Consider the following 57,392-nt stretch of genomic DNA (forward strand, 5'->3'; position numbering starts at 1 on the left):
CCGACGTCACCGACCTCAAGATCTCCGTCGCCCGCCTCGAAGGACCCCCACGACATCTGCTCACCACGAGAAGAGGCTGAGACCGTGACCACCGAGACCCTCACGATCATCCTCAGCGCCATCGGCATCGTGCTCACCCTCGGCACCAGCCTCTTCGCCGCCGGCGCCTGGATGATCCGCCGCATCGATGATCGCTTCGACACGGTGGAACAGAAGCTGACCGGCCGCATCGACGCCGTCGACGAGAAGCTCAGCGCGCGCATCGACGCGGTCGCCACCGACGTCACCGACCTCAAGATCTCCGTCGCCCGCCTCGAAGGACCACCGCGACACCTGCTCGCGGCGCGCGGCTGATCAGCGCGTGCCGACAGGCCTGCCTAGCGCAGCACGAGGGCGGCGGCACCGATGAGCGGGCCCTCGTCACCCAACCCGGAGCGCACGACCCGTGTACGGCGCGAGTACTCGTGCGCCGCGCTGCCGGTCAGAGCCTGCCGCACGAGGTCGATGTAGTCAGAGGACACCCGAGAGAAGCCGCCGCCGATGGCGACGACATCGAGGTCGACGAGTGTGGCGGCATCGGCGAGCGCCTCCCCCACCTCGCGTGCGGAACGTTCGATCGCCGCCCGCGCGATGGGGTCTCCGGCGGCGGCGTCCCGCGCGAGGTCCTCGCCGGTCGCACCTGCCCAGCCCTGCTTCTGCGCCCAGGCTGCGCTCGCCGGCCCCGAGGCGATCTCCTCGAGCGTCAGACCGCCCTCGCGGCGCACCTGACCGAGGTGGCCGGCATTGCCGGTCGCGCCGGGAATATATGCGCCGTTCGCAACGAATCCCCCACCGACCCCCGTCGAGACGACGATCGACAGCGAGGCACCAGCTCCCTGCGTGGCCCCGAGCCACGACTCGGCGAGCGCGAGCGCACCGCCGTCGTGACCGAGCACGGTGCGCACGTCGCTCCCCATGACCGTGGATGCCGCCGCACGGACCGACTCCTCGAGCCTGAAACCACGCGCCAGAGGCATGTTCACGGGCATGATCGCGCCGGCGGTGCGGTCGATCGGGCCAGCGCTGCCGACTCCCGCTCCGACGAGCTCACCGTCCGAGGGCAGAGCCGCGAGAGCATGTTCGACGATCGCGACCACCGAGGCGTCGAGCGACGCGAGTGTCGCTTCGCGACCGGTCGCCTGCCGGCTCCGGCTGCCCTCGACGAGCACGCCGTCCTCCGCGACGAGCGCAGCCTCCATCTTGGTGCCGCCGATGTCGACGGCCAGGGCGTAGCGGGTCACTGCGGGTCGAGTCCGAGGTCGTCGAGGTCGAAGGCCGCGCGCCACTCGAGGCCCTCGGCTTCGATCGCCGCCTGCGCACCGGTCTTGCGGTCGACGATCACGGCGACGGCGACGATCTCGGCGCCTTCCTTGCGCAGGGCTTCGACGGCCTTGAGCGCCGACTGCCCGGTGGTCGAAGTGTCTTCGAGCACGACGACGCGCTTGCCCTTGACATCGGCGCCTTCGATCTGGCGGCCGCGGCCGTGGTCCTTTGGCTCCTTGCGCACGACGAACGCGTCGAGCGGAGTGCCGGCGGCGACCGAGGCGTGCAGCACCGAGTTGGCGATCGGGTCGGCGCCGAGTGTGAGCCCGCCGACGGCCACGACATCGAGGTCGCCGATCAGGTCGAGCATGATGCGGCCGATCGCGGGAGCGGCACGGTGGTCCAGCGTGAGCTTGCGCATGTCGACGTAGTACGTCGCCTTCTTGCCGCTGGAGAGGGTGAAGTCGCCATGGAACACCGCCTCGTCCTTGATGAGGTCGAGGAGTGTCTGGCGGTCTGCGTCGAGTGCGGTCACGGCATCCAGTGTAGAAGCCTGGGACGCACTGCGCGGAGGCATGAGGCTTGACCGGATGCATGAACTCCCGGCCTTGCGGCTCATGCATCCGTCCGGCGGTCATGCAGGTGACCGCCATACAGGTCGCGGGCGACGGACCCAGCGCGGGCTCGTGTGTCGGATCTCGCAACTAGGCTGGAGGCATGCGCTTGGCCACCTGGAACGTCAACTCCATCCGCACCCGTGTCACCCGCACCGTCGAATTCGCCGTCCGCGAAGACATCGACGTGCTGGCGATGCAGGAGATCAAGTGCAAGCCCGAGCAGTTCCCCTACGGGCCGTTCGAAGAGGCCGGATACCACGTCGAGGTGCACGGGCTGAATCAGTGGAACGGTGTCGCGATCGCGAGCCGCCTGCCGATCACCGATGTGCGCACGTCGTTCGATGGGATGCCCGGCTTCGCCAAGGGGCATGAGGGGCCCGATGCTCCGCTCGAGGCCCGCGCGCTCGGCGTGATGGTCGACGGGGTTCGGGTGTGGAGCCTGTACGTGCCCAACGGCCGCTCCCTCGAAGACCCGCACTATCTCTACAAGCTGCATTGGTTGGAGCAGCTGAAGAAGTCGACGGCCGCCGAGCTGTCGGCGAACCCCGATCTGCCGCTGGCACTGGTCGGCGACTTCAACATCATCCCGTTCGACGTCGACAACGGCGATCCCGACATCGTGATCGGCCGGTCCACCCACGTCTCTCCGCAGGAGCGCGACGCGTTCTTCGCGTTCCAGGATGCCGGGGTGACCGACGTCGTGCGCCCGCTGATCCCCGAAGGCTTCACTTATTGGGACTATCAGCGCCTGAAGTTCCCGCGCAACGAGGGCGTGCGCATCGACTTCGTGCTCGGCTCGCGCACGCTGGCCGAGGCCGTGCAGGGCGCGTCCATCCACCGCGACGAGCGCAAGGGCGAGCAGCCCAGCGATCACGTCCCTGTGGTCGTCGATCTCGACAGCCGACGGCTCGGAACCGGCGGCGCCGATGACGACGACGACATGCCGATGATCTTCTCCTGAATGCCGATCCCGTGAGTGTGCGTCTGATCGCCACCGATCTCGACGGCACGCTTCTCGATTCGACGTCGTCCGTCACCCCGCGCACCCGCTCGGCTCTCGACGCCGCCCGCGCCCGTGGGATCCACGTCGTCCCGGTCACAGCCCGCCAGCCGATCGGTCTGCGTGCGATCGCGGCCGACGCCGGGTTCGACGGGTGGGCGCTGTGCAGCAACGGCGCCTACGCGGTGCGCCTCGACGACGGGCGGATGCTGTTCGCCGAAGAGCTTCCCGCTGACACGATCCGCACGCTGGCCGAGGCTCTGCGCGCGAGCATCCCCGGCCTGCTGTTCGCAAGCGTGCGCGACGCCGGCGAGACGTTCGTGGCACAAGACGGCTACGCCGCGATCGCCGCTCTCGCCGACCACAAACGCGACCCTGCGACCATGGGCGGCGTGCCGCTGGATCAGGTACTGTCAGCGCCGAGTCTGAAATTCGTGATCCGGCACCCCGAGCTCGCGCCCGACGCGCTGTTCGACGCGGTGCGCGCACTCGGACTCACCGGCTTCGAGGCGACACTCTCCGGCGCCCCCTTCGTCGAGGTCATGGCGGAGGGTGTCACCAAGGCGACGGGCCTCGCCCGGCTCTGCGACCACCTCGGCATCGACCGCGCCGACGTGGTGGCCTTCGGCGATGCGCTCAACGACGTCGAGATGCTCCGCTGGGCAGGTCACGGGGTCGCGATGGCCGACGCCGAACCTCTGGTGAAGGACGCAGCCGACGAGACGACCACCTCGAACGACGACGACGGTGTGGCACGAGTGATCGAGCGGCTGCTCGACTGACGCGATGTTGCCCGACTGGTCATCGCCTCGGGTCCGTGCCTGAGCCTGGCCGCCGAGATCCATGGCGACGGATCACTTCTCGATCTCGAGGCTCAGTGTGTTTCTCTCGGGCGCACCCAGACCGTTCTCGTGAACTCCCAATCGAGATCTCGCTCTCGAGGCGAACGACCGCACACATACTCGACCGCGTAGGCATCTCCCCACGGGTTTCCGTCATACGGGCACCGATGCTCTTCTCGGTCGTTCGGCATGGCCCAGTATTCACGGGAGAAGACATAGAGGGACGGCGGCTCGTACGGGTCCAGAACCGGAACCCTGTCCAGCGACGGCAGCTCCGTTTCCAGCGTGACGCTGTCTCCCCAGGGAAGAGCGAGACGTGCTTCCATTCCCGACGGCAGCCTCCGGTCGCACGACGACAACACCTCAAGGCTCGCTTGGATATCGAACCCACCATCGGGGGTCTCGCCGAGGATCTCGTCCAGGTGGTCGACCACGAACAGACGTGTCGCCGGGTCGATCCTCGCCACGCTTTGTGCTACCCATTCAGACACACGTTGCTCGTTCACAAGGAATGCCCCGTCCCGCGAATCATCGCGCCTCCACGCTGTCCGAGTGCCGGTGGTGCCGCTCTCGGATCACCGGTGATCGAGACGGTTCCCGGCTGAGTCTCAGCTCTCGACGCGGCGACGCCGCACGAGCAGCCCACCCATCATGGCCAGGACGACGCCGATCACCACGATCGCGATCGGAGCCTCGAGACCGGTGGTGGCCAGCCCTGCGCCCGGTGCCGCCGCGGCTCCTCCGGCCTGACCACCCGTCCCCGCTGCCGCGGTGACGGTCAGCGCCGTGCGGGAGATCACCGTCGTGCCTGACAGCGCCACCAAGGTGTGCGCACCGGCCGGTACGTTCGCAGGAATACGCAACGTGCCCTGAAGTGCACCGTCCGCGTCGGCAGTCAGCGTCCCGAGCGCGATCGGGTCGGAGTGCAGCTCGAATGCGATCGTCGCTCCCGGCGTGAACCCCGTGCCCGAGATGGTGATGTCATTCCCGGCGCGGATCGATCCTGCGCCGAGCGCGAGGGCGGGCCCCGGCTGCGGCTCAGGATTCGCGACCGCGACGAGGGTGAAGTCGATCCCCGACACGGGAGCGCCCTCGGTCACGACGACGGGAGTCGCCTGCGCCGCCGTGGCGACGCCGTCGTAGAACTGAGGCTGCGCGGTCGTTGTGCTGTCGTTGTAGAAGTTGGCCGAGGCCTTCAGGATGAACGACCCTTCAGGAAGGGCGAGCGAATACGCGCCGGTCTGAAGATCAGCGAAGGTCGTGCCGACGATCTCGTTTCCGGACCAGGCCTCGACGATGACCTCTCTCCCCTCACTGCTGTCGAGAGAGACCGTGCCGGTCACGAGGGCAGCCGCGTCGAGTTCCGCGTCGATTCCGACGACGTTCGCACCGGACGTCACCGTGACAGGGTTCGCGGTCCCCGCCGTGTAGGCGTCGGCCCAGTACTCGGCTCGCAGACCGGGCTCATACGGCGCGAAGTGCACGCGATAGGTGCCAGGCGCGACGGCCACCTGATAGGTGCCGTCGTTCGCGACGCCGAGGAAGTATGCGTGACTGCTGTCCTCCACATCGGTGACGGTGATAGCGGTGAGTGCACGAGAGCCGTCTGCGCTCTTGGTCACCGAACCGCTGATGTACCCGACCGAGTCAAGAGCCGCGTTCACCCCGGCGGTCGTCTGCAGTTCACCGACGGCGACGACCTTCGCAGCGTTGAAGCTGTACGCGTTCTCCCAGTACTCCGTGACGAGTCCGGGAGCGGGCGCGCCGAACTGCACGCGATACGAACCGGCAGGAAGTCCGCCGACAACGTACGCGCCGGCAGGGTTGGTGCGCGCGAAGGCGACGATCTCTCCGTTCGCATCGAGCGCGTTCACCGTGACGTTTGCGAGAGGCGCGCCGTCATCGGCGCGCGTGACGACGCCGGCGATCGCGCCCCCGGCCACGAGGGAGGCATCGATGCCGGAGACAGCTTCTCCCTCGGCGAGGACGACAGGGGTCGCCTGGGAGTAGTCGAAGGCGTTCTGCCAATACTCGCGCTTCAGATCGGTTCCCTCCGGCTGGAACCTCACGATGTACGAGCCGGCGGGGAGGGCGTTGAGAGTGTAAGTGCCGGACGCATCGGTGAAGCCCGATGCCCAGGCCGTGCCGGGGCCGGTCACCGAGACGGCGATGCCCGAAACCGGTGTCCCGTCGTCCTCGCGGGTGACCGTTCCGGTGATAGACGCCGAGGGCGCGGGGGCGAGCGCGGCGTCGATGCCCGTCGCCGCAGACCCGTTCGTCACCGTGACGCGCTGCGCGCCGAGTGAGTCGCTGGCGTTGTTCCAGTACTCCGTGGCGAAGCTGCGGTCCGGCGCAGAGAAGCGGACCAGGTAGGTGCCGTCGGCCAGGCCGGTGAGCGTATATCCGCCAGTCGCATCGGTGACGGCGTCGGACCGGCCGAGCGCGCCATCTCGCTGTGCGGAGACCTGGATGCCCGCCAGCGCCGCTCCTCCGACGTCGGCCGTCACCGTCCCGGACATCGAACCCGTTGGCGCGGGATCTTCCGCCGCCACGACGGCTGTCGCACCTCCCAGGGCGATCGCGATCGCCGCCATTCCGCCCAGCACAGCCCGCAGCATCCCGCGTCGTCGCGTCATTCTTCTCACCTTGCGAGGGAGTCCGTTCGCTCGGTGATCCCACCGTCGCGTACAGTCTCGATTCATCCGCCGATCGCCGGCAGCTTTCCTCTCGAACCTAGAGGATCAGCACATAGGAAGGGAATAGTCGATACACGGGAGTTACCCCCTCGTGATCACTCGAACGTCCCGACCTCCGGCACCCGATCGGTGCGCCCGTACCGGAGCAGGGTCACACCCGCCTCGTCGGTGATCGGCGGATCCAGCAACCGCAGCACGCTCGGCATCGCGTCGTCGTCGAACACCTTCTTGCCCGCGCCGAGCAGCAGCGGATACACCCAGAGATTCAGCTCGTCGAAGAGACCCTCGGCGAGCAGCGTGTGCACGAAATCGATGCTGCCGATCACGTGCACCTCGCGGTGGGCCGCCCGCATCGAGGCCACCTCGGCAGCCAGATCGGCACCGACGCGCGTGCTGCCCTGCCAGTCGAGTGCGAGTTCGGCATTCCGCGTCGCCACGTACTTCGGCACCCGGTTGAAGAGCGTGCCGATGGCGCCCGACTCCCCCTCGGTGTGCTCCGGCCAGTACGAGGCGAAGATGTCGTAGGTGCGGCGCCCGAGCAGCAGCGCGTCGAGCCCGCGCATGCCCTTCTCGATCTCGGGACCGACCCCGGAGGAGGGATACCCGGCCTGCCAGCCGCTGAAGCGGAAGCCGCCGGAGGTGTCCTCGTCGGTGCCGCCGGGGCCCTGGGCGACGCCGTCGAGAGAGGTGAAGAGATCGATCAGGATGCGGCCGGATGCCTGTTGTTCATCGGGATATTGGCTGTTCATGTCGTGCTCCCTATTGTCAGTCGTGCGATGCGGAAGGTGTCGGCGAACGAGTCCAGCAGCGATTCGTCGCCCCGGACGACCGCGACGATGTCCTGCGCGAGGGCCTCCGCCGGGGTGACATCGCCGCCGATGAGGCGACGGATGCCGGGCCCGGCGACGATCACCGCGTCCGGAGCGCCGTCGGGAAGACGTCCGCCGACCGGCGGCGCCGGCGGCGCGATCTGCGCGACGCGGAGCTCGCCGTCGTGCACGGATGCACGGAGGGCGACGTCGCCGACATGCAGCTCGTACTCGGCATCCACGGCGGATTCCTCCTGGAATGCCGTGCGCAAGGCCATCGTGAGCGAGTCGGGCGTGACGACGTCACCCTCTGCGGGATCCCCCATCGCCTGGAAACCCCAGCGTCCGAGCGCGAGCATGATCGGCTCGAACGAGCGGCCGTAAGGGGTGAGCTCGTACACCAGGCCGCAGTTCAGCAGCGGCACCCGTCGCACGACCCCACCCTCCTGCAACTCCTTCAACCGGGTGGACAGGATGTTGGTGGGGATGCGCGGCAGGCCCTGCTTGAGGTCGGTGTACCGACGCGGCCCGACGAGCAGATCGCGGACGATGAGCAGCGCCCAGCGCTCGCCGATCAGCTCGACGGCCGTCGTCACGCCGCAGTACTGGCCGTAGCTGCGCGCCGCCATGTCAGACCGACGCGGCGGTGTCGCCCACGTGGTCCGGGCCGTTCTCGACGGCCTCGGGCGTCATGTACAGGAAGCCGAGCGAGTTGCCGTCCGGGTCGTCGAGGTCGCGCGAGTACATGAAGCCGTAGTCCTGCACGGGCTTGGGCTCGGTGCCGCCGGCGGCCAGACCCTTCTCGAGAATCGCGTCGACCTCGTCACGCGAGTCCTGACTGAAGGCCACGGAGACCTGCACGACCTCATTCGGGTCGGCGATCGGCTTGTCGGTGAACGTGGCGAAGAACTCGCGCTTGAGCACCATGAAGTAGATGTCCTCACTCCACACGATGCATGCGGCGTTCTCATCGGTGAACTGGGGGCTGATCTCGCAGCCGAGTGCGGTGTAGAACGCCTTGGCACGGTCGAGGTCGCTGGTGGGCAGGTTGACGAACACCTTGGTCATGATGACTCCTCCGGAGATGCGAGCCCATCGGTCGGTGAGCCCTTTCGGACTAGCTTGCAAAAAACAACCACGCTTGTCAATAGCAAGTAACGCGACGATCCCCCACGCGGGGGATGCGCCCCGAACGAGCCCCGCCCTACGGTGGAGGGATGCCCGCAGCCCCGTTCCTCCGCACGCCGACTGAGCGCGAGCGGCGCAGCGACATCCTGCTCGCCGCCGTCATGTTCGTCGGGGCCGTGTTGAGCGCTGCACTCTCCTCGATCGCCGAGATGTACGGCGATGAGCAGGCGCCGCTGTGGACGGCCCTCGTGTACGCGGCGGTCGTCACTGCTCCCCTGGCCGTCCGCCGCCGCTGGCCCGGCACGGTCGCCGTCATCGTGGTCGCCGCCTACTTCACCGCGGTGACGATCCGGATCCCTGAGATCTATGTCGGCAACATCGCGATGTTCATCGCCATCTACACGGCAGGCGCCTGGATGAACAACCGCCGGCGCGCGATCATCGTGCGCGTCGGGATCATCGTGAGCATGTTCGTGTGGCTGCTGATCACGATGTACCGCGATGCGATCAACGAAGCCGACAAGGCGGATGTGATCGCCGGGGCCATGTCGCCGTACGTCGCCTTCATGCTCATCCAGCTGCTGCTGAACGTGCTCTACTTCGGTGGGGCGTACTACTTCGGCGAGCGCTCCTGGGCTGCGGCCAGCCAACTGGCGGTTCTCGAGCAGCGCACGGCCGAGCTGGAGCGCGAGCGGGAGGTCACCGCTGCTCAGGCCGTCGCCCTCGACCGGGTGCGCATCGCGCGCGAGCTGCACGACGTCGTCGCCCACCACGTGTCGGTCATGGGCGTGCAGGCGGGAGCCGCCCGCCTGGTGCTGGAACGGGATCCCGCGGAGTCCGCGCGCATCCTCACCGGGATCGAGGGATCGGCACGCGACGCCATCCACGAGCTGCGCCAGCTGCTGGAGACTCTGCGGGCCCCCGGCGGGGAGACCACCGATGCCGCCTCCACCCTCGTCCTCGACGACATCGCCGAACTCGTCGACGCCTCGACCGAGGCGGGACTGCCGACCGCGTACACGGTCATCGGCGACCCCGCGCCCGTCCCTTCGCTCGTCGCCGTGAACCTGTACCGCATAGCGCAGGAGTCCCTCACGAACGCCCGCCGTCACGCCGGCCCCGACGCGACAGCCGACGTGCGCGTGCGCTACGACGACGACGGCGTCGAGATCGAGATCGTGAACACGGGGCGCCCGGTCGCCCAGCTTCGGCCCGGGCTCGGCCAGCTCGGGATGCGGGAACGCGCCGCGGCCTCCGGAGGCACGCTCGAGGTGATCCCCCGGCCGTTCGGCGGCCTGCGCGTGCGCGCCCGCGTGCCCTTTCCCGTCGCGAGCGAATCGAGCAGGAACCGATGAACGATCCGATCCGTGTCCTGCTCGTCGACGACCATGCCCTGCTGCGCGCCGGCTTCCGCACGATCCTCGACACCCAGCCCGACATCACCGTGGTCGGCGAGGCATCATCGGGTGCTGAGGCCGTCGCCAAGGCATCTGCCCTCCATCCCGACGTCATCATGATGGACGTGCAGATGCCCGACATGGACGGTATCGAGGCGACCGGACGTATCGTCGCCGACCCGGAGGTCGACGCGGCCATCGCGATCGTGACGACCTTCGATCGCGACGACTACCTGTACCGTGCTCTGGATGCCGGGGCCGGTGGATTCCTGCTCAAGAACGCCGGCGCGGAGGATCTGATCTCGGCCGTCCGGGCGCTCGCCGCCGGTGACGGCATGCTCGCCCCTGAGGTGACCCGCCGCGTGCTGGCACGTTTCGCCGCGACGCCTGCTCCGGCGGCGGCCGCGACCACGAACAGCGGCGTGTCGAACGTCACGCTCGCCGAGCCCCTCACCGAGCGCGAGGCCGAAGTGCTGACGCTGCTCGCCGATGCCCGGAGCAACGCCGAGATCGCGCAGGCCCTGTTCATCGGCGAGGCGACTGTGAAGACACACGTCTCGCGCATCCTCCAGAAGCTGGGCGCCCGCGATCGCGTGCAGGCGGTCGTGCTCGCGCACCGCATGGGTCTCGCCTAGGGTCTCGCCTAGCGCGGCACCCCCTGATCCGCGGCGCCCCTCCGTCTCCGCGATACCCTCGGAGCCATGCCCGAAGCCGCACCCCTGTCCCGCCCGATCCTGGCGGGGGTGGTGACGGCACTCGTCGGATTCACCAGCTCGTTCGCGGTGGTGCTGACCGGGCTCGACGCGGTCGGGGCGAACGCGGCGCAGGCGGCGAGCGGGCTTCTCGCGGCCAGCCTCACGATGGGTCTGGCCTGCGTGGTGCTCGCATGGCGGTATCGCATGCCGATCACGGTCGCCTGGTCGACTCCGGGAGCCGCCCTGCTCGTCGCCACGGGCACCGTCGAGGGTGGATGGCCGGCAGCGGTCGGCGCGTTCCTGGTGACCGCCGCACTCATCCTGCTCACCGCGCTGTGGCCGGCCCTCGGCGCGCTGATCGCCCGCATCCCTCCGTCGATCGCGCAGGCGATGCTCGCCGGCGTGCTGCTGCCCCTGTGCCTGGCCCCGATCACCGGGATCGTCGCGAACCCCTGGGGCGTGGCGCCGGTCGTGCTCACGTGGCTGCTGTTCGCACGCCTCGCACCGCGCTGGGCGGTGCCACTGGCGTTCGTCGCCGCCGCCGTCGTGGTCGCGGTCTCGCTCGTCGGCGTCTCTGCGATCGGCGAAGGCACACCCTTCGACCCCGCCCTGCTCCTGCCGCGCCTCGAATTCACCGCGCCGACGTTCACGGTCGGCGCGCTCGTCGGCCTCGCACTGCCGCTCTTCATCGTGACGATGGCGTCGCAGAACGTGCCGGGCGTCGCGATCATGCGCAGCTTCGGGTACGAGGTGCCGTGGCGTCCCGCCATGCTGGTCACCGGGGTCGGCACGGCACTGGGAGCGACGGCGGGCGGGCACGCCATCAACCTCGCCGCCATCAGCGCCGCACTCGCCGCCTCGCCGGACGCCGACCCCGACCCGAAGAGGCGGTGGGTCGCCGGGGTCTCGACCGGGGCGTCATACCTCGTCCTCGCGGTCTTCTCGGCCGCCTTCGCCGCTCTGGTGGTGCTCGCGCCGACGGCCGTGATCCCGGCCGTCGCCGGTCTGGCGCTGTTCGCCGCGTTCGGCTCATCGGTGCAGCAGGCGATCGACGAACCGGGCGAACGGATCCCCGCCGTGGTGACCTTCCTGGTGGCCGCATCCGGGATCGCCGTGCTCGGGGTCAGCGCCGCGTTCTGGGCCCTCCTCGCCGGACTCCTCGTCCGCACGGTGCTCCACACCCCCCGCCCCTGATACTCCTCCCCACCCCTCACCGCGAGTGCACCGCTTCTCGTCGAGTGCACGACTTGTCCGCGTCTCCATCCCGTGCATTCGGCGAGATCCCGTGCACTCGGCGAGATCCCGTGCACCCTCCCCCGCACGGGTGATCCCGCAGAGTCCGCCGTGCGGGGGATGCCGCAGTCGGGCGCGCTCCGTAACGTGAAGGCATGACCACAGGAATGCTCGAACTCTCCGGCATCACCAAGAGCTACGGCTCTCGGCGCGTGCTCGATGACGTGTCCTTCTCGGTCGCCCCGGGGCGGCTGACGGGCTTCGTCGGCGGCAACGGCGCCGGCAAGACCACCACCATGCGGATCGTGCTGGGGCTGCTGTCGTCGGACGGCGGCCGTGTCGACCTGGACGGCGCTCCGCTGACGACCGCCGACCGCCGCCGCTTCGGCTACATGCCCGAGGAGCGCGGCCTGTACCCGAAGATGAAGGTGCTCGAGCAGATCGTCTACCTCGCCCGCCTGCACGGCTTCGGCAAGCAGGAGGCCACGGAGCGCGCGACCGCCCTGCTCACGGAGCTCGGGCTCGGCGAGCGGCTGAACGACACCATCGAGTCGCTCTCGCTCGGCAACCAGCAGCGCGCGCAGATCGCCGCGTCGCTCGTGCACGACCCCGAGGTGCTGATCCTCGACGAGCCGTTCTCGGGCCTCGACCCGCTCGCGGTCGACGTGGTCGCGGGAGTCCTGCAGGCCAGTGCCGCCAAGGGCGCATCCATCTTGTTCTCCTCCCACCAGCTCGACGTTGTCGAGCGCCTGTGCGACGACCTCGTGATCCTCGCGGGCGGCACGATCCGCGCGGCCGGTTCCCGAGACACGCTGCGCGCCGAGCACGCCCGTGACCGGTACGAGCTCGTCTCGGCCGGCGACGCCGGATGGCTGCGCACCGAGCCCGGTGTCACGGTCGTCGACTTCGAGGGCGGGTACGCGCTGTTCGACGCGGACGGCCCCGAAACGGCGCAGCGCGTGCTGCAGTCGGCCGTGCAGCGTGGCGACGTCGCCAGCTTCGCCCCCAAGCATCCGTCCCTCGCCCAGATCTTCAAGGAGGTCATCCAGTGAGCGCCCCCACCCCCGTCCGCGCCTCGAACGGCATCTGGCTCGTCGCCGAGCGCGAGATCGGATCGAAGCTGCGCAGCAAGGCGTTCCTGATCTCGACCGGCATCCTGCTGGTGCTCGCGCTCGCCGGTATCATCCTCGGTGGTTTCGCGAGCAAGAACACCGATGCGATGCCGGTCGCAGCGACCGCGGAGACCGCCTCCGCGGTCTCCGCCATCCCGAACGTCGAGGTCACCACGGTCGCCGACCAGGCTGCAGCCGAACAGCTCGTGCGCGACGACAAGGTCGACGCTGCGGTGCTCCCGGGTGATGGCCCCTCGGGCTACACGATCGTCGCGCTCCAGGAGGCGCCGGGCTCGCTCGTCTCGGCCCTGTCGATCACTCCCGAGGAAGTGATCCTGGAACCGGCGACCACCAACCCGCTGCTGCGGTACTTCATCGCGATCGCCTTCGGTCTGGTGTTCATGATGGCAGCGGCGACGTTCGGCGGCACGATCGCGCAGAGCGTCGTCGAGGAGAAGCAGACCCGCGTGGTCGAGGTGCTGCTGTCGGCCATCCCGGCGCGCACACTGCTCGCGGGCAAGGTGATCGGCAACACGGTGCTGGCGATGGGGCAGATCCTCGCCCTGGCGGCCGTGGCCACGATCGGGTTGATCGTCACAGGTCAGCGCGAGGTGCTCACGACCCTCGGGGCGCCGATCATCTGGTTCGCGGTGTTCTTCCTGTTCGGCTTCATCCTGCTGGCGGCGATGTTCGCGGCTGCGGCCTCGATGGTCTCCCGCCAGGAGGACATCGGTTCGACGACCACCCCGATCACGATGCTGATCATGGCCCCGTACATCCTGGTCATCGTCTTCAACGACAACCCGCTGGTGCTGACGATCATGTCGTACGTGCCGTTCTCGGCGCCTGTCGGCATGCCGATGCGCCTGTTCGTCGGCGAGGCCCAGTGGTGGGAGCCGCTGCTGAGCCTGGTGATCCTGCTCCTCAGCTGCGTCGCGGCCATCGTCATCGGCGCCAAGATCTACGAGAACTCGCTGCTGCGCATGGGCTCCCGGGTCAAGCTCGCCGAGGCGCTGCGCGGCTGAGGCTGCGTACCCAGCAACCCGCCCGCCCGCGCAAGGGTGCGAAAACGGAGACGATCATGCTCGTCGTCCGCGTGTCGGCACATGACACGCGGACGGCCGCATCGATCGTCTCCGTTTTCGCTTCCGGGAGCGAGCCCGGGTCAGATCACGCCGTCGGCGAGGGTGGTCGGGTTGCCGAAGCGGTGGTTCGTGATCGATACGGCCTGCTCGTGCAGGAACGGCAGCATCTCCACTCGGCCGGCACCGGTCACGGCGTGCGACCAGACCGCCACATCGGGGCTTCCGTCGAGCGCCTCATGCAGGGCCGCGGCGTCGCCGCCGACCAGCCGTACGCGGTGCCACGAGTTCGCCGCCTTGGCGTAGCGCTTGGTCCACGCCGCGTCCGACTCGTGCTTCACGGTCACACCGTGCGCACGCAACGCCTTCTCGATGCGTGCGGGCAGGGCCGGTGCCGACACCGTGAACGGGCTGCCGCTGCGCAGGGCGGCCGCGAGCACGCGGACACCGTCGACCAGCGGCGCGCTCTCGCTGATGCGCACGTCGACCGCGACCGGACGGTAGCGGAAGAGGTTGCGCTCGACCCCGAGCCCGGACTTGTCGCTCACCGCGCCGAACTCGTCGACCCAGGCGCGCTCGTCGGATGCGGCGGCGCGGTGCAGCCACTCGGCCTCGGCCGTGTCGACCTCGGAGGCCGTCGCGTCCAGCAGTGCGCCGACCGCGGGCACGACGGCCGCGCTCGGGGCGGCGGCCGGAAGCTCGGCCGGGGTCCACTCGCCGAGACCGAAGAGGTAGTTCGGGCCTCCGGCCTTGGCGCCCGCTCCGACGGCCGAGCGCTTCCAGCCACCGAACGGCTGACGCTGCACGATCGCACCGGTGATGCCGCGGTTCACGTACAGGTTGCCCGCCTCGACACGGTCGAGCCAGGTGGCGACCTCGTCGGAGTCGAGCGAGTGGATGCCGGCGGTCAGGCCGTAGTCGACAGCGTTCTGCAGGCGCAGCGCCTCGTCCAGGTCCTTCGCGTGCATGATGCCGAGCACCGGCCCGAAGAACTCGGTGAGGTGGAAGTACGAGCCCTCGCGCACGCCGGTCTTCACACCGGGCGTCCACTGCTTTCCCTCGTCGTCGAGCTTGCGCGGCTCGACCAGCCAGCGCTCGCCCTTCTCGAGCTTCGTGAGCGCGGTGAGCAGCTTGCCGCTCGCCGGCTCGATGATCGGGCCCATCTGGGTGGCGGGGTCATCGGGCAGGCCGACGCGCATCGAGGTCACGGCATCCACCAGCTGACGCTCGAACCGCTTCGAGTCGGCGACGGATCCGACGAGGATCGCCAGCGACGCTGCGGAGCACTTCTGCCCCGCGTGGCCGAACGCGCTGCGAGCCACGTCGGCGGCCGCCAGGTCGAGGTCTGCCGAGGGCGTCACGATGATCGCGTTCTTGCCGCTGGTCTCGGCGAGCAGCGGCAGGTCGGCGCGGAACGAGCGGAACAGCTGCGCGGTCTCGTACGCCCCCGTGAGGATCACGCGATCCACCGCAGGACCGGCCACGAGGCGCGTACCGAGGTCGCGCGAAGCGAGGTCGACGAGCGCGAGCAGGTCGCGCGGCACACCGGCGGCCCACAGCGCCTCGACCATCACCGCGCCGCAGCGCTGCGTGAGCTTCGCGGGTTTGATGATGACGGCCGAACCCGAGGCCAGACCCGCGAGCACCCCACCCGCGGGGATGGCGACGGGGAAGTTCCACGGCGGCGTCACCACGGTGACCTTCGACGGCACGAAGTCGGCGCCAGAGACGGTCTCGAGGTCCTTCGCGCGCTCGGCGTAGTAGTGCGCGAAGTCGATGGCCTCGCTGATCTCGGGGTCGGCCTCGGCGATGGTCTTGCCCGCCTCGTGGGCCATGATCTCGATGAGCTGACCACGGCGCGCGGCGAGCTCGTCTCCCGCGCGATGCAGCACGGCGGCGCGATCGGCGGCAGGGAGCGCTGCCCACTTCTCGGCGGCGGCGGTCGCTGCGGAGAAGATGCCGTCGAGCTCGGCATCCGTCTCGACCTTGGCGATCGCGATGGTGTCGAGGCCGAGCGTCGAGCCCACCGAGCGGCTCAGGATCTCGCGGCCCCATGCGCGGTTCGCGGCGATGGCCGGATCGGTGTCGGCCTGGTTCTCGAAGCCGGTGGTGGTTCCGGAGGGCGCCTCGGCGTCGGAATCCAGAACCGTACGGTCCTGCACGCGGTGGGGACCGGGGACGAATCCCGCCTCATCGGTCGCGAGCGCGGCCAGCGAGCGCTCGAAGCGCTCCCGCTCGCGGGTGAGCAGCGTCGGGTTCGAGGCCAGCTCGAACACGGCCGACATGAAGTTCTCGGGGCTGGCGTTCTCTTCGAGGCGGCGCACCAGGTACGCGATCGCGACGTCGAACTCGGCCGGGTTCACGACCGGCGTGTACAGCAGCAGGCGGCCGACGTCCTTGCGGACGGCCTCGGCCTGCCCGGTCGCCATGCCCAGCAGCATCTCGTACTCGACGAGCGGATCGGCGCCGGACGGGTCGGCGACCCCACGCGCCTGGGCGAGCAGCCAGGTGTAGGCGATGTCGAACAGGTTGTGGCCGGCGATGCCGATGCGCACGGCGTCCAGTCGCTCCGGGGTCATGGCCCAGTCGAGCACCCGCTTGTAGTTGGTGTCGGAGTCCTGCTTGGTGCCGTAGGTGGCGAGCGGCCAGCCGTGGATCGCCGCGTCGACCTCTTCCATCGCCAGGTTCGCGCCCTTGACGACGCGCACCTTGATCGGCGCTCCGCCCTTGGCACGGCGGGCGGCGGCCCACTCCTGCAGGTGCTGCATGGCACCGAGGGCGTCGGGCAGGTAAGCCTGCAGCACGATGCCGGCTTCGAGGTTCTCGAGCCCCGGCTGGTCGAGGATGCTCGTGAAGGCCGCGATCGTCAGGTCGAGGTCGCGGTACTCCTCCATGTCGAGGTTGATGAACTTGGCCTTGCCCTTCGCCTCGGCCTTCGCGGCGAGCTCGTAGAGCGGGGTCAGCTTCTCGACGACATCGGCCACGGCCTCGTCGAACGACCACATCGACAGCTGGCTCACGACGCTGGAGACCTTGATCGACACGTAGTCGACGTCGTCGCGGGCGAGGAAGTCGCGGGTGCCCTGCAAGCGGTGTCCCGCTTCGCGCTCGCCGAGCACGGCCTCGCCGAGCAGGTTGAGGTTGAGCCGGTTGCCACTCTTGCGCAGCTTCGCGATCGCGGGGCCGAGCTTGGAGGGCGTGGCGTCGAGCACGAGGTGCCCGACCATGGCGCGCAGCACGCGACGCGAGATCGGCACGACCACGCCGGGGAGCTTCGGCGCCCAGAAGCCGCCCGTCTTGATCGCGGCGCGCAGGTAGCCGGGCAGCAGCGACGGGGTGATGTCGCTCAGCTCGGCGAGCTTGCGGCCGGCGACGCGCAGGTCTTCCGGACGCATCACGCCGTCGACGAAGCCGACCGTGAACGCGAGTCCGTTCGGGTCCTTGAGCACCTCGGACAGGCGCTGGGCGGCGGGCTCGACGGGGTGGGTCTCGCTCTCGACGAGCCAGCGCTTCACCAGGGCGGCGACGTCTTCGGTGCGGGGAGTGGTGGTGTCGGCGGCGACAGGCATCGGTGGGACCTTCCAAGAGAGCGCACACCGGGTTTTCGTGTGCGGGCTGGTTCATTGTCCTGCCGCTCGGTAGGCTCCGTCTATCAACCGATTTGCGTGGATTCTGTTCATTCAAGCTGAACAATATCCGCAGAGCAAGGGACCACTGTGCTGGACGTCAACAGACTGCGGATGCTCGTGGAGCTCTCGCGCCGCGGAACGCTGTCGGCAGTGGCCGACGCCCTCTCGTACAGCAAGGCCTCGGTGTCGCAGCAGCTGAGCGCCCTGGAGCGGGATGTGGGTGTGCCGCTGCTGCGACGCGTGGGGCGTGGAGTGCAGTTCACGCCCCAGGGGAACGTGCTCGTCGCGGAGGCCATCGGCATCCTCGATCAGCTCGAGCACGCCGAGGTCGCCGTGGCCGAATCGCTCACCGAGGTGACCGGGACCGTGGGCATCGCGGTGTTCCAGTCGACGGCGCACTCCCTGCTCCCGCGGGCTCTCGAGGCTCTCAAGGACCGACATCCGGCCCTGCGCGTCGAGGTCACCGAGTGCGATCCGGAGACCGGGCTGGTCGGGGTGTCCAGCCGCGACTTCGACCTGATCCTCGCCGAGCAGTACCCGGGGCACACCCGACCGATCCACGCCGACCTCGACCGGGTGATGCTCGCGCACGATGCGATCGCGCTCGCCCGACGGCCCGGAGCACCACGGCATGCGGATGCGCTCGCCGAGCTCTGGTCGACGCGCGAGGAGCCCTGGGTGCTCGAACCCGCCGGCACCGCCTCCCGCGCCTGGGCCGAGCAGCTCTGCCGCACCGCGGGGTTCGAGCCCGACGTGCGCTTCGAGATCGCCGACCTCACCGCGCACGTGCGGCTGATCCATGCCGGGCTCGCGGTCGGATTGCTGCCGGAGCTCGTCTGGGCGGGCGACACCCCGACCGTCGATCTGGCACCCCTCCCCCACGAACCGCGGCGCGAGATCTTCTCCTCGGCACGGCGGGTGTCGGCCGATGCCCCCTCGATCCGCGCGGTGCGCAGTGCGCTGGCCGACGCGGCGTCGCACAATCTCCCGGTCTGAATGCACGACCTCCCTGTCCGACCGGACGCCGTCCGGCGCCGACACGGAGGAATCCCCGGGAATATGCATGCACATGCATCTGTTGGCACCCGTGTACCCGGACGAAGGAGTCCGATCCCCTCCTTCCGAAAGGCACTTCTGTGAGCACTCCCGTCATCGACCGCACCGCACCGACCGAGCACCCCGTCCTCGACGTCCTCGCCGGCCGCTGGAGCCCCCGCGCCTTCGACGCGCAGAGCTCGATCGACGAGGCCAAGCTCGCCACCGCTCTCGAGGCCGCCCGCTGGACGCCGTCCGCCAACAACACGCAGCCCTGGCGCTTCATCGTCGCCCGTCGCGGCACCGCGCTGCACGCGCAGGTCGTCGACGCCCTGATGGGCTTCAACCAGGCCTGGGCGGGCAACGCGGCCGTGCTCGTCGTCGCGATCGCCGAGACGGCCACGGCCGACGGCACCCCGATCACGCATGCCCTCTACGACCTCGGCCAGGCGGTCGCGCACTTCTCGGTGCAGGCCCACCACGACGGCCTGGTCGTGCACCAGATGAGCGGCTTCGATCCCGAGGTCGTCCGCGAGTTCGCCGACCTCGAGGAGCGCTTCGTGCCCTTCACGGTCTTCGCCGTCGGCGAGTTCGGCGACATCGAGGCTCTGCCCGAGGTGCTGCAGGAGCGCGAGGTCGCTCCGCGCGTACGTCGCCCGATCGCCGAGACGGTCATCCTCAGCGCCTGACCTCCGCGCTCTCGACACCTCTGCACCGACGGGGCCTCCGGATTGTCCGGGGGCCCCGTTAGCGTGTGCGGATGGACCTCCTCCGCATCACCGGCGCGCGGACGAACAATCTCCGCGACGTCTCCGTCGACGTTCCCAAGAAGCTGCTGACCGTCTTCACCGGCGTCTCGGGTTCGGGCAAGTCGTCCCTCGTGCTCGACACGATCGCCGCCGAGGCGCAGCGACTCGTCAACGACTCCTATTCGACCTTCATCCGTGCCCGGCTGCCGCAGATGCCCGCACCCGACGTCCAGGCCATGGACGGGCTGACCTTCACGGTCCTGATCGACCAGCGCCGGTTCACGGGCAACGCGCGCTCGACCGTGGCGACCGCGACCGACCTGGCATCGCTGGTGCGCCTGGTGTTCTCACGCGTCGGCGAGCCCTCCGCCGGCTACTCCCCCGCCTACTCGTTCAACGACCCGTCCGGCATGTGCCCGACCTGCGAAGGCCTCGGCACGGTGTACGACATCGACATCGACGCGCTTATCGACCCCGAGAAGAACATCGACGAGGGACCGGTCCGGTTCAGCCTGTTCCGCCCCGGGGTGTACCGGTGGAAGCGCTTCGCGTACTGCGGACTGTTCGACCGCCAGAAGCCGCTCAAGGACTACACGGCCGAGGAGATGGACCAGTTCCTCTACGCCGACAAGCTCAAGCTCGACGACCCCGATCCACGGTTCCCGCAGAGCGCCCGGTTCGACGGGGTGATCACGCGCATGCGCGATGTGTTCCTGAAGCAGCGCCCGGTGAAGATGTCGGCCTCGGTGCGCGAGGAGCTCGACCGGCTCGTGACACATCACACATGCCCGGACTGCCACGGTGCGCGGGTGAACGCGGCAGCGCGGGAGAGCCTGATCGACGGACGCTCGATCGTGGACTGGATGCGCATGCCCGTGTCCGACCTGCATGCCCTGCTCGACGAGTTCGACGATCCCCGCGTCGCCCCGGCCGTCGACGGTGTCCGCCACGTGCTCGATGCCCTGCTCTCGGTCGGCCTCGGCTATCTCACACTCGACCGCGAATCGGCCACGCTGTCCGGCGGCGAGGCTCAGCGCGTCAAGATCGTGCGCCACCTCGGCAGCGCCCTCACCGACGTCACCTACGTGTTCGACGAGCCCAGCACCGGATTGCACCCCGCCGACATCCAGCGGCTGGTCGCCCTGCTGCAGCGGCTGCGCGACGCCGGCAACACCATCCTCGTCGTCGAGCATCATCCGCAGGTGATCGCGGTCGCCGATCACGTCGTCGACCTCGGGCCGGGGGCGGGCTCCGCCGGCGGCATCGTGCAGTTCGAGGGCACCCCCGCAGCGCTCAGCGCCGCCGACACCCTCACGGGGCGTGTGCTCGCCGAGCCGCTGACGATCCGTGCGACGACGCGGACTCCCTCGGGCCGCGTCACCGTGCGGAATGCGCGCGCGCACAACCTCCGCGGGTTCGACGTCGACATCCCGCTCGGCGTGCTCACCGCCGTCACGGGGGTCGCGGGGTCGGGCAAGAGCTCCTTTGCGACCGCCGAGCTGCCGCGCCAGCACCCGGAGTTCACGGTCGTCGGGCAGGACCCGCTGCGGGGCGGAGCGCGGTCGACGACGCTGAGCATGCTGCGTATCGCCGATACCGTGCGCGAGGTGTTCGCGCACGCTTCAGGGCTCGATGCCTCCTGGTTCAGCTTCAACTCCCGTGGGGCGTGCCCCACCTGCCGCGGCCGTGGACACATCACGACCGAGCTCGCATTCCTCGACGACGTCTCCCTCCCGTGCGATGCCTGCGGAGGGCTGCGTTTCAATGAGACCGCGCTCGGCGTGCAGGTCGACGGCTCCTCGATCGCCGACGTGCTGGCGTCGACGCCGTCCGAGGTCAGCGCGCTCTTCTCCGACCACCCGGACGTGGTCGACGCGCTGGACTGGGTGCAGCGCACCGGCCTGAGCTACATCCCGGTCGGACGCTCGCTCGACACCCTCTCCGGCGGCGAGAAGCAACGGCTGCTGCTGGCCCGGCACCTCAGCGAGCCGCAACGCGATCGCGCCGACCGCATCATCCTCGACGAGCCGACCTCAGGACTGCATCCGACCGACGTCGACACCGTCAACGCCCTCTTCGACGATCTGCTCGACGAGGGGGCGACGCTGGTCGTGGTCGAGCACAATCTGCGCGTGGTCGCCCGCGCCGACCACGTCGTCGACATCGGTCCGGGTGCCGGTTCCGATGGCGGTCAGCTGATCTTCACCGGCACTCCGGCAGAGATCTCGGGCGAGGACGACTCCCTCACCGGTCGGGCGCTCGCGGCAGCGTCTCGCCCGCACCCCTGAAGCAGGGCGCATCAGACGGGCAGAGGGGCCCGTGGATCATCCACGAGCCCCTCTGCTGTGCGTCTCAGCTCAGCCCTTGAGCAGCTCAGTCCTCGAGCAGCTCAGTCCTCGAGCAGTTCGGCCTCGATCACGTCGTCTTCCTCCGGCTCGGGGTCGGGCGTCGTCGAGGTGAGCACGAGGCCCGCCCCGTCGGCGGCCACGTCGACCCGCACGGTGTCGCCGTCGTGCACGTTGCCCGAGAGCAGCGCGGTGGCGAGCTTGTTCTGCACCTCGCTCTGGATGAGGCGGCGCAGCGGTCGCGCACCGAACATGGGGTCGTACCCGCGCTCGGCGAGCCAGGCCCGCGCATCGGGGGTGACGGCGAGTGTGAGGCGACGGTCGCGCAGCCGGTCGTGCAGCTGGTCGACCGAGAGCTCCACGATCTGGGCGAGGTCGTCCTCGCTCAGGGCCGAGAACATCACGATGTCGTCGAGTCGGTTCAGGAATTCCGGACGGAATGCCTGCCGCACGAGGGCCATGACCTGATCGCGCTTCTCATCGGGTGCGAGCACCGGGTCGATGAGGATCGGCGATCCCAGGTTCGACGTGAGGATCAGGATCACATTCGAGAAGTCGACCGTGCGCCCCTGACCGTCGGTCAGGCGACCGTCGTCGAGCACCTGCAGCAGCACGTCGAACACCTCGGGGTGGGCCTTCTCGACCTCGTCGAGCAGGATCACGCTGTACGGGCGGCGTCGCACAGCCTCGGTCAGCTGACCACCCTGCTCGTATCCGATGTATCCGGGAGGGGCACCGACGAGTCGCGAGACCGAGTGCTTCTCGCCGTACTCCGACATGTCGATGCGCACCATGGCGTGCTCGTCGTCGAAGAGGAACTCGGCCAGCGCCTTGGCCAGCTCGGTCTTTCCGACACCGGTGGGGCCGAGGAACAGGAACGATCCGGTCGGCCGACCGGGGTCGCTGATACCCGCACGCGAACGGCGCACGGCATCCGATACGGCCTTCACGGCGTCCTTCTGACCGATCAGGCGCTTGCCGAGCTCCTGCTCCAGGTGCAGCAGCTTCTCGCTCTCGCCCTGCAGCAGACGCCCGACAGGGATACCCGTCCACGCGGCGATCACGGCGGCGATGTCCTCGTCGGTGACCTGTTCGTTGACCATGCGGGGTTCCGCCGGCGTCGCGGCCTCGGCCTGCTCGGCCTCGGCGATGTCGCGCTCCAGACGCTTGATGGTCTCGTACTCCAGCTTCGAGGCCTTCGTGTAGTCGGCGTTGCGCATGGCGAGGTCACGCTGGGTGATCGCGTCGTCGAGCTGCTTCTTCAGCTCACCGACCCGGTTCAGCCCCTGCCGCTCGCGCGCCCACCGGGCCTCGAGCTCGGCGAGCTGCTTCTCCATGCCGACGAGTTGCTCGCGCAGGGCACTCAGACGCTCCTTGGAGGCGGCGTCCTTCTCCCGCTTGAGCGCGAGCTCTTCGAGCTTCATGCGGTCGACCTGGCGCTTGAGCTGATCGATCTCGACCGGAGACGAGTCGATCTCCATCTTCAGCCGCGACATCGACTCGTCGATCAGGTCGATCGCCTTGTCGGGAAGCTGGCGCGCGGGAAGATAGCGGCTCGAGAGTGCGGCGGCGGCGACGAGGGCGCTGTCGGAGATCGTGACCCCGTGGTGGGCCTCGTAGCGGCCCTTGAGTCCGCGGAGGATCGCGATCGTGTCCTCGACCGAGGGCTCGCCGACGTAGACCTGCTGGAAGCGGCGCTCGAGTGCGGCGTCCTTCTCGATGAACTCGCGATACTCGTTGAGAGTGGTCGCGCCGATCAGGCGCAGTTCACCGCGGGCCAGCATGGGCTTGAGCATGTTGGAGGCCGCGACCGACCCCTCGCCACCGCCGGCACCCATCAGCACGTGCAGCTCGTCGATGAACGTGATGACCTGTCCGTCGGACTCGGTGATCTCCTTGAGCACCTGCTTCAGCCGCTCCTCGAACTGCCCGCGGTACATGGCGCCGGCCACGAGGGCGGAGATGTCGAGGGTGACCAGCTCCTTGTCCTTGAGGGACTCGGCGACATCGCCCGCGACGATGCGCTGGGCGAGTCCTTCGACGACGGCGGTCTTGCCGACGCCCGGCTCACCGATCAGCACGGGGTTGTTCTTCGTGCGGCGGGTGAGCACCTGACTGACGCGACGGATCTCGCTGTCTCGTCCGATCACGGGGTCGAGCTTGCCCTCGCGGGCGCGGTCGGTCAGGTTGATGCCGAACTGCTCGAGGGCGGACTGCTGCTCTTGGTTCTGGTTGCCGGTCTGCGGGGTGGTCATGCGCTCCTCCTTGGAGATGCTCCTTCTGGTCGTCTCCCGCCTGCCGGATCGGGAGGCGGGATCAAAGTTGAGTTGTGTTGACTCAAGTTTAGCACTCGCCGAGATTCTCCTCCAGTCCGTTCCCCCGCCCGCCGTCGCCGATCCTGCGCTCAGCGCTCGCGTCGGACGGCATCCCAGATCGCCGTCGCGACGGCGCGCTTGGACCCCGATGCCACCCCGGCGTCGACACCACCCGGCCCGAGGATGTGCACCGCGTTCTCGGCGGACTCGAACCCGCGCTCCCAGCCGACCTCGTTCACCACCAGCAGGTCGACGCCCTTGCGCTGCTGCTTGCCGCGCGCGCGGGCGAGCAGTTCGGCTTCGTCCTCCGGGGTCTCCGCGGCGAAACCGACGACGAGCTGCCCCGGTCGGCGTGACGAGGCGAGAGCCGCGACGATGTCCTCGTTCTCGACCAGCTCGATGGCCGGTATCCCGCCGCCCTCCTTGGTGAGCTTGCGTTCCGACACCTCGACCGGGCGGTAGTCCGCGACCGCCGCGGCCATGACGACCACGTCGGCGTCGGCGGATTCCCGCTTCATCGCCGCGGAGAGCTCCGCCGCCGCGCCGACCGGCACGATGCGGATCGACGGATGCCGCACCTCGGCGAGCACATCGCCCGAGATGTTGGCCGAGACCAGGGTGACCTCGGCGCCGCGCGCGGCGGCTTCGGCCGCGAGAGCCGCGCCCTGCCTGCCGCTGGAGCGGTTGCCCAGGAAGCGCACGGGGTCGATCGGCTCCCGCGTGCCGCCGGCCGACACCACGACCCGCACCCCGGCGAGGTCACCGGGGGCCAGCAGCGCCTGCGCCGCGGCGAAGATGTCCTCCGGCTCCGACATGCGGCCGGGTCCACTGTCACCGCCGGCGAGCTCTCCGTCGGCCGGGCCGACGATGTGGACGCCGCGCTCACGCAGCGTGGCGATGTTCGCCTGTGTCGCGCGATTCCGCCACATCTCCGCGTGCATCGCCGGAGCGAGCAGCACCGGGGCCTCGGTGGCGAGCAGCGTGGTGCCCAGCAGGTCGTCGGCGAGGCCCGCGGTGATCTTCGCGAGGGAGTTCGCGGTCGCGGGTGCCACGATCACCAGCTCGGCGGCTTGACCGAGAGCCACGTGCCGCACCTTCGCCACATCCTCGTGCACGCTCGTGGTGACCGGGTGCCGACTGATCGCCTCCCATGTGGGCAATCCCACGAAGCGCAACGCATCCTCGGTGGGCACCACGGTCACGTCGTGCCCACCCTTCGTGAGCAGGCGCACGAGGTGCACCGTCTTGTACGCGGCGATGCCGCCCGTGACTCCGACGACGATGTTCACGTCTCGATTCTGCCCCAGCATCCGCCGCCATGGGCCGACACCTCATCCCCGACCTAGACTGGGGTCCGTGTGCACGGTCGTGATCGATGTCGAGAATGCCGGATCCGCACGTCTTCTCGCGGTCCGCGATGAAGACCCGCTACGCGCATGGGACTCGCTCGGAGCCTGGTGGCCGGAGGACTACCCCGGCGTGGTCGGGATCCGCGATCGCCGCGCCGGTGGCGCCTGGCTCGCCGCGAACCCCGCCGAACGTCGGCTCGCCGTGCTGCTGAACCGCGCCGACGTGGGCGGCCTTCCCGATGCGCGCGCCGTCTCTCGTGGCGCTCTCGCGCTGGAGTCGGTGAGGGGCCGCTCCCCCGTCGCCCCGCTGGCCATGCACGGCTTCAACCTGCTCGAGGTGCGCCCCGAGGGTGCACGGGTGCTGTCGTGGGACGGTGTCGAGCTGCGCGAGACGACCATCGATCCCGGCACGCACATGATCGCGCATGACGACCTCGACGACGCGACGACCCCGCGCATCGAGGCCTGGCTGCCGGAGTTCCGCGCCCTGGGACCGACGGCTGACAGCGACGACTGGACCACGGAGTGGACCGCTCTGCTCGCCTCCTCGACCGCGCTGCCCGCGGAGGATGACCGGGCGATCATCCGCGACAACCGTCCGCATGGCTACCCCACGCAGTCGCTGCTGTACTGCATCGCCACGGTGACCCCCGGCGGCGTCGAGGTGAACGACGTCACGCTCCCCTCGCCGGCCCACTGGACTGAGTAGCGGACCGAGTAGCGGACCGCCGAGGAGCCGATACCCGCTCAGGCGGCGGGAACAGCCGACTCCTCGGCACAGGAGAACCGCGCGCGATAGGCCGTGGGGGTGAGGCCGAGCACCCGGGCGAAGTTCTGCCGCAGCACGGCCGCCGAGCCGAACCCGCATTCGTCGGCGATGTGCTCGAGCGGCAGGTCGGTGCGCTCCAGCATCCGCTGCGCATGGATGATGCGCTGACGCGCCAACCAGGCCGCGGGTGTCGCGCCGTACTCGGCCTTGAACCGACGGGCGAAGGTGCGCGGTGACATCAGGGCCTTGGCCGCCAGCTGATCGACGCCGAGGTCGTCACGCAGGTGCTCGACCGCCCAGTCGGCGACGGCCGCGAGCGAGTCGGTGGGAACCACGGGGATCGGGCGATCGATGAACTGCGCCTGCCCGCCGTCGCGCTGCGGCGGCACGACCATGCGGCGGGCGATGCGGTTGGTGAGCTCCGCTCCCACCTCCTGCCGCAGCAGGTGCAGGCACGCGTCGATCCCGGCGGCCGTGCCCGCGCTCGTGATGATCTTGCCGTCCTGCACGAACAGCACGTCGGGGTCGATGTCGATCTGCGGGTACATGTCGGCCATGACGTGCGCGTACATCCAGTGCGTGGTGGCGCGCCGACCGTCGAGCACTCCTGCGGCGGCGAGGATGAACGACCCGCTGCACACGCTCATCACCCAGGCGTCGCGTGCCACCGCGTGACGGGCGAGGTCGAGCAGGAGCGGATCGATGTCGCCCCACCTCTCCCGAGGGAGCGGACAGAACACGACGAGGTCGGCGTCGTAGGCGAAGGTCAGATCGTGCTCGACGTTGACCGAGAAGCCGATCTTCGAGGTCACGACACCGGCACGGGGAGCGACGATGCGGAAGTCGAAGTTCGGCACCCCGTCGTCGGCGCGGTCGAGGCCGAATGCCTCGCAGGCGACGCCGAACTCGAAGGGCGCGAACCCGTCCTGGATGACGCAGGCGACCGTCCTCATACTCACTCCTGTTGGCAGTTTTCCGACGTTCATAGTCTATTCTGCCACTCGTGGCTGTTCGACATCGAACGTAGCGTTTCTGCCATGGTACTCCTCATCGCACTCCTCCTCCTCGCTGCGTGGGCCACCGTCGCCACCATCATCGAACTGCGCCGGGACGGCTACCGACGCACCCCCACCGATTGGACGCGCGTCGCCGGCCGCGACGTCGGCCACCAGGCCGAGTCCGGGCACGTCTATCGCTGATCGCCTGCCGCCGATCCTCGCAGCGGCGGCTACGCTCGTCGTCATGAGCGAGCCTCAGCAGCCTCCCGTCCCGACCGCGCATCTGCCCGCCGCACCGCAGTATCCGGCCGCAGCGCAGTATCCGGCCGCAGCGCAGTATCCGGCCACGCCGCAGCGCTCGACCCCGCCGCCTCCGTCACCTGCACCCGCGCCCGACGGCTCACCTCCCTCCTCGACGGCTTCCTCGACGCCCTATCCACCGTCGTCTCCGACGGCGTATCCGGCGCCCACTCCCGGATGGCAGGCGTACGCACCGGCGCATCCCTCGTTCCCCGGCCAGGCGATACCCCCGGCGCAGGCCCGCACCGGCAACCCGCTCGCGGTCGCGGCGTTCGTGATCGCGGTGGCCACTCTCGCGGTCAACCTGTTCAGCTCCGTCGCCCGGCCGTTCGTCTACGGCGGTGATGGCGGATTCGCGTTCATGCTCGCGTTCGACAACGGCATCGGGATCCTCAGCTTCTTCGCCTACGTCGTCGCCCTCGTGCTGGGGTTGATCGCGGTGCGCCGGCCCACGAATCGGCTGCTCACGGGCATCGCCGTCGGCATCGCGGGGGCTGGTGCCATCGGGATCGCCGTCACCGGACTGACGATCGCCCTGTACCAGTACCTCTGAGACGGCGCCTACCTCTGAGACGGCGCCTACCTCTGAGACGGCGCCTACCTCTGAGACAGGGCCTACCTCTGAGCCAGCGCCGGTTCAGCTGTCGGCGCGAACCCTCCGGTAGACCTCGACCATCGCCGCCGTGCGCGACGACTGCCGGAAGGCTTCGGCCACGTCGGGGAGCGGGGTGGGTGCGGTGCCCGCGGCGATATCGGATGCGGCCTGCCGCAGCGTCTCGGCGAGTGCTGCCGTGCGCTGGGCCTCGAGGTCTCGTCCGCTCGCCGACTCCTCGGCATCCGGAACGGCCCAGAGTCCGCCGCCGAGCTCCGCCGCGATGTCGGGGTCGCAGATCACCGACGGGGTTCCGAGCGTCGCCGCCTCGAACGGGGTCATGCCCTGGGTCTCGAAGCCGATCGACGTCTGCACGAGGGCATCGGCCGCGGCGATCCGCACCAGCGTCTGCGGGTAGGTCAACCGGCCGGCGAATCGGATGCCCCCACGCCCGCGCACGATCTTCTCTGCCGCGGAACGCTGCGCTCCGCCGCCGATGATCTCGAGATCCGCATCGATGCCGGAGGCGATGAACGCTTCCAGGAACGGGAGCAGTCGCTTCTCGGGGCTCATCCGGCCGAGCCACACGAAGCGCGGGCGTCCCGGCGTGCGGTCTGCGGGTCCGGCGGCGAGCGTCTGCGCGCGGAGGTCGTCGTCGATGCCGTTCCAGATCACGTCCACGTGCGGGAAGACATCGTGCTGTTCGAGGCGGCGGGCGAAGTGCGTCGAGGGCGCGGTGACGGCGGATGCTCCGGCGGCGAGTCCTCGCAGGAACGCCCAGCCGTCGGTGCCGGGCACGGGGACTCCGATGCCGCGCATCGCGATCCGGCGCCAGATGTTCAGCGCCGCCAGCACCGGCCCGTGCAGCGGGGTGACGGCGGCGATGCCGACGTCGACGCGGTTGTGCATGGTGTGCACGACCGGGATGCCGTGGCGCTGCGCGTAACGGTGCCCGATGAACGCGCCCCAGAAGTCGGCCTGCACGTGCACCAGATCCACCGCGGGACGATGGGTCATGGCTTTGTCGAGGAAGCGGTCGCTCCCACGCCCCGGCCAGCTCATCGCGTACTCGCGATCCGTCGTGATCGGCATCGACGGCAGGTCGATGTACGCGCCGCCGTGCGAGCCGGATGAACGGCGCGACCCGTGCATCCTCGGGGCGACCACGGTGACGATGTGACCGGCACGCTCGAGGAACTCCCGCTGGAGCCGCATCGACACCTGCGCACCGCCGAGCGAGTCGAGGTGCTGGTCGCCGAAGAAGACGATGTGCATGCGTGCTACTCCGCCGCCGGCGCGTCACCGCGGCGTGATCGGATGGGGGTACCGTGCATGGGCGCTACTCCGGCAGCGGCTCGTCGCGATACAGCGCCTCGAAGGTGTCGAGGGTGCGGTTGATGTCGTGGATGGCGACGCCGTCGAGCGATGCCTGCTGCATCCGCTGGTATTCCGCGGGCTCCGCCGTGAGCACGTCGGTGAGGCGCGCGGCGAGCGCGTCGACGTTCCCCGGCTCGAACAGGTATCCGTTCTCACCGTGGTGCACGAGGTGCGGAAGGGCGACGGCGTCCGCGGCGACGATCGGCAGAGCCGAGGCCATGGCCTCCATCGTCGCGATGGACTGCAGCTCGGCGATCGAGGCGATCACGAACAGGCTCGCGCGCGACAGCAGGGCGCGGAGCTCTTCATCGCTCGTCCGTCCGTGGAAGGTCACACGGTCGGCGAGTCCGAGCTGCGCGGTCAGGTGCTCCAGCTGCTTGCGCTGATCGCCGCCGCCCACGATGTCGAACGTCGTCTCCAGTGCCGGGTCGAGTTTCGTCATCGCCTTGAGGATGACCTCGACCTGCTTCTCGGCGGTGAGCCTGCCGACGAAGATGATCCGGTTCTCGTCGCGCGGGGCGATCACCGGCGTGTACTGCGTGCGGTCGATGCCGCAGCTGACCGGGATCACATCCTTCACCTCGACGGTCTTCTCGAGGAAGTCGGCGGCGCGACGGGTGGGAGTGGTGATCGCGCGGGTCATGTCGAAGGTGCGCTTCGCATCGGCCCAGGCGAACTTGAGGACCAGGTCGTCGATGAACTTCGGCATGGTCGTGTGGTCGAGGATGTTCTCGGCCATGACGTGGTTCGTGGCGATGACCGGGATCCCGCGCTCGTGCGCGATGTACGCGAGACCGCGGCCGATCACGATGTGCGACTGGATGTGCACGACGTCGGGCTGCACATGGTCGAGGACCTTGCGGGCGTAGTGCTTCGAGCGCCACGGCCACACGAAGCGCAGCCAGTCGTGCGGCGCCCAGCGCAACGACGGCAGACGGTGCAGCGTCATCGGCTCGCCCTCGATCACCTCGGTGTGCGGCTGCGCACGGCGATAGGCCTGGTTGGGGGCGACGACATGCACGTCGTGGCCGCGCTGCACGAGGCCGGCGGCGAGACGCTCGGCGAACCGGGCGGCGCCGTTGATGTCGGGCGCGAACGTGTCGCAGCCGATCACGATCTTCAATGGTCGGGGCGCGGGTTCGGCGGCGGGGCCGCTCGACGGATCGATCGGATCGTCGGAGGAGGTCACAGACATGCTGCCTTACGATGTGGCGGCCAAGGGAAAGCCCTGGTCGGGCGCTGGCCACTCTACCCGAGGGCCCTGTTCGCGCGGCCGAGGCGTACCGGGCATCCCTCAGGTGCAGCCGATACCGTGGAGCCATGCGACTGACTGCCGACGCCGATCCCCAGCTGTGGATTCCCGTGACGGACTCGCTCGGCTGGAAGGGCCGCCGCCACCGCAAGGCCGCGATCCGGATGCTGCTCGGTCAGGTCAATGCGGCCGTGGGGGCGACGGAGCGGCCGGGCTCGAAGTTCGGCGCGTGGGCGATGAGCCAGGCGGCGCCGATGCTCATGAAGCGGGCAGACGGACGCGTGCTGGTGTGGACGTGGAAGGCCGAGCCGGAGCTTGTCGTGGCGATGGCGACCGCACAGGTCCTGACGCCGGATGTGCGCATCGCGCGGGCCTCGATGCCGATGGACTACGACGACACGGAGTCGTTCCCCACCCGGCTCGGCGTGGGCGAGAAGCTGCTGGTACCGATGCCGCCGTCGCCGGCGTCGCCGCCGTTCGCGACGTACACCTGGGACACCGGGACCCACCTGGTGACCCTGACCGCGGTGTGCAGCGACAAGGAGCGGTTCGGCACGCTGATCGGCGCGCTCGACGATCTGGCGCGCAGCCTCCGCATCGCAGACGACCTCACCGGCGGCGAATCGGCCGACGTGCTGCGCCTCGATCCGGCCTGAGCGCGGAAGCGGCTCGGTTCAAGACGATTCCGCCGGTGGTTGCCACAGCTCGATCGCGAGACCTTCGGGATCGTGGATGCGGGCGAACGTCCCGTACTCCTCGGTGTTCCACTCGTCTCGGCGCTCCACCGGGATGCCCTCGGATTCCAGCCTCACGGCGAGCTGTTCGATGTCGGTGACGCGCAGGTTCAGCATGAACTGCTGGTCGGCGGCGAAGTAGTCGCTGTCGGCGGGGAACGGCGCGAAGACGGTCATCCCCGCGTCCTGCTGCCAGGTGCCGGTGTGACCGGCGCTGATGCCGAGATGCTGCTGATACCACGTGGCCCGTGCCTCCGGATCCCTGCTGCGGAAGAAGAGGCCACCGATCCCCGTCACGTCTGAAGTCATGCTCCCGTTCTAGCGCATCACTGCCACGTCGATGCTATGGAAACATGGCCGACGTGGGAAATGCATCGAGGAGACGGGAGCAGAGACAGCGGAGAGCCGTGTCTGGTGCGATTCGCCCCACGCAAAGCCGCGAGGCCATCATCGAAGGGCCTCGCTCGTCGCTCATCGTCGGGAGTGACCTCAGAGCTGAAGTCGTTCAGCCATGCGGACTGTGCCGAACGGTCAAGCCGTTGGTCCTGGGGCACGTCACGCCGAAGTGGGCAGCCCGCTGGGCGAAGGACGAAGGCGGGCTGCTCGGCGTCTACAACTCTCGCGGCGTCGTCACGAAACGACAGGACTTCATCAAGAGCTACCTGTTCTGCCGGGAGTGTGACCAGCGGTTGGGAGATGCCGAACGCTACCTCTCCACCCTGACCAGCGGCACAACCCCAGCGCTCACATCCATCTCTGTCACGGCGTCGCCGTCCGACGGCGACGTCCTTTTGGCTGGTGTCGACACGACGCTTGTGAAGAGGGCGCTTGCGGGGATCGTCTTGAAGGCACATCTCTCACCAGCGACGCTCTACTCCCGAAACTCGCTCTCACGCGGCGAGACCAATGAGCTGGTGAAGATGATCGTGTCCGACGTCTACCCTGCGAGCCGACTCGCCGTGGAGGGCTATCGGCTCGCCAACACGGTCATACCGGATGTCAACCCACGGGCACAGGCCAACATCGTCCAGTTCCGGGGATTCGGGGGTTGCCTCTCACATATCGTTCTGGCCGGGTGGCATTTCACGGTGTTCCTGGGACCTGCGGCGCGGTGGATCGAGGACACCGCACAGGTCCTGGGGGAATCCGCCGCCTGGCACCTCGGCATGGACACGTATTGGCGTACCGGCATGAATGAGTGGATCGATGAGAACGACGACACACTCTCGTCGGGAGACATGGTCCCCGATCGACCGATCGAGGATCAGGAAGATTGCCCGTGCGGTTCGGGCCTTCCATTCGCCGACTGCTGCTCAGGAATCTGGCTCCCGTCGGATACTTCGTGGAAGCGCCCCCGGTTAGAGACCATCTCGTCTCGCAGCGGATCGCCGGGGACGCCCGCGGCCGGACATGGTTCCGATCCAGCGAGCTCGACGGGGCTTTGATCGCGGGGGAGCGCCGCGAGCGAGGACCGCGCCGCCTGGCCGACGTCCACGTCCGCGCCTCTCTCATTCCAGCCCGCGCTCCGCGAGCCACTTCTTCGCGACGCGGGAGGGCGCCCGCACCAGCCAGGCGTCGGTGATGATTTCCTCGATCCGGGCGCGGTCGACGGCGTCGAGACGCACGAGCAATCCGGGGTAGCCCTCGAAGTGCGGGATCGTGAACAGGGCATCGGGTTCGGCGGCGAGCAGCGCCTCCTTCTCCTCGAGGTCGGCGACGCGCACCGCGAGCACCTCGCCGGAGGGCCACTCACGTCCGAGCTCCGCCAGCTGCCGCAGGTCGGTCGCGCTCGGGCCGCGGAGCCACGCGAACTGTCCGCTCTTCAGCCGCCACGCCGCCTCGCCGGTGTGGCCGCTCACCGATTCCTCGGCTTCCGGGAGGGCGAGGGCGATCGCCCGCACGTCGTCGATGTTCGCCATCACGCCATCGTCCTCCCGGGCACCGGTCGCCACAACCGGCAGGCACGCGAGATCAGGCACGTCCGCGGACATTCCGCCTGATCCCGCGCTTCCGCCTGATCACACTTCGCTCAGCGCACGATGCGCAGCGTCCGCACCTCGAACGGGCGCAGCCGCAGCTCGCCACCGATCCGCGCCTCGTCGATGTCGTCCTCGATCAGACTCACCTCGCGCACGTCTCGGTGTGCGAATCCGACCGACAGCTCACCGACCGCGCGACGGCCGAGCGCCTCGTACACACGCACGATCACATCACCCGAGCCGTCGTCCGCCAGCTTGACGGCCGACACGACGATCCCCTCGCCCTGCACGGAGACGAGCGGTTCGACCTCCCGCTCACCGCGCACGATCGACGGGAGGGTGTTGATCCGGATGCCCTCGGCCGTGGCGATCGCGGCATCCGCGCCGATCACGAAGCCGACCTCGATCTCGTGGACGCCGTGGTCGGTGTCGGGGTCGGGGAACCGCGGCGCCCGCAGCAACGAGAGCCGCACCGTCGTGGTCACGGCATCGTCCGAGACCTCGCGCGACGTGTCGTAGCCGTAGATCGAGTCGTTCACGAGGGCGGCGCCGAAGTCCTGCTCGCGCACGAGCACGAATCGGTGCATCGACGTCTCGAACTTCGCGGCCTCCCAGCTGGTGTTGGTGTGCGTCACGCGCGACTGGAACCCGAACTGGGTCTCGGCCTCGGTGTGCGCGGCCTGGATGTCGAGCGGGAAGGCGAGCTTGAGCAGCTTCTCGGTCTCGTGCCAGTCGACCTCGTTGCGCAGCAGCACGGTGCGCGAATCCGGAGCGAGGAGCATCGTCTGGGTGATCGTCGACTCCGAGAACGCACGGACGACCACGATCTGCGCGACGCCGTTCACGACCGAGGCCTCGATCGACGAGACCCCGGTGAGGTCGTCGACGCTGTTGCGGTAGTACCGGTCGATGTCCCACGCGTCCCACATGTTCGGGAAGTCCTGGTGCAGCTGGAACAGGTTCGCGGCCTTGCCCGGCGCGACGGCGTCACGCCCGGAGGCCTTGTCGACCGCCGAGACGATGAGTCCCTCGGCCGAGACGAGCACCGACACGAGCTCGTTCTCCAGGCGCCAGCCGCCGTCCTCTTCCGTGAGCGACACCGGTGCTGCCGTGGGCTCGGCGACGAACGCCGCCCCGAGCGCGCGGCCGCCCTTCGTGGCATACCCGACGGACGTCGGCTCGAAGCGCAGTGCGCGATCACCGTCGCCGGCGAGCGATCGGCGGGCGGCATCGGCGATGTCGCGCGCGTCCGACAGCACATCCGACAGCACCGCGACGGCCTCGCGGTGCACCCACGCGATCGAGGTGCCGGGCAGGATGTCGTGGAACTCGTGCAGCAGCACGGCCTGCCACAACCGGTCGAACTCGGCCTGCGGGTAGTCGGCGCCGGTGCGCACGGCATCGGTCGCGGCCCACAGCTCGGCCTCGATCAGCGCGTGCTCGGCCCAACGGTGCAGCGCTTTCGTGGCGTGCTGGCTGGTGAGCGTGCCGCGGTGCAGCTCGAGGTACAGTTCACCGACCCACACGGCCGGATTCGGCAGCTCCGCCTTCGCCGCGTCGAAGAAGACGTCCGGGTGCTCCCACACCACCTGCGCACTGCCCTCGAGGTCGCGCAGGCGCTCGGCCTTGCCTGTCATCTCCCGGGTGGTGCCACCGCCGCCGTCGCCCCAGCCGACCGGAGCGATCGACCGCGAGCTGAGGCGGTTCTCCTTGAACTGGCGCGACGCCTTCGCGACCTCCATGCCGCTCAGCTGCGAGTTGTACGTGTCCATGGAGGGGAAGTGCGTGAACACCTGCGAGCCGTCGATGCCCTCCCAGAGGAACGAGTGGTGCGGGAAGACGTTCTGCTGGTTCCACGAGATCTTCTGCGTGAAGAACCACTCGAAACCGGCACGGCGCATCAGCTGCGGCAGGGCGGGCGAGTAGCCGAAGCTGTCCGGCAGCCAGACCCCCTTCGAGCGGATGCCGAACTCGCGCTCGAAGAACCGCTGCCCGTGCGAGAACTGCCGCACGAGCGATTCGCCGGTCGGCATCACGGTGTCGGACTCGACCCACATGCCGCCCAGCGGCAGGAATCGCCCGGAGGCGACAGCGGCCTTGACCCGCTCCCACACCTCGGGGCGGTGCTCCTTGATCCAGGCGTACTGCTGCGCGCTGGACATGCCGTACTGGAACTCGGGCTGCTCGTCGATGAGCGTCGTCATCGACGAGGTCGTGCGTGCGACCTTTCGGATCGTCTCGCGCACCGGCCACAGCCAGGCCGAGTCGATGTGCGCGTGCCCGACGGCCGAGATGCGGTGCGCACTCGCCTCGGCCGGAGCGGCCAGCACCTCGGCGAGGCGGGCGCGGGCGTCGGGAGCGGTCTGCACGATGTGCTGCAGATCGAGCACGTCGAGGGCATCGTCCATGGCCTGCAGGATGCGCATGCGGCGGGGCGACGTCGCCGGCAGCTCGGCCTGCAGCTCGAACAGCACCTCGAGGTCGAGGGACAGGTCGAAGACCTCCTGCTCGAACACGGCCAGGTCCATCCGCCGCGCGCGGTAGAGCGGCTCCTTCGAGGAGGTGAGGATGTCGCCCTCCTGCGTGGGCAGGAAGGGGTGGTAGTCGAGGAGCACCGGGTTGGACGCAGCCTCGAGGTACAGCTCGACGGGCTCGTCTCCCGCGGCCGTCTCGGCGATCGGAACCCACTGGTTGCGCGGATTGATGCTCTTCACGGGAATCGGGTCGCCGTCCGCGCCACCCGGGCGATAGGCCAGGGCCTCGCACTGGAAACCGGTCATGTTCACGTCGAAGCCGAGGTCGATGAGAGCTTCGACACGCCGCCCCGCCCATTCGGACGGCACCCGACCGGTGAGCTTGAACCAGGTGGTGCCCCACGCGGGACCCCAGGGAGCGCCGACAGCGCCGGGCGCGTAGTCGAGGGCGAGTCCCTCCGCGGGCGCGATCGGCTCGCCGGGCAGCTCATGGATCTCGACGTCCAACGGCACGGAGGCCGAGTGGATCGCCGGGCGGATGCGCTCTTCGAGTACGCGCTTGACGCGGCCGACGGTGAGCGAGGTGTCGTCATGCATGGGTGGATCTCCGGGCTCGAAGGTGGGTGGTGGCGGTCGTGTGGCTGGTGGCGGTCGTGTGGCTGGTGGATGCGGTCGTGGTGACGGCAGTCGGGACACCGATCGCCGCATCGATCGCGCAGAAGTCGTCGTGCGAGAGCGAGCTCCCTCCGTTCCAGGCGCGCTCGGCCATGGCGCGAAGCGGCCGACGGATGCCATCTGCGACCTCGACCGGCGTCTGCGCTGCGGCATCGTCCGACCAGACCGAGAACGACGCTCCGAGGAGCCGCTGCGGATAGGGCGGCCGGATCTCCTGCCGCGCCCCGCCAGGAAGAGACGGAAACAGCCCGGGATGCCAGTCGGCTTCCCAGATGCGCTCGCTCGTCGGGTAGAGGTAGCCCGCCTTCTCTCCGAGGACGTAGTAGAACAGCGCATCGTGGAAGTTCACCAGCGGATTGCCGGCTTCGATGCCCACACCGAGGGACGGCATCTGCGCATGCCAGTTCGTCCACCAGGTCAGCACGATGTCGTGATCGAGGACGACTTCTCCACTACGCAGCATCCCGTCGTTCCAGACCCGGGGGGCGAGCCCCTTCGCACGGAGATGCACGGCGATCTCGTTCACGAAACCCGTCAGCAGGTCGAAACCCGTGCCGGATGGCCCATGCCGCTCTCGTGCCGCTTCTGCGAGCGCGGGGTACTCGTCGATGCGGGCGAAGTCGACGAACTCGTCTCCGCCGAGGTGCCAGTTCGTGCTGTGCGGGAACACGGCGGCGACGTCGTCGATCAGCGCCGACGCGAAGTCGATGGACTCGGCACGGGTGATGTCGAGCGCGTGGTCGGTGCACGGTCCGCCAGCTGCCGGCAGCCGATGCTCCGGGTGCACGGAGAGGGCGTGGCGGAGGTGCCCTGGCATGTCGAGCGAGGGCACGAGGTCGATGTGCAGGTCAGCGGCCGCGTCCGCCACGGCCGCTGCCTCCGCGCGGGTGACGTGCGCGGAGGAGACGATCTCGGGGAAGGCTGTCGACCCGATGCGGAAACCCTCGTTGTCGGAGACGTGCCACTGGAACGTCGTGATCCCGACGTCGGCGAGCGCGTGCAGCAGTGCGATGATCCACGAGGCAGGAAAGTAGCGGCGGGCGGCGTCGAGGTGGAAGCCCCGTTCCGCCACCACAGGGACCGATGACACCCGCCCCTTCGGCACCCGCCCCTGCGCGCGCAGGTTGTGCAGCAGCTGTCGCGTCGCCCGGAACGCTCCGGCGGCTCCGGCCGCCCGCACGTCGATGTCGGCGTCGACGTCGATCTCGAACGACTCGCTGTCGCCGGCCGTGTCGCCGGCGCCGTCGGCGTCCCCGCGCCGCAGCCGAATCACCGCGGCCTCGCCGCTCGGGATGCCGAGGGCTGCGAGCTCGCCCGACAGCCGTTCCGCCTCCCGCGCGTACGCGGGCTCCTCAGCGATGACCCGTACGGATGACGGGCGCCAGACCCCGACCCTGAGCGCGAGGGTCGTCGGCTGCGGGATCGCCAGCCATCGCGCGATCTCCTCACCTCTTGCCGACTGCAGACGAGTGCCCACCTCGGCGAGCGACGTGTCGTCATGCATGGGTGGATCTCCGGGCTCGACGGTGAGGGCTGATTCGGGTCTGCTGGTGATGCGCTGCGACTGATGCTATCTGGTGTACTAAAGCGATCTAGTCGAAGAGTCTAAGGCACGTCGGCGCTTCTTTCCCGAGGCTAAACCGATCAAGTAGGGTGAGGGACTATGAGCCCGGCGAAACGCGTGACGATCGCCGATATCGCGCGCATGGCGGGGGTCTCCCCCGGTGCGGTGTCGTTCGCGCTGAACGGCCGCCCCGGCGTGAGCGACGAGACCAGGCATCGCATCCTCACGATCGTCGAGGAGAACGGCTGGCAGCCGAGCTCCGCGGCGCGGGCACTCGTCGGGGCCCGCGCGAACACGGTCGGATTCGCCCTCGCCCGCCCCGCCCGCTCCCTCGGCTCCGAGGCCTTCTTCACCGACCTGATCGCGGGCATCGAGTCGCGGCTGTCGGAGAGCAAGGTGAGCCTGCAGCTGCGACTGGTCGCCGACATCGCGGAGGAGATGGAGGTGCACCGCCAGTGGCGCTCCTCCAACCAGGTCGACGGCTTCATCTTCATCGACCCCCGCGACGACGACCCGCGCATCGGACGCATCGAGGCCCTCGACGCGCGCGCCGTCATGATCGGGTCCGAGCCCTCCCCCGAAGGCTCGGTGCCGAGCGTCTGGATCGGCGACGACACGGTCGCCGAGACCCTCTTCTCCTACCTCGCCGCCCTCGGCCACGCCCGCATCGCCTACGTGGCCGGTCCGGCCGAACTCGAGCACACGCGACTGCGCGCCGAGGTGCTCGAGCGCATGACCGTCGACGGCCTCGAGGGCGAGGTCATCACGACCGACTTCTCTCCCGCCCGCGCCTCTGCCGTGACGCGGGCGCTGCTGTCGGGACGGCAGCGACCGACGGCGATCGTCTACGACAACGACGTGATGGCCGTCGCCGGCCTGCGCGTCGCGCAGGAGATGGGACGCGCGGTTCCGCGCGACGTCTCGCTCGCCTCCTTCGACGACTCGGTGATCGCCGGTCTGATCAACCCCTCGATCACGGCGATGACGCGCGACACCTTCGAGCTCGGCGAACGCGCCGCCACTCTCCTGCTGCAGCAGATCGAGGCGGGAGCCAACCTGCCCAGCGTCGAGGGTCCGACACCCGTGCTCACCGCGCGCGAGAGCACGGCCCCGCCCTCCCGCCTCGGGTGAGCCGCCCTCAGCTCGCAACGACGGTGTTGACCGATCCGTAGGGGTCGACGACATCGGCCGATGCATCGGGACGGATGAGTCGGCGGATCCCCCGCGCATCGAGCGCAGTGGGATCGAGCGCGTCACGGGACGTGATCAGTGCGGGATCGAGGCCGGCGGCACACGCGTCGACCCAGGCCTGGAACACCGCTCCGCCGGGGCTCAGCGCCGCCCGGCTCACGGGAACCTCGCGCTCGTCGACGTCCACGACGATCGCGGTGTCTCTCGCGGGCGCCGCGACCCGTTGCCGCAGCTCGGGGATGATCTCGGCGAGCCGGCGGCCGATGGGCTTCGCCGCACCGTCCTGACCGATCAGACCGAGGGTGTACTCCAACTCGGGGAAGTCGCCGAGGTCACGGCTCACGTCATGCGAGCACCACCACGTGATGCCCCACAGATTCTCGGTGCGCACGGCGGAGCGCACCGTCGCCTCCAGGAAATCCGGCATCTCGTCATCGGCGAGGCAGTTCGAGGGCGCCCCGACCTCCTGCAGCCATACGACGCGGTCGGGGTCGGTCGCGAAGGCGCGGGAGAGCTCGATCAGGTACTCGGCATGGCGATCGGAAGCGACGGAACGGCCACCGTAGCGCTGCGCGGTGCCGTTGAAGATCCAGGAGTGGATCGTGGTCATCGCCCCCAGCCGCGAGGCATGCGCCGGGGTGAAGCCATGGCCGTCCATGTACCAGACGGCGTCGTACTCGCTGTGGACGTGCGGGAGCCCGGGGGCCGCGGTCTCCGCCGCCTGCAGCAGGGCCGAGATCCACCCGCCGGCCTCGTCCTGCGTGACCGGCCAGGGAGAGGGATGCGTGTGCGCGGAGAACTGGTTCGTCTCGTTGCCGAGCGTCAGCCCGAGGAAGTTCGGAGCGTCGCGCAGACCCCGGGCGAGCCGGTCGACGAGCGCGACCTGGCCTTCGAGCGCCCGCGGATCGGTGAACATGTTCTTGTCGTGCCACGTGTACAGCCACGACGGCACGAAGTCGAAGCTCGACAGGTGCCCCTGGACAACGTCGATACTGGCGTCCATGCCGAACTCGCCGGCGATGTCGACGACGGCGCGCACATCGTCGATCGCCTTCTCGCGGATGAGAGTGCGGTTCGGCTGCAGCACGGTCCACAGCGGGAAGACGCGGACATGGTCGAGGCCGAGCTCGGCGAGGGCCGAGAAGTCGCGGCGCACGTCGTCGGGGGTGAAGTCGAGCCAGGAGTGCATCCAGTTCTTCGACGGCGTGTAGTTCGCCCCGAACCTCAGAGGAGCATCGAGGGCGCCGCGCTGCGTCATGTGTCAGGCCTTTCGGACATGCCCTTCGGCGAGGGCGGATTTCGCACCACTATAACGCTTGAGCAACAGGTGATCCACCCTGCGATGCCGGTCACCGGTATTCCGTCGTCGGACCGTCTTGACAGGGAGGGGATCGGATGGTTTCATCTGCTAAAGCGTTGTAGTCCCCGGTGTGCGCAGGCCGCTGATCCGGACGTCACGCGGATTCGCCCGCCTCGAGGAAGAAGCACGATGAAAGTTCCCACACGCATTGTCGCTCTGGCAGCATTCAGCATCGGCGTTCTGGCGCTGACGAGTTGCACGGGAGGCGGGGGCTCTTCCGGCGCCTCGGGCCCCATCGACACCTCGGGCGAGCTCAGCGGCACGATCCAGTTCCAGACATGGTCGCTCAAGAACGAGAAGTTCACTCCCTATTTCGAAGACCTGATCGATGCCTTCGAGAAGGAGCACCCCGACGTCACCGTCGAGTGGCTCGACCAGCCGGGCGACGGCTACCAGGACAAGATCCTGAGCCAGGCGAACGCCGACACTCTTCCGGACGTGCTGAACCTCCCGCCCGACATCGCCTACCCGCTGGTGGCGGCGGGCAAGCTGGTCGACCTGGAGACCGCCGATCCCGACCTGAAGTCGGGCTACAACACCGGCGCCTGGGAGGCCTACAGCCAGTACCCCGGCATGGAAGGCACCTACGGGCTGCCGTGGTACCTCTCCAGCGACGCGTCCTGGTGGAACCTCGCCCAGCTCGCTCCCTTCGGCGTCACCCAGGAGAACCTCCCGACCACCGTCGACGAACTCCTCACGCTCGCGAAGGACGTGGCGACGGAGTCCGGCGGAAAGGTGCAGCTCCTCTCCTCCATCCCGGCGCTGGACACCTTCACTGCCGCCGGCATGGAGGTCATCAACGACAAGGGCGAGTTCGACTTCAACACCGACGAGGCCGCCGCGATCATCGACAAGTACGCCGACGCGTACGCGGCGGGCGCGATGCCCGCCGAGGCGTTGACCGGCGACTACGGCGGGAATGCGGAGGCGTACATCCAGGAGAAGGTCGCCTTCACGACCGGCGGCACCGGTTTCACGACCGATCTGCAGAAGGACGCACCGGCACTGCTCGCGAGCACGGTGGCCACGCCGCGGCTCGGTATCGCGCCCCTGTACGTGCAGGGCCTCAACGTCTCGGCCGACTCCGACAACAAGGAAGCCGCACTCGCATTCGCGGAGTTCGCGACGAACCAGGAGAACCAGGTGGCCTTCTCGTCGCTCGCCGTCGGCACCGCCCCCGGCACCGCCGAAGGCGGCGACGAGGTCGTCGACAACATCGCCTCCACCGTCACCGACGAGAAGCAGCTCTCGGCGATCGATACCGTCTTCGGCGCGATGAAGGACGCCAAGGCGCTGCCGTTCCAGTGGACCTCCGACATGGCCACCTACATGACCCAGCAGATCGCCCTCGCCGTCAACGGCGAGGCGGACTCCAAGGCCCAGCTCGACAAGATCGTCGAGTACGCCAACGCCAACCGCGTGGACAAGTAAGCCATGCGTGCGAACACCGGCATCCGGGCCGGCAGGAAGACGATGAGAACCCATCGGTGGTTCACACCCTGGCTGCTCCTCGGGCCCGCCGTCGCCTGGGTGCTGGTGTTCGCGCTCTGGCCCTTCCTGAACACGGTCTTCCTCAGCTTCACCGATGCCCGGCCGCTGCGGAACCCCGAGTTCGTGGGCGGGGCGAACTACGAGCGCATGTTCGGCGACGAGATGTTCTGGAACGCCCTGACGACGTGCCTCATCTACGTGGTCGTGTGCGTGCCGCTGCTCACGATCCTCCCGCTGCTGCTGGCGCTGCTCGTGCAGAAGAAGCTCCCCGGCATCTCGTTCTTCCGCACCACGTTCTACTTCCCCGTGATCGCCTCGGTGGTCGTGGTCGCCCTCATCTGGACCTGGCTGTTCGACAGCCGTGGCATCATCAACCAGACGCTCGAGTTCCTCGGGCTGATCGACAAGCCGATGGCGTTCCTCGTCGACCGGTGGCTGCTGCTCGGCTGCGCGATCCTGCTCACGGTCTGGAAGGGCCTGGGCTACTACATGGTCGTGTACCTCGCGGCGCTCGGGAACGTCGGCAAGGAGCTGCACGAGGCCGCGATGCTCGACGGCGCCGGCTCGTTCCGCCGGTTCCTGTCCGTCACCATCCCCTCCGTGCGCGGCGCGATGCTGCTCATCTCGGTGCTCATCGCCGTGTCGGCGATGAGGGTCTTCGCCGAGCTCGACGTGCTGTCCAAGAGCACGGGCGGTCCCGGCGGATACGACATGTCGCTCGTGATGCTCATCCGTCAGGTGGGATCCGGTCTCAACGGGAACATCGGGTACGCCTCCGCCATCAGCGTGGCGCTGTTCCTGCTCACCCTCATCCCGCTCGTCGCGATCGCCGTCATGAATCGCGAGAAGAAGGCGAAGGTCTCCGCATGAGCACGCTCACGCCACCCCGTTCAGCAGAAGACGTCCGCGCCTCCGAGGAGCCGGCCGCACCGACCCGCGAGCGCATGTTCCGCCGCCGCGGCTCCGGCGACTTCAGCAAGCCGACCCTCGGCGGGCTGATCGGCCGATACGCGCTCCTCCTCTTCGTCCTCGTGATCGTCATCGGGCCGTTCCTCTGGCAGCTGTCGACCTCGTTCAAGGGCGCCCAGGAGAACATCTACTCCTTCCCGCCCGAGCTCATCCCGCGCGAGCCGACCCTGCAGAACTACACCAGGGTCGCCGACATCGTCCCGGTGTACCTGTACGCCTGGCACTCGCTGCTCGTCTCGGTCGGCACGGTCATCAGCAACGTGGTCCTGGCCACCTTCGCGGGCTACGCGCTGGGCTGCATGCGGTTCCGTGGCAAGTGGATCGTCATGGGGATCCTGCTCTCGACGCTGCTCTTCCCCGGCGAGGTCACGGTGACGAGCAACTTCCTCACGATCCGCGCCCTGGGCCTGGCCGACACCCTCTGGGGCGTCTTCCTCCCCGGCGCGATCAGCGCGATGAACGTGCTGTTGATCGCCACCGCCTGCCGCATGATCCCGAAGGACGTGCTGGATGCGGCGACCGTCGACGGTGCGACGACCTGGCAGCGCATCCGGCACATCGTGTGGCCGAACATCCGCGGCATGGTCTCGGTGGTCGCGATCTTCGCCTTCATCGGCGCCTGGGACGACTACCTCTGGCCGCTGATCGTGCTGTCCGACCCGTCGAAGTACACGCTGACGGTCGGGATGGCCTACCTGAACAGCAGCTTCTCGGTCGACCCGCGCCTGATCGCGGCCGGCACCATGATCGCTCTCGTGCCGATCGTCATCATGTTCTCGTTCACGCAGCGGTTCTTCTTCAAGGGCGTGCAGGAGGGCGCGATCAAGGGGTGAGCGCCGTGCATCTCACGCCGGCAGACGGGCCGGCAGATCCCCCGTCGTCCCGTCCCCGATCGGGTGTGCTGTCGAGCCCGGTGCACGCCTTCGTGTTCGACCCCTCCGCCGGCGAGCAGCGGATCGACGTCCCGGGGTTCGACGATCTCGAGATCACCCCGGACACCGTGCTGCACTGGGCGTTCTACGCCGACGGTCCCGATGCGACCCTGGCCCCGCACGCGGCCCTCGCCGTGACGGTCGACGTGCGCCTCGCCGACGGCACGCGACTGAGCGATGTCGCCGCCGTGCGCGACCGCTACGACTTCCCTGTCACGGCGCACGCACAGTTCGACGCCCGATGGAGCCTGCCCGAGCAGTGGAACGCCGACACCGTCTCGCTCGCCCCTTCGGCGGGCCGCCGCGGTGTGGTCGAGCTCGTGCTCGGCACCGTTTCGCTTCCCCACGCCGCGGACCTCCCCGCCCGATGCACGGGCTACGTGCAGGTCGAGGTCGAGGAGCACACCCCCGCCGCTGATCTCCCACCCGTCGAACGCGTCGACGCCCGGCGCGGCACGCATTCCGGCCCGCGATTCTCTCGCGGCAACACCATCCCGGCGGTCGCCGTGCCCCACGGATTCACGTTCGTCACCCCGGCGACCGATGCAGAGGACTCGCGCTGGCCCTACCGCCCCTTCGTGCACGACGACCCGCAGGGGCGTCGCCTCGAAGCCCTGCAGTTCTCCCATCAGCCGAGCCCCTGGATCGGCGATCGTTCCGTGCTGCAGCTGATGCCGTTCCTCGGCACGCCCACCTCGCACCGCGTCGGCCGCCGCCGCTGGATCACTCCCGGTTCCGAGCGCGCGCGACCGCACGAGTACGCGGCGGAGCTCGGCGACGGCCTGCGCGTCGAGATGACCGCGATCGCGCACGGGGCCGTCTTCCGCGTGCACAGCGCAGACCCCGATGCCCCGGTCGGCTTCGTCATCGACCAGCTCACCGACGACGGGCACCTCGCCTGGACGGACGCCGGAGGATTCGAGGGGTGGATCCCGGAAGGGTCCGAGGAGTGGGGCAATGCGCCCCGCTGCTTCTTCGCGGGAGCGGTGCGGCATCCCGGCGATGACGCTAATGGGGACGGTCCGGCGCTCGCGCAGGGCCCGCTCGATGACGACGGACGCGGTGCGGTCGCCGGCTCCGTCGGTGGACGTGGGTCGCTCGAAGTGCGGATCGGCCTCTCCTTCCTCTCCGTGGCGCAGGCCCGGCATGCTCTGCAGACCGAGGCACCGCCCTCGGTCGCCTACGAGGAACTGCGCGACGCCGGCGCCGCCTCGTGGAATCGGCTGCTGTCGCGCGTGACGATCCCGCCGCTGCCCGACGCCGACCTTCCGTATCGCACGCTCGCCGACGAAGAGCATCGCTCCCGGATCGCCGGGGCGTTGCACCGCATGCACCTGTACCCCAACAGCGCGGCCGAGAACGTGGGCACCCCGGAGACGCCCGCCTGGCGGTTCGCCGATGTGTTCGCCGCACGACACCCCTCCGGCGAGGAGGCACCGGCCGTCGACGGGAAGCTCGTCGTGAACAACGGGTACTGGGACACCTATCGCACGGAGTGGCCGGCGCTCGCCCTGCTCGATCCGGGGCTCGCCGGGACGCTGCTCGACGGCCAGCTCGAGCAGTATCGCCGCGGAGGGTGGATGGCGAGATGGAGCGCGCCGGGGTACGTCGACAGCATGGTCGGCACCTCAAGCGACCAGATCTTCGCCGACGCGGCCCGCTGGGGCGTGGAGTTCGACCGGGTCGGCGCATTCGAGAGCGGGTGGCGGAACGCGTGCGAGCCGGGGCCGGACGCACGCCGCGGGCGCAAGGGCATCGCGAGGGGACGATTCACGGGGTACATCTCCTCGGACGTACCGGAGGGCATGAGCTGGAGCATCGAGAACGCGGTGAGCGATGCCGCACTCGGCCGCTTCGCCGCGCAGCGGGCTTCCGACGTCGGATCCGGATCGGAATCAGCACGCTATCGAGCCTTCGCCCGGTACTTCGCGAATCGATCCCGGTCGTATCGCACGCTGTTCGACGAGGGCACGGGGTTCTTCCGGGGAAGGGACGACAGCGGTGCGCGCACCCCCGGATTCGATCCGCGATCCTGGGGCGGAGACAACGTCGAGACGAATGCCTGGGGCATGTCGGTCGGGGCCGTGCACGACGGAGCAGGCATCGCCGAGCTCTACGGGGGTCCAGCGGACTTCGGCCGCCACCTCGACGCCCTCTTCGCGGAGCCGGAGACCGCGGACGAACGGTTCGGCGGCGCGTACGGCACCGTCATCCACGAGCAACGCGAGGCGAGGGCGCTGCGTTCCGGGATGTGCGCGATCTCGAACCAGCCCGCTCACCACATCCCCTTCATGTACGCGTTCAGCGATCGCCCGTGGCGGTCGGCGCCCCTCGTGAACGAGCTCGCCGGACGGCTGTTCGCCGGCGGGCACATCGGCCAGGGTTTCCCCGGCGACGAAGACAACGGCGAGATGAGCGCGTGGTGGCTGTGGGCGGCGCTCGGGCTGTACCCGCTCGAGCTCGCCTCCGGACATCTGCGGATCGGATCACCGCTCTTCGACGACATCCGCGTGGATCGCGGCGACGGCTCGACCCTGCGCATCCGGTCCCGACGCTCCTCCCCCTCGGCCCACGTGCTGCAGGAGGCGCGACTCGACGGGGCTCCCATGGCGTCGGCCACGCTGCCGATCGACGCTCTCGCCGGCGACGTCGTGCTCGACCTGGTCTTCGGCGACGACCCCGTGTGCGCGCTCGAGACCGGCGAGCCGACTCCGCGCGACACCCCCGAACCCTGGCGCGCGGACCTGACATCGACCGGGGGCGAGGTCATCTCCTCCGTGGCGCTCGCGCACCCCGAGCGCGTCTTCGACGACGGGGATCCGGCGGGCGATCCCGGCGTCACCCTCCGCGCCGGGGAATGGGTCGGGTGGCGGTTCCCCGAGCCGCGCGGCGTCAGCGACCTCAGTGTGACGACGACGGCCGCCTCGAACTCGTCTGCACTGGGCTGGGAGATCCTGGGAGCGGACGAGAACTGGACTCCCGTGACGACGACGCATCAGGAGGCTCTGCTTCGCGATCGCACGACGCCGTTCACGCTCACCGACCGGGTCGTGACCCCGGCGCTCCGCGTGCGTGCGGAGGCCGAGGTCACGATCCGTCAGCTCGAGGTGTTCGATCTGGACTGAGCACTCGAGACGGCACGTAGCCGGCTCGCGGCACGTGGCCGGATCACGGCGCAGCCGTGTACTGCGTCGCCTCTCCCTTGAGCTGCTGTGTGATCCCGGACAGCAGCGCGGACTGGTCCGTCGCGGTGAGGTTGTACGCGACGTACACGCCGTACCCGTCGGCCACCGTGCGCTCGGCGAAGTCCGCGGCCGTCGACGAGCTCACGTTCGCGAGGTCGATCGCCGCAGCCCCGAGGCGGGTCTTGTCCCCGAAGCCCGGGATAGTCGGCGCGTTGTACGTGGGGTAGTACGGGTTCCAGGCGTAGTCGATCACGCCCGCGACGTCGAACAGGCTGAAGTCGGTCACGGTGTACGTCTCGCCGATCGCGTACAGGCTGATGATCTTGTCGGGGCCCAGGCGATCGCGGAGAGCCGTCGCCAGCCATCCGAACGACTGCGCGTTGGGCTGCGGCGTGCCGTCGACTCCGTACTGCGCGTACTCGTCATCGAAGTCGATGCCGTCGAGCCCGTAGGTCGTCACCGCGTCGGCGAGTTGGGCGGCGAAGGCATCGGCTTCTTCGTACGAGGTGAAGTTCGCGAATCCCGCCCCCTGATGGTTGCCGAGCACGGAGAGCAGCACCTTGGTGCCGCGCGCCTGCACAGGGCGGATCTGGTTCTCGGCATCGTCGAGCGTCGCGGTGACGCGGTCGTTGAAGTGCAGGTAGGCCTTCTCGCCGTCGTAGTTGATGTTGGCGGCGAAGATGATCGCCATGTCGACGGCGGGCTTGCCCGAATCCGCCAGCGTGTAGTCGGCCACGTTCGCTAAATCGTTCGAGTTCACCTCGACGTACGCCACCACCTTCGGATCGGTCGCGGGGCTCTCGGCGACGGCAGGCGAGGCCGCGGCGGCGCCGACCGCTGCGAACGCCAAGCCCGCGAGTGCCGCGAGGCCCTTTCGGAAACGGTGAATCCTGATGTGCGACTGAGTCATGGCTGATCGTCTCCTTCATCATCGATATCGAGATCAGGCCGCTTCGGTGCGACCTGCGGCCGACTATATCGCTTAAGTGAACGGAGGTGAAGAAGTCGATCGGCAGGTGGTTTCTCTCCTCCTGCACCGGGACGGCAGACGGCGACCTCCCCACGACGACTGGGGACGTCACCCACGGACACCGGAATACCGTGACAACCTGGCCGCGCATCGACGGCGTCGACGGTCGACTCGGACGCATCGAATCGACGCTCGGCGACCTCGACACGGAGCTGACGAGTCTCGCGACGCGTTTCTGGCGATCGCAGTAGCTCCCGAGCCGATCAGACCGCCACGTCTCCCACCAGGTTGACCTTGATGCCCATGCCGGCGAACATCGCGGCCTTCGCGATCAGGGCCTTGTCGGCCGTCTCGGCATCCGGGGCGTAGACCAGCTGCGCGTGGTTGGCCTTGTGGCGGGCCATGAACTGGTCACGCGAGATGCCGTGCAGCACCACGTGCGCGATCGGCCATTCCGGGTTGGTGGCGTCCTTGCGCCGCTGCGTCTCCTCGGCGGGAAGCTCGACGACCGAGGCGCGGAAGATGTCGGCCTGCAGGATCCCCTCGGCGATGAACACCCGCGACAGCACGATCTCACCCGGCTTCGAGACGCCGTTGATGGTCGCACCGCCGGCCGGGAAGAACACGTGGCCCTGGCGCCAGCCCTCGGCGTTCTGCCACCCGCCCAGGTGCGAGGCGGGCACCGAGCCGGAGATCTCGTAGACCCAGACGAACTGCCCGTCGTAGTCCTCGCCCCAGCGCACGTCGTGCAGGGTGTTGTCGGGCACGAGCCCCATCGCGCGCCACACCCGGTCGGTCACGAGCGCGTCGACCGCGACCCCCTCGTCGGCCTCGTTGAAGTGCGGGAACGCGCGCCCCTCGTGCAGCACTCGTGAGCCGTCGCGCGAGGTGACGGGCGGCCGCTCGGTCGAGTTCAGGATGCCCTCGGCCAGGTCGGACGCCGGCACCAGGTCCTTGAGCCCCTGCTGGTACTGGATGCCGACCGCATCGAGTCCGAAGTCGTCGGCGATGCGGAGCGCGGCGATGTACATCTTCAGCTGCCACTGCACCTGTTCGCGCGTGAGCTCGGTGACGGCGTCCTCGCCGTAGCGGAACGTCATGCCCGCATCGATCAGCCAGTCGTAGGCGGCATCCGCCTCGTCCTCGGTGACGTTCAGCATCTCGGCATACAGCGCCGACTGCGACAGCCGCTCCTTGTAGATGCCGGTCCCGTTGAGCAGCTCGTCGTCGAAGATCGCGTTGTACATGCCCATGCATCCTTCGTCGAAGACGCCGATGATCGCCTTCTCGGCGCGCAGCTCGGCCGCGAGCGCCTCACCCAGCTGCTTCTCGGGGCTCTCCGGCAGTGCGCGCAGTGCGCGCACGTGCGAGGCGTCGTGGGCGATGGCACCGGTCTCGGTCCATTCCCTGATGCCGTCGGTGAACCACTGATCGGTGAAGTCGACCGACCACGTCGTCGCATAGGGCTTGTCCATCTTGGTCAGACCCGCGTTCAGCCCGAGCAGCCCGACGAGTCCGGGCCAGTCCCCCGCGAAGTTCGCGACGGTGAGGATCGGCCCCTCATGCGACCGCAGACCGGCGAGCACGTGGTGGGAGTACTGCCAGTTGGCGATGGCGACGACGAGGGGAGCATCGACGGGAATGCTCTTGAACACCTCGAGTCCCATCCGCTGGCTCGAGATGAAGCCATGGCCGGTCTCGGGGTCGACGCCGAACGGGCGGATGACTTCCCAGCCGAGCGCGTTCAGCACACCGGTCACGCCGCTCTCCAGCTCGACCTGCGTCGGCCAGCCGGCGACGTTCGCCGACTCGCGCAGGTCTCCGGACGTGATGATGTATGCCGTCTTCGGCGCGGTGGCCGGACGGGTCGCCGGCGTCGGCAGGGTGTAGGTGGTCATGATGCCTCCGGGGCGGTGGGGGTCGGGTTGTCGATGGTCGCGGGCGTGCCGCGCTGGGCAGCGGCGAGTTCGTGGACGACGGGCTTCGACCCCTCGTACAGCCGCACGTAGCGGTCGAAGAGGGCGTCGTAGAGCGGGCGCACCGCCTCGTCGGGGTGGATGCGCTCGGAGATCGGGTTCCAGTCGGCGATGACCGGAGTCCCGTCTGGCGCGGCCGTCGCGGTCGCGGCGAGGAATGCCGCCCCGTAGCTCGCCCCGATCGTGGTCGCGGGCACCTCCTGCACGAGTCCGGTGACATCGGACACGATCTGCAACCACAAGCGCCCCTGGGTGCCGCCGCCGACCGCGACGATGCGGAGGATGTCCGCACCCGCCGCGCGCATGGTCTCGACGTTGTGGCGCACCCCGAGAGCCGTGGCCTCGAGCGCGGCCCGGTAGAGGTCACCGCGGGTGTGGTCGAGCGTGAGTCCCGCGATCACCCCCCGGGCGTCCGGGTCCTGGATCGGCGTGCGTTCGCCCGCGAAGTAGGGCAGGACGAGGAGGCCCCGCGCTCCGGCCCCCGAGGTCTCGGCTTCGGCGAGCAGCTCGGGATAGTCGGCGCCGGTCAGCCCCGCGAGCCAGGCCGTCAGCGCGCCCGAGGTCGAGAGGCCGCCGGCGAGGTTGCGGGTGCCGGCGAAAGCACCGGCCGTGGTCCACATCGATGGCGTCCGCAGCGTCTCGGCACCGTTCGTGAAGACCATGAACATCGTGGTGCCGTACATCAGCATCAGGTCGCCGACCTCGTGCGCGCCGACGCTGACGGCCTCGGTCCAGGCGTCGATCGTGCCCGTGATCACGGGAGTGCCTGCGGGGATTCCGGTGAGCGCCGATGCCTCGGCCGTGACTTCGCCGGCGACATCTCCCGCCCACTGCAGAGTCGGCTGCTCGACATGCGCCGCGTATCGGTCCCACCAGGGGCCGTGCCAGCATTCGCCTTCGATGTCATAGAGGGGGGACACCTGACTGGCGGACTGGTGATCGAGCACGTAGGCGGCGGTGAGCTTGCGCACGAGCCACGTCGCGGGCATGTACAGCCGTCGCGCCCGTTCCCACGCCTCGGGCTCCTCGTCGGCGACCCAGGCGATCTTCGGTCCGCCCGCCTGCGAGGTCAGCGTCGACCCGCCGATGCGGGTGATGTCGTCGACGCCCAGCTCCCGGGTGAGGCGCTCGATCTGCACGGTCGAACGGGTGTCGACGCCGTACAGGATCGCCGGGCGCACCGGGACGTCATGCTCGTCGGCGAGGAGGATGCAGGGGCCCATTCCGCTGACGCCCACACCGACGATCTCGGCGTCCGGGACTGCGGCGAGCAACTCCCCCGAGATCGCGACGAACTCGTCCCACCAGATCGCGGCGTCCATCTCGACCCAGCCCGTGCGCGGACGATCGACATCGTGCGCCCTCGTCGCCGATGCCAGGATTCCACCGCCGGCATCCACGAGCACGCCCTTGCTGCTGGACGTGCCGATGTCCACCCCGAGGGTGCAGCGCATGGAGTCCTCCTCGTGCCCGGACGACGGAGTCCGGGCTTCATCGCCACTGTACGCGAAATCGATTTCATGACGCAAGGCGCGAGTCGTCCTGCACCACTCACGCCGAAGGGTGGTGCGCCCACCGACCGCAGCTTTCTGGCTGACCAGCACCGGAATACCGTGACATTCTGGGCACCCCGAATCAGACTGGAGGCATGCGCTTGGACGACCCGCAGGTATGGACGCTGATCGGCGTGTTCACGACCATGATGCTCGGCGGCATGACCCTCATGACGATGCAGTTCAGCCGGGTGATCCGCGCCGAGGTCGGTGGCCTGCGCGGCGAGCTGCGGGGCGAGATCGGCGGACTGCGCGGCGATCTGAGCGGGCGGCTGGAGAGTCTCGAGGGCCGGCTCACCGGCCGCATCGACGCCCTGGAGCACAAGGTCGACAGCCTCGACAAAGAGGTGGCGAACCTCGCGACGCGGTTCTGGCGCTCGCAGTAGCCGGCCCGACCGCCCGCTCAGCTCCGCACGGCGCTCGCGGGCTGAAGCTCGTTGCGCAGCACGACCGTGCGCGCCGGCTGGGTGTCACCCTTGATCCGTTCGAGCAGCATCCGCGCCGCGGTCACACCCATGTGCCGCGCCGGAAGGCGCACCACGGTCACGACACTCGGCGAGAGCGTCGTGAACGGCAGCGAGCCGATCACGGCGACACCCACGTCCGGCGGGGTGAGTCCGTGCTCCGTGAGCACCTGGATCGCTCCGACACCGATCAGATTGTTGCCGGCCACCACCGCATCCGGAGGTTCCGGGAGGGCGAGCAGTTCCTCCATCGCGGCACGCCCGCCGTCGACGCGGAACGTCGCGAAGCGCTCGAGGCCGTCGAGGGCGAGATCGGGATATGCCGCGGCGAGCGCGGAACGCCATCCCGCAGCGCGCTCGGCGGCGGTGTCGATGTGCGCGGGCCCTCCGATATAGGCGATGCGACGGTGCCCGGCATCGATCAGACTCCGCGTCGCCGATGTGCCTGCCGCCCGATTGGCCATCACCACGCCGTCGATGTCGTAGGTCGTGCTGCGGTCGACGGCCACGACCGGCCGGCCGGTGGCGAGGAGGCTGTCGAGGTCGGAGTGCTCATCAGCGGTCGCGATGATCACGCCGGACATGTTCTCGGCGATCGCGATGCGGAGGTACGTGGCCTCCTTCTCCACCTGCGCATCGGAATTGCAGAGCACGACGGAGTACCCGGCCTCCGAGGCGACATCCTCGACCCCTCTCGCCATCTCGGTGAAGTACGGGTTCTCGATGTCGGGGATCACGAGGGCGATGACCTCGGAACTCTGTCGACGCAGCGAGCGGGCGGCCCGATTGGGCGTGAAGTCGAGCGTCGCGGCGGCCGCACGGACGGCGGCGACCTTCTCGTCCGACACGCTCGTGCCGTTGAAGACGCGCGAGACCGTCGCGGGCGAGACGCCGGCGAGCGCGGCGACGTCGTAGATCGTTGCCATGCGCTCCTCTGCTTCCCGCCGACTGCTGCTGCCCCGGCTCGCCCGCCGACAACGCCCGGATGATGCGGCAGCCGGGTGGTGCAACAGGTGCAACAGTATCGCGCGGCGCCGGCGGCGCACCCGTCGGCTGCTCCGCCGTCCCGAGTACGCTGAGGGGATGCCAGAGTGGTCGCAGACGGTCCCCGCAACGGTGCGGCGCGAGCAGATCGTGTCGATCATCGAGCGTCAGGGCTTCGCCCGCGTGCAGGAGCTGAGCCGCACCCTCAGCGTGTCCGAGGTCACGGTGCGCAGCGACCTCGACCTCCTCGCCGAGGAGAACGTCATCCAGCGCGTTCACGGCGGAGCGATCTCGGGCATCAAGTCCACCGCCCACTCCCCGGACTACGAGCGGGCCCTCACGCGCGCCGTCACCGAGAAGCGACGCATCGGCAATGCTGCGGCCGCGCTGGTCGAGAGCGAGATGGCGATCCTGCTCGATGCCGGGACGACGACGCTCGCGATCGCCCGCGCCCTGCGAGCCCGGGAGGATCTGCGCGGCGTCGTGGTGTTCACCAACTCCCTCACGATCGCGCTCGAGCTCGGCGTCGCGGAGCCGCACCAGATCACTGTCGTCGTCACCGGCGGCACCGTGAACTACAAGCAGCGCTCGCTCATCGACCCGATGGGCGACATGTTCATCGGGTCCGTGCACAGCGACATCTGCTTCATCGGCTGCAACGGGGTGTCGGAGCGGGGGTTCACGAACTCCAGCCTCCCCGAGGTGACCATGAAGAGGCGCTACCTCGACTCGGCGGCGCGGGCCATCGTGGTCGCCGACAGCTCGAAGATCGGCAAGAGTCAGGTGATCCAGGTGGCTCCGATCGCGCGCGTCGACGTGCTGATCACCGGCGTCGAAGCGCCTCCGGCCGAGCTGGAGACGCTTCGAGAGGCCGGACTCGCGATCGAGCTCGCCTGACCTGCGAAATCGAGCTCGTCACGCCTCACCCGCGGGGCCGGCGCCTCAGGCGCGACCCGAGGAGCCGAACTCACGCATGCGCTGCGTGACCATCGCCCGGAATGCGCCCATCGCGGGGCGCAGCTGCTCGCTGGGCTCGACCACCGCGGGGTTCTCCTGCAGGAATGTGCGCAGCGCGGCACTCCAGGCCAGGTGGGAGTCGGTACCCTGATTGATCTTGCGGATGCCTGCGGCGATCCCCTCCGCCTTCTGCTCAGGAGAGATCCCGTACGAGGGCCGCACGTCACCGCCGTGTGCGTTGATCCTGGCGACCGCCTCGGCGGGCACCGACGAGGAACCGTGCAGCACCAGGAAGGTGTCCGGCAGACGTCCTCTGATCTCCGAGATGAGGCCGAGCCGCAGCCGTTGGCCTCCGGCCTCGTCGGTGAACTTGACCGAGCCGTGACTCGTGCCCACTGCCACCGCGAGCGCGTCCACCCCGGTCTGTCCCACGAACTCGACGGCCTGATCGGGGTCGGCGAACACGATCTCCTCGAGCACCCCGGTGACACCCGCCTCCGCCCCGCCGATCGTGCCGAGCTCGCCCTCGACGCTCACACCGAAGGGCACGGCCGCCTCGACCACCCGACGCGTGAGCGCCACGTTGTCGGCGAAGGAGGCGGGTTCATCGGTGCCGCTCGCTCTGCTGGCGTCGATCATCACGCTGGTGAAGCCGTGGTCCATGGCACGCGCGCAGTCGTCATGGGTGCGCCCGTGATCGAGATGCAGCACTGCGGGGACATGCTCGTATTCGGCGACCAGACGCCTCAGGCGGTGCCACCAGAGCGATTCGTCGTCGTAGGCGGACATCCCCGCGATCGCCTGCACGATCACGGGCGAACGCTCCGTCTCGGCGGCATCGAGCACCGCGATCGCCTGATCGATGCTCGACACGTTGAAGGCGCCGACGGCGTAGCCGCCCGCGTCGGCGTCGGCGAGCGCGGTACGCAGAGTCTGCAGTGCCATCCGCGATCCTCAGAGCGACTCGGTGATGCCGAGCGTGTCGTAGTCGAGCACGATCGGGGTGTCGGTGAGCGCGCGGGCGTAGGCCTGCACCTTGGCCGCCGACTCCACCGCGACACTGGTCTTGAACGTGTCACGCAGGTTCGGCCCGACGGTGAGCAGGCCGTGGTTCGCCCACACCACCGCGTTGAGGTCGCCCATCGCGTCGCACATGTGCTCGCCGAATTCGGTGTTGTTGCTGAGCTCGAACGGCATGATCGGCACGTCGCCCTTGGTGTAGATCACCATGTTCACCAGCGTCCCGAGGATCGGCGACCCCACGACGCCCCAGACGTTGGAGAACACCGGCTCGGAGTGCACGATCGCGTTCACGTCGGGTCGACGCCGGTAGACGGCCATGTGCACGGTGACCTCGCTCGACGGCCCGAGCCGTCCGTCGATCACCTCGCTGTCGCCGTTCACGAGCACGATGTCATCGGCGCTCATCTTGTCGTACTCGAGGTCGGTCGGCGTGATCAGGAACCGGTCCTCGACGCCGGGAACGCGGATGCTGATGTTGCCCTGCGTGTTGAAGTTGAGTCCGTACTCCATCGAACGCAGGCAGTAGTCGAGGATCTCCTCGCGCGCGGCGTCGATGTCGAAGTCGAGCTGGAGCGTCGTCTCGGTCATTTCGTGTTCTCCTTCTGGTGGGGCGGGTTCTGGGTCGGCCACGATGGCCGGGCCAGGTGCGGCGCGATGCCGCGGGTCACGTCGTAGAGGGCGGCGTAGGCGGCTCGCTGCGCGGCGTACCACTCGCCCGATGCGGGGTCGGGCTCGGCCGCAGCCGCGGGGTCGGGGGCGACGAGGAGATCCGAGGAATCGGCGCCGAGGCCGCGGAGCGCGAGCATCGCCGCCCCACGCGCGGATGCGTCACGGGCGACCGGCGTGAGTCGCGTCCCGGCCGCGGCGGCACGGGCGGAGAGCGCCTCGGCGTTCTCCGAACCTGCGCCGGTGACCTGGAGGTCATCGACGCGGACCCCGTGGCGGTCCAGGGCCGCGATGATCTTGTGGAACTCGAAGCCTGCGGCCTCCACGACGGCTCGCGCCAGTTGCGGCACGGTCGTGTCGAGCGTGAGGCCGTGGATCGTTCCGCGCGCGGAGGGGTCGTTGTCGAGGGTGCCGGAGCCGGCGAGGTACGGCAGCACGAGGAGAGAGGGCGGATCCTCGGCGAGCGCGCCGAACACATCGCCGACGTCACGGCCCAGGAGGGTCGCCAGCCATTCCAGCGCCCATCCGCCTGCGGCGGTTCCGGCGAGGGTGATCCATGTCTCGTCATCGAGTCGGTAGCTGGCGAAGCCGGTCGACTCGAGTCCACGCGGGCGTTCGCGGGTGGCGACGGAGAGGCAGTCGCTCGACCCGAGCGCGATCACGGACCGCACTCCCGCCTCTCCACCGGCGCCGAGGAAGGCAGCCGCCTGGTCGTGCGTGCCGGCAACCAGGCGCGTGCCGGGTGCGACGCCGAGCACGGCAGCCGCCTGGTCGTGGACGCCGGCGATCACGGTTCCCGATGCCACGGGGACCGGGAGCCGGTCTTCCCGCACCCACGGGGCGGAGGCGGCCACGGCTTCGAGGATCTCGCTGCTCCATTCGCCTCGATCGACGTCGAGGATGCCGGTACGCGCGGCCTGACCGAGGTCGATGGCAGCGACACCGCTCCACCGCTCGGCGACCAGATCCCCGATGCAGCGGTAACCCGCGGCCGCAGACCAGGCATCATCGCCGGCCATGATCTTGAAGACCGAGAACATCCCGTGCAACGGCTGTCCGGTGATCGCGGTGAAGCGGCCGTCCCCGAGCCGCGCCCCCAGCACGGCGGCGTGTTCGATGCCGCGCGTGTCCATGCTCACCGCCACCGGAGCGAGCGGTACGCCGGCCCCGTCGACAGGCACGACGGCCTCGCCGAGCACGCTGAAGCCGATCGCCTGCACCGCGTCGCCGAGTTGCTCTGCCTCCGCCGCCGCTGTGCGCACCACGCTCTCGGCGGCGACGATGATCTCCTCGGCATCGAGCTCGACGCGCCCGCGACCGTCGCGCCGCAGCATCAGCGGTGCCGACGCCCCACCGAGCGTCCGTCCGTCTGCGGCGAAGGCGACGGCCCGCACGCCACTGGTTCCGAGATCGAGGCCGATGACGCTCATTTGATCGCTCCCGACAGGCCGTTCACCAGGTACTTCTGGATGAAGACGAACAGCAGCACGACCGGGATGGAGATCAGCACCAGGATCGCGAACAGTGCCCCCGGCTGTGACAGGTACATGCCGCGGTAGGCGAGCGGCACGAGGGTGAGCGGCTTGAGCTCGTTGTCGCCGAGCGTGACGAGCGGCAGCAGG

49 protein-coding genes (1 of these 49 running past the window's edge) are annotated in these 57,392 nt (G+C 69.1%); 23 read left to right on the forward strand and 26 right to left on the reverse strand.

Features of this window, described 5'->3' with window-relative positions:
• Positions 1–84 precede the first annotated feature (84 nt).
• The gene (locus tag DW307_RS09795) at positions 85–354 is read left to right on the forward strand and encodes a hypothetical protein (protein WP_136024620.1); all 270 of its coding nucleotides are present in this window, start codon (positions 85–87) and stop codon (positions 352–354) included.
• Positions 355–377: 23 nt separating this feature from the next.
• On the opposite strand, the gene DW307_RS09800 is transcribed toward DW307_RS09795, so the two are convergent.
• The gene (locus DW307_RS09800; protein WP_136024621.1) at positions 378–1,280 is read right to left on the reverse strand and encodes an ROK family protein; all 903 of its coding nucleotides are present in this window, start codon (positions 1,278–1,280) and stop codon (positions 378–380) included.
• A complete protein-coding gene (gene pyrE, locus DW307_RS09805; RefSeq protein WP_021198216.1) occupies positions 1,277–1,837 on the reverse strand; it encodes an orotate phosphoribosyltransferase in 561 nt (186 codons plus the stop codon). The genes DW307_RS09800 and pyrE overlap by 4 nt, the downstream gene beginning before the upstream one ends.
• Positions 1,838–2,019: 182 nt before the next feature.
• Here pyrE and DW307_RS09810 point away from each other — a divergent pair, with 182 nt between their 5' ends.
• Both DW307_RS09810 and DW307_RS09815 read left to right on the forward strand, forming a co-directional pair.
• The gene (locus DW307_RS09810; protein WP_029259639.1) at positions 2,020–2,880 is read left to right on the forward strand and encodes an exodeoxyribonuclease III; all 861 of its coding nucleotides are present in this window, start codon (positions 2,020–2,022) and stop codon (positions 2,878–2,880) included.
• A gap of 11 nt (positions 2,881–2,891) precedes the next feature.
• Positions 2,892–3,701: a Cof-type HAD-IIB family hydrolase gene (locus tag DW307_RS09815; protein WP_029264738.1), complete on the forward strand. Its 810-nt coding sequence runs from the start codon at positions 2,892–2,894 to the stop codon at positions 3,699–3,701.
• A gap of 92 nt (positions 3,702–3,793) precedes the next feature.
• On the opposite strand, the gene DW307_RS09820 is transcribed toward DW307_RS09815, so the two are convergent.
• The 5 genes from DW307_RS09820 to DW307_RS09840 form a co-directional block, all read right to left on the reverse strand.
• Complete coding sequence (locus tag DW307_RS09820) at positions 3,794–4,252, reverse strand: hypothetical protein (RefSeq protein ID WP_136024622.1); 459 nt, start codon at positions 4,250–4,252, stop codon at positions 3,794–3,796.
• 117 nt (positions 4,253–4,369) lie between these two features.
• The gene (locus DW307_RS09825) at positions 4,370–6,397 is read right to left on the reverse strand and encodes an MSCRAMM family protein (RefSeq protein ID WP_168441016.1); all 2,028 of its coding nucleotides are present in this window, start codon (positions 6,395–6,397) and stop codon (positions 4,370–4,372) included.
• A 155-nt stretch (positions 6,398–6,552) separates the two neighbouring features.
• Positions 6,553–7,206 carry a dihydrofolate reductase family protein gene (locus DW307_RS09830; RefSeq protein WP_136024624.1) on the reverse strand — a complete coding sequence of 218 codons (654 nt, stop codon included), beginning with the start codon at positions 7,204–7,206 and terminating at the stop codon, positions 6,553–6,555.
• Positions 7,203–7,895 (reverse strand): winged helix-turn-helix transcriptional regulator, encoded by a 693-nt coding sequence (locus tag DW307_RS09835; RefSeq protein ID WP_136024625.1) that lies wholly within the window; start codon positions 7,893–7,895, stop codon positions 7,203–7,205. The genes DW307_RS09830 and DW307_RS09835 overlap by 4 nt, the downstream gene beginning before the upstream one ends.
• A gap of 1 nt (position 7,896) precedes the next feature.
• Complete coding sequence (locus tag DW307_RS09840; RefSeq protein ID WP_021198209.1) at positions 7,897–8,334, reverse strand: VOC family protein; 438 nt, start codon at positions 8,332–8,334, stop codon at positions 7,897–7,899.
• A gap of 149 nt (positions 8,335–8,483) precedes the next feature.
• Between DW307_RS09840 and DW307_RS09845 the strand changes: the two genes are divergently transcribed.
• The 5 genes from DW307_RS09845 (at position 8,484) to DW307_RS09865 (ending at position 13,856) form a co-directional block, all read left to right on the forward strand.
• A complete protein-coding gene (locus tag DW307_RS09845) occupies positions 8,484–9,749 on the forward strand; it encodes a sensor histidine kinase (RefSeq protein WP_021198208.1) in 1,266 nt (421 codons plus the stop codon).
• Positions 9,746–10,426, forward strand: coding sequence for a response regulator (locus DW307_RS09850; RefSeq protein ID WP_029259312.1), 681 nt, complete (start codon positions 9,746–9,748; stop codon positions 10,424–10,426). Before DW307_RS09845 ends, DW307_RS09850 begins: the two co-directional genes overlap by 4 nt.
• A gap of 66 nt (positions 10,427–10,492) precedes the next feature.
• Complete coding sequence (locus DW307_RS09855; protein WP_136024626.1) at positions 10,493–11,680, forward strand: benzoate/H(+) symporter BenE family transporter; 1,188 nt, start codon at positions 10,493–10,495, stop codon at positions 11,678–11,680.
• Positions 11,681–11,886: 206 nt separating this feature from the next.
• Complete coding sequence (locus DW307_RS09860; RefSeq protein WP_029259314.1) at positions 11,887–12,771, forward strand: ABC transporter ATP-binding protein; 885 nt, start codon at positions 11,887–11,889, stop codon at positions 12,769–12,771.
• Positions 12,768–13,856: an ABC transporter permease gene (locus DW307_RS09865; RefSeq protein WP_029264745.1), complete on the forward strand. Its 1,089-nt coding sequence runs from the start codon at positions 12,768–12,770 to the stop codon at positions 13,854–13,856. Before DW307_RS09860 ends, DW307_RS09865 begins: the two co-directional genes overlap by 4 nt.
• Before the next feature lie 140 nt (positions 13,857–13,996).
• Here DW307_RS09865 and DW307_RS09870 read toward each other — a convergent pair whose 3' ends face one another.
• Complete coding sequence (locus DW307_RS09870; RefSeq protein ID WP_029264746.1) at positions 13,997–17,482, reverse strand: proline dehydrogenase family protein; 3,486 nt, start codon at positions 17,480–17,482, stop codon at positions 13,997–13,999.
• 147 nt (positions 17,483–17,629) lie between these two features.
• Between DW307_RS09870 and DW307_RS09875 the strand changes: the two genes are divergently transcribed.
• From DW307_RS09875 to DW307_RS09885, 3 genes are all read left to right on the forward strand, one after another.
• The gene (locus DW307_RS09875; protein WP_021201735.1) at positions 17,630–18,538 is read left to right on the forward strand and encodes a LysR family transcriptional regulator; all 909 of its coding nucleotides are present in this window, start codon (positions 17,630–17,632) and stop codon (positions 18,536–18,538) included.
• A 140-nt stretch (positions 18,539–18,678) separates the two neighbouring features.
• The gene (locus DW307_RS09880) at positions 18,679–19,266 is read left to right on the forward strand and encodes a nitroreductase family protein (RefSeq protein ID WP_021201734.1); all 588 of its coding nucleotides are present in this window, start codon (positions 18,679–18,681) and stop codon (positions 19,264–19,266) included.
• A gap of 71 nt (positions 19,267–19,337) precedes the next feature.
• Positions 19,338–21,614 carry an ATP-binding cassette domain-containing protein gene (locus DW307_RS09885; RefSeq protein WP_136024627.1) on the forward strand — a complete coding sequence of 759 codons (2,277 nt, stop codon included), beginning with the start codon at positions 19,338–19,340 and terminating at the stop codon, positions 21,612–21,614.
• A 101-nt stretch (positions 21,615–21,715) separates the two neighbouring features.
• Here the strand turns inward: DW307_RS09885 and DW307_RS09890 are convergent, their stop codons facing one another.
• Positions 21,716–23,926, reverse strand: coding sequence for an ATP-dependent Clp protease ATP-binding subunit (locus DW307_RS09890; protein ID WP_021201732.1), 2,211 nt, complete (start codon positions 23,924–23,926; stop codon positions 21,716–21,718).
• Between the two features lie 149 nt (positions 23,927–24,075).
• Positions 24,076–25,275: a bifunctional phosphopantothenoylcysteine decarboxylase/phosphopantothenate--cysteine ligase CoaBC gene (coaBC, locus tag DW307_RS09895; protein ID WP_136024628.1), complete on the reverse strand. Its 1,200-nt coding sequence runs from the start codon at positions 25,273–25,275 to the stop codon at positions 24,076–24,078.
• Positions 25,276–25,342: 67 nt separating this feature from the next.
• On the opposite strand from coaBC, the gene DW307_RS09900 reads away from it, so the two are divergent.
• Positions 25,343–26,044, forward strand: a complete 702-nt coding sequence (locus DW307_RS09900) for an NRDE family protein (RefSeq protein WP_021201730.1) — start codon at positions 25,343–25,345, stop codon at positions 26,042–26,044.
• A 38-nt stretch (positions 26,045–26,082) separates the two neighbouring features.
• On the opposite strand, the gene DW307_RS09905 is transcribed toward DW307_RS09900, so the two are convergent.
• Positions 26,083–27,057: a GlxA family transcriptional regulator gene (locus tag DW307_RS09905; protein ID WP_029259322.1), complete on the reverse strand. Its 975-nt coding sequence runs from the start codon at positions 27,055–27,057 to the stop codon at positions 26,083–26,085.
• Between the two features lie 84 nt (positions 27,058–27,141).
• Here DW307_RS09905 and DW307_RS18105 point away from each other — a divergent pair, with 84 nt between their 5' ends.
• Positions 27,142–27,303 carry a hypothetical protein gene (locus tag DW307_RS18105; RefSeq protein ID WP_168441017.1) on the forward strand — a complete coding sequence of 54 codons (162 nt, stop codon included), beginning with the start codon at positions 27,142–27,144 and terminating at the stop codon, positions 27,301–27,303.
• A 43-nt stretch (positions 27,304–27,346) separates the two neighbouring features.
• Positions 27,347–27,955, forward strand: coding sequence for a hypothetical protein (locus DW307_RS18110; protein ID WP_168441018.1), 609 nt, complete (start codon positions 27,347–27,349; stop codon positions 27,953–27,955).
• 84 nt (positions 27,956–28,039) lie between these two features.
• On the opposite strand, the gene DW307_RS09915 is transcribed toward DW307_RS18110, so the two are convergent.
• Complete coding sequence (locus DW307_RS09915; protein ID WP_136024629.1) at positions 28,040–29,269, reverse strand: glycosyltransferase; 1,230 nt, start codon at positions 29,267–29,269, stop codon at positions 28,040–28,042.
• A 64-nt stretch (positions 29,270–29,333) separates the two neighbouring features.
• Positions 29,334–30,566, reverse strand: coding sequence for a glycosyltransferase (locus DW307_RS09920; protein ID WP_029264755.1), 1,233 nt, complete (start codon positions 30,564–30,566; stop codon positions 29,334–29,336).
• A gap of 125 nt (positions 30,567–30,691) precedes the next feature.
• Between DW307_RS09920 and DW307_RS09925 the strand changes: the two genes are divergently transcribed.
• Positions 30,692–31,279 (forward strand): hypothetical protein, encoded by a 588-nt coding sequence (locus DW307_RS09925; protein WP_136024630.1) that lies wholly within the window; start codon positions 30,692–30,694, stop codon positions 31,277–31,279.
• An 18-nt stretch (positions 31,280–31,297) separates the two neighbouring features.
• Here the strand turns inward: DW307_RS09925 and DW307_RS09930 are convergent, their stop codons facing one another.
• Entirely contained in the window at positions 31,298–31,666 is a 369-nt protein-coding gene (locus DW307_RS09930; RefSeq protein ID WP_029259327.1) for a VOC family protein, read from the reverse strand.
• 44 nt (positions 31,667–31,710) lie between these two features.
• Between DW307_RS09930 and DW307_RS09935 the strand changes: the two genes are divergently transcribed.
• Positions 31,711–32,802 carry an SEC-C metal-binding domain-containing protein gene (locus tag DW307_RS09935; RefSeq protein WP_136024631.1) on the forward strand — a complete coding sequence of 364 codons (1,092 nt, stop codon included), beginning with the start codon at positions 31,711–31,713 and terminating at the stop codon, positions 32,800–32,802.
• A gap of 63 nt (positions 32,803–32,865) precedes the next feature.
• On the opposite strand, the gene DW307_RS09940 is transcribed toward DW307_RS09935, so the two are convergent.
• The 3 genes from DW307_RS09940 to DW307_RS09950 form a co-directional block, all read right to left on the reverse strand.
• Positions 32,866–33,276 (reverse strand): MmcQ/YjbR family DNA-binding protein, encoded by a 411-nt coding sequence (locus DW307_RS09940; RefSeq protein WP_029259329.1) that lies wholly within the window; start codon positions 33,274–33,276, stop codon positions 32,866–32,868.
• A gap of 110 nt (positions 33,277–33,386) precedes the next feature.
• Entirely contained in the window at positions 33,387–36,407 is a 3,021-nt protein-coding gene (locus DW307_RS09945; RefSeq protein ID WP_136024632.1) for an alpha-mannosidase, read from the reverse strand.
• Positions 36,400–37,989 (reverse strand): family 20 glycosylhydrolase, encoded by a 1,590-nt coding sequence (locus tag DW307_RS09950; protein WP_136024633.1) that lies wholly within the window; start codon positions 37,987–37,989, stop codon positions 36,400–36,402. The genes DW307_RS09945 and DW307_RS09950 overlap by 8 nt, the downstream gene beginning before the upstream one ends.
• A 159-nt stretch (positions 37,990–38,148) precedes the next feature.
• On the opposite strand from DW307_RS09950, the gene DW307_RS09955 reads away from it, so the two are divergent.
• Positions 38,149–39,180 (forward strand): LacI family DNA-binding transcriptional regulator, encoded by a 1,032-nt coding sequence (locus tag DW307_RS09955; protein WP_021201719.1) that lies wholly within the window; start codon positions 38,149–38,151, stop codon positions 39,178–39,180.
• 7 nt (positions 39,181–39,187) lie between these two features.
• Here the strand turns inward: DW307_RS09955 and DW307_RS09960 are convergent, their stop codons facing one another.
• Positions 39,188–40,498: a glycoside hydrolase 5 family protein gene (locus tag DW307_RS09960; protein WP_029259332.1), complete on the reverse strand. Its 1,311-nt coding sequence runs from the start codon at positions 40,496–40,498 to the stop codon at positions 39,188–39,190.
• Between the two features lie 231 nt (positions 40,499–40,729).
• Here DW307_RS09960 and DW307_RS09965 point away from each other — a divergent pair, with 231 nt between their 5' ends.
• Genes DW307_RS09965 through DW307_RS09980 form a run of 4 tightly spaced genes read left to right on the forward strand, consistent with a single transcriptional unit; the run spans position 40,730 to position 47,117 of the window.
• Complete coding sequence (locus DW307_RS09965) at positions 40,730–42,031, forward strand: ABC transporter substrate-binding protein (RefSeq protein WP_021201717.1); 1,302 nt, start codon at positions 40,730–40,732, stop codon at positions 42,029–42,031.
• Positions 42,032–42,073: 42 nt separating this feature from the next.
• Positions 42,074–42,961, forward strand: a complete 888-nt coding sequence (locus DW307_RS09970) for a carbohydrate ABC transporter permease (protein ID WP_031208396.1) — start codon at positions 42,074–42,076, stop codon at positions 42,959–42,961.
• On the forward strand, positions 42,958–43,893 hold the full coding sequence (locus tag DW307_RS09975) for a carbohydrate ABC transporter permease (RefSeq protein WP_136024635.1): 936 nt from the start codon (positions 42,958–42,960) through the stop codon (positions 43,891–43,893). The genes DW307_RS09970 and DW307_RS09975 overlap by 4 nt, the downstream gene beginning before the upstream one ends.
• Positions 43,890–47,117: a GH92 family glycosyl hydrolase gene (locus DW307_RS09980; RefSeq protein WP_136024636.1), complete on the forward strand. Its 3,228-nt coding sequence runs from the start codon at positions 43,890–43,892 to the stop codon at positions 47,115–47,117. The genes DW307_RS09975 and DW307_RS09980 overlap by 4 nt, the downstream gene beginning before the upstream one ends.
• 43 nt (positions 47,118–47,160) lie before the next feature.
• On the opposite strand, the gene DW307_RS09985 is transcribed toward DW307_RS09980, so the two are convergent.
• From DW307_RS09985 to DW307_RS09995, 3 genes are all read right to left on the reverse strand, one after another.
• On the reverse strand, positions 47,161–48,087 hold the full coding sequence (locus DW307_RS09985) for an endo-beta-N-acetylglucosaminidase H (protein ID WP_168441019.1): 927 nt from the start codon (positions 48,085–48,087) through the stop codon (positions 47,161–47,163).
• 323 nt (positions 48,088–48,410) lie between these two features.
• Positions 48,411–50,045, reverse strand: a complete 1,635-nt coding sequence (locus DW307_RS09990; RefSeq protein ID WP_136024637.1) for a fucose isomerase — start codon at positions 50,043–50,045, stop codon at positions 48,411–48,413.
• Entirely contained in the window at positions 50,042–51,577 is a 1,536-nt protein-coding gene (locus DW307_RS09995) for an FGGY-family carbohydrate kinase (RefSeq protein WP_029264767.1), read from the reverse strand. Before DW307_RS09995 ends, DW307_RS09990 begins: the two co-directional genes overlap by 4 nt.
• Before the next feature lie 194 nt (positions 51,578–51,771).
• On the opposite strand from DW307_RS09995, the gene DW307_RS10000 reads away from it, so the two are divergent.
• Positions 51,772–52,062 carry a hypothetical protein gene (locus tag DW307_RS10000; RefSeq protein WP_021201709.1) on the forward strand — a complete coding sequence of 97 codons (291 nt, stop codon included), beginning with the start codon at positions 51,772–51,774 and terminating at the stop codon, positions 52,060–52,062.
• 17 nt (positions 52,063–52,079) lie between these two features.
• Here DW307_RS10000 and DW307_RS10005 read toward each other — a convergent pair whose 3' ends face one another.
• On the reverse strand, positions 52,080–53,066 hold the full coding sequence (locus DW307_RS10005) for a LacI family DNA-binding transcriptional regulator (protein WP_021201708.1): 987 nt from the start codon (positions 53,064–53,066) through the stop codon (positions 52,080–52,082).
• A 157-nt stretch (positions 53,067–53,223) separates the two neighbouring features.
• On the opposite strand from DW307_RS10005, the gene DW307_RS10010 reads away from it, so the two are divergent.
• The gene (locus DW307_RS10010) at positions 53,224–54,021 is read left to right on the forward strand and encodes a DeoR/GlpR family DNA-binding transcription regulator (RefSeq protein WP_029264769.1); all 798 of its coding nucleotides are present in this window, start codon (positions 53,224–53,226) and stop codon (positions 54,019–54,021) included.
• Between the two features lie 45 nt (positions 54,022–54,066).
• Here the strand turns inward: DW307_RS10010 and DW307_RS10015 are convergent, their stop codons facing one another.
• The 4 genes in view from DW307_RS10015 to DW307_RS10030 are tightly spaced (at most 9 nt apart) and all read right to left on the reverse strand, a layout consistent with a single transcriptional unit that may run on beyond the window.
• On the reverse strand, positions 54,067–55,026 hold the full coding sequence (locus DW307_RS10015; RefSeq protein ID WP_136024638.1) for a ketose-bisphosphate aldolase: 960 nt from the start codon (positions 55,024–55,026) through the stop codon (positions 54,067–54,069).
• A gap of 9 nt (positions 55,027–55,035) precedes the next feature.
• Complete coding sequence (locus DW307_RS10020) at positions 55,036–55,692, reverse strand: class II aldolase/adducin family protein (RefSeq protein WP_136024639.1); 657 nt, start codon at positions 55,690–55,692, stop codon at positions 55,036–55,038.
• Entirely contained in the window at positions 55,689–57,200 is a 1,512-nt protein-coding gene (locus DW307_RS10025) for an FGGY-family carbohydrate kinase (protein WP_136024640.1), read from the reverse strand. Before DW307_RS10025 ends, DW307_RS10020 begins: the two co-directional genes overlap by 4 nt.
• Positions 57,197–57,392: the 3' end of a carbohydrate ABC transporter permease gene (locus DW307_RS10030; protein ID WP_021201703.1), read on the reverse strand. Its footprint extends 692 nt past the window's final position; the window shows 196 of its 888 coding nt (coding positions 693–888); the start codon falls outside the window, past its right edge; its stop codon occupies positions 57,197–57,199. The genes DW307_RS10025 and DW307_RS10030 overlap by 4 nt, the downstream gene beginning before the upstream one ends.

This window comes from Microbacterium sp. K27 (genome assembly GCF_004794435.1).
GTDB lineage: Bacteria > Actinomycetota > Actinomycetes > Actinomycetales > Microbacteriaceae > Microbacterium > Microbacterium maritypicum_A.

What these genes read in the sequence shown, in the direction of transcription:
- DW307_RS18105 (WP_168441017.1), top strand. Translation starts at nt 27,142, where the DNA reads ATGGTACTCCTCATCGCACTCCTCCTCCTCGCTGCGTGGGCCACCGTC.
- DW307_RS10005 (WP_021201708.1), bottom strand. Translation starts at nt 53,066, where the DNA reads ATGGCAACGATCTACGACGTCGCCGCGCTCGCCGGCGTCTCGCCCGCG.
- DW307_RS09870 (WP_029264746.1), bottom strand. Translation starts at nt 17,482, where the DNA reads ATGCCTGTCGCCGCCGACACCACCACTCCCCGCACCGAAGACGTCGCC.
- DW307_RS09845 (WP_021198208.1), top strand. Translation starts at nt 8,484, where the DNA reads ATGCCCGCAGCCCCGTTCCTCCGCACGCCGACTGAGCGCGAGCGGCGC.
- DW307_RS10000 (WP_021201709.1), top strand. Translation starts at nt 51,772, where the DNA reads ATGCGCTTGGACGACCCGCAGGTATGGACGCTGATCGGCGTGTTCACG.
- DW307_RS09810 (WP_029259639.1), top strand. Translation starts at nt 2,020, where the DNA reads ATGCGCTTGGCCACCTGGAACGTCAACTCCATCCGCACCCGTGTCACC.
- DW307_RS09990 (WP_136024637.1), bottom strand. Translation starts at nt 50,045, where the DNA reads ATGACCACCTACACCCTGCCGACGCCGGCGACCCGTCCGGCCACCGCG.
- DW307_RS09920 (WP_029264755.1), bottom strand. Translation starts at nt 30,566, where the DNA reads ATGTCTGTGACCTCCTCCGACGATCCGATCGATCCGTCGAGCGGCCCC.
- DW307_RS09945 (WP_136024632.1), bottom strand. Translation starts at nt 36,407, where the DNA reads ATGCATGACGACACCTCGCTCACCGTCGGCCGCGTCAAGCGCGTACTC.
- DW307_RS09965 (WP_021201717.1), top strand. Translation starts at nt 40,730, where the DNA reads ATGAAAGTTCCCACACGCATTGTCGCTCTGGCAGCATTCAGCATCGGC.
- DW307_RS10020 (WP_136024639.1), bottom strand. Translation starts at nt 55,692, where the DNA reads ATGACCGAGACGACGCTCCAGCTCGACTTCGACATCGACGCCGCGCGC.
- DW307_RS09950 (WP_136024633.1), bottom strand. Translation starts at nt 37,989, where the DNA reads ATGCATGACGACACGTCGCTCGCCGAGGTGGGCACTCGTCTGCAGTCG.
- DW307_RS09925 (WP_136024630.1), top strand. Translation starts at nt 30,692, where the DNA reads ATGCGACTGACTGCCGACGCCGATCCCCAGCTGTGGATTCCCGTGACG.
- DW307_RS10010 (WP_029264769.1), top strand. Translation starts at nt 53,224, where the DNA reads ATGCCAGAGTGGTCGCAGACGGTCCCCGCAACGGTGCGGCGCGAGCAG.
- DW307_RS09885 (WP_136024627.1), top strand. Translation starts at nt 19,338, where the DNA reads ATGGACCTCCTCCGCATCACCGGCGCGCGGACGAACAATCTCCGCGAC.
- DW307_RS10025 (WP_136024640.1), bottom strand. Translation starts at nt 57,200, where the DNA reads ATGAGCGTCATCGGCCTCGATCTCGGAACCAGTGGCGTGCGGGCCGTC.
- DW307_RS09935 (WP_136024631.1), top strand. Translation starts at nt 31,711, where the DNA reads ATGGCCGACGTGGGAAATGCATCGAGGAGACGGGAGCAGAGACAGCGG.
- DW307_RS09905 (WP_029259322.1), bottom strand. Translation starts at nt 27,057, where the DNA reads ATGAGGACGGTCGCCTGCGTCATCCAGGACGGGTTCGCGCCCTTCGAG.
- DW307_RS09915 (WP_136024629.1), bottom strand. Translation starts at nt 29,269, where the DNA reads ATGCACATCGTCTTCTTCGGCGACCAGCACCTCGACTCGCTCGGCGGT.
- DW307_RS09830 (WP_136024624.1), bottom strand. Translation starts at nt 7,206, where the DNA reads ATGAACAGCCAATATCCCGATGAACAACAGGCATCCGGCCGCATCCTG.
- DW307_RS09955 (WP_021201719.1), top strand. Translation starts at nt 38,149, where the DNA reads ATGAGCCCGGCGAAACGCGTGACGATCGCCGATATCGCGCGCATGGCG.
- DW307_RS09850 (WP_029259312.1), top strand. Translation starts at nt 9,746, where the DNA reads ATGAACGATCCGATCCGTGTCCTGCTCGTCGACGACCATGCCCTGCTG.
- DW307_RS09860 (WP_029259314.1), top strand. Translation starts at nt 11,887, where the DNA reads ATGCTCGAACTCTCCGGCATCACCAAGAGCTACGGCTCTCGGCGCGTG.
- DW307_RS09975 (WP_136024635.1), top strand. Translation starts at nt 42,958, where the DNA reads ATGAGCACGCTCACGCCACCCCGTTCAGCAGAAGACGTCCGCGCCTCC.
- DW307_RS09825 (WP_168441016.1), bottom strand. Translation starts at nt 6,397, where the DNA reads ATGACGCGACGACGCGGGATGCTGCGGGCTGTGCTGGGCGGAATGGCG.
- DW307_RS09855 (WP_136024626.1), top strand. Translation starts at nt 10,493, where the DNA reads ATGCCCGAAGCCGCACCCCTGTCCCGCCCGATCCTGGCGGGGGTGGTG.
- DW307_RS09970 (WP_031208396.1), top strand. Translation starts at nt 42,074, where the DNA reads ATGAGAACCCATCGGTGGTTCACACCCTGGCTGCTCCTCGGGCCCGCC.
- DW307_RS09835 (WP_136024625.1), bottom strand. Translation starts at nt 7,895, where the DNA reads ATGGCGGCGCGCAGCTACGGCCAGTACTGCGGCGTGACGACGGCCGTC.
- DW307_RS09890 (WP_021201732.1), bottom strand. Translation starts at nt 23,926, where the DNA reads ATGACCACCCCGCAGACCGGCAACCAGAACCAAGAGCAGCAGTCCGCC.
- DW307_RS09840 (WP_021198209.1), bottom strand. Translation starts at nt 8,334, where the DNA reads ATGACCAAGGTGTTCGTCAACCTGCCCACCAGCGACCTCGACCGTGCC.
- DW307_RS09985 (WP_168441019.1), bottom strand. Translation starts at nt 48,087, where the DNA reads ATGACTCAGTCGCACATCAGGATTCACCGTTTCCGAAAGGGCCTCGCG.
- DW307_RS10015 (WP_136024638.1), bottom strand. Translation starts at nt 55,026, where the DNA reads ATGGCACTGCAGACTCTGCGTACCGCGCTCGCCGACGCCGACGCGGGC.
- DW307_RS09995 (WP_029264767.1), bottom strand. Translation starts at nt 51,577, where the DNA reads ATGCGCTGCACCCTCGGGGTGGACATCGGCACGTCCAGCAGCAAGGGC.
- DW307_RS18110 (WP_168441018.1), top strand. Translation starts at nt 27,347, where the DNA reads ATGAGCGAGCCTCAGCAGCCTCCCGTCCCGACCGCGCATCTGCCCGCC.
- DW307_RS09940 (WP_029259329.1), bottom strand. Translation starts at nt 33,276, where the DNA reads ATGGCGAACATCGACGACGTGCGGGCGATCGCCCTCGCCCTCCCGGAA.
- DW307_RS09960 (WP_029259332.1), bottom strand. Translation starts at nt 40,498, where the DNA reads ATGACGCAGCGCGGCGCCCTCGATGCTCCTCTGAGGTTCGGGGCGAAC.
- DW307_RS09930 (WP_029259327.1), bottom strand. Translation starts at nt 31,666, where the DNA reads ATGACTTCAGACGTGACGGGGATCGGTGGCCTCTTCTTCCGCAGCAGG.